Origin of the sequence: Pseudomonas sp. A-R-19 (genome assembly GCF_019956575.1) — a bacterium.
In the GTDB taxonomy this organism is placed as follows: Bacteria; Pseudomonadota; Gammaproteobacteria; order Pseudomonadales; family Pseudomonadaceae; genus Aquipseudomonas.
This window is the reverse complement of the sequence record NZ_JAHBDR010000115.1, coordinates 115,343-156,140: the sequence shown is the minus strand read 5'-3', so window position 1 is coordinate 156,140 and position 40,798 is coordinate 115,343. Positions and strand designations below refer to the sequence as shown.

The window sequence follows — 40,798 nt, the reverse complement described above, 5'->3', positions numbered from 1 at the left end:
AGATGTGTATAAGAGGCAGGTCCTTGATTGCCTGCAGTTCCTTGCCATCGTGAGCGCGGAAGTACTGGCCGCCGGTGGCCACGGCAATGGCCCGCAGGGCGGGTTCGTCCAGGTCCAGGCTTGGATTGACGCCGAGAAAACCGACCGTGCCACTTTGCTCCGGATCGGCCCCGATGCCGATCGGGTAGATTCTCACGCCTTCCTTGGCTGCCAGCCGTGCGGCAGTGAGGGGGGCGATTTCACCGCCATTGTTGGCGCCGTCGGTGACCAGTATCAGTACGCGGCTTGTGGCCGGACGCAAACGCAGGCGTTTGAGGGCCAGGCCAATGGCATCGCCGATGGCGGTGTTTTTGCCGGCAATGCCGATGCGCGCTTCGTCGAGCCAGACGCGCACGGTGTGCCGGTCGAATGTCAGCGGTGCCTGCAGATAGGCCTGGCTGCCGAACAGGATCAGGCCGACACGGTCACCTTCGCGGCTTTCGAGAAAGTCCCCGAGCAGATGCTGGACCAGTGAGAGGCGACTCACCTCTTCGTCCTGCCACTGCATGTCAGGGAAATCCATGGAGCCGGAAACGTCCACCGCCACCAGCAGATCGCGGCCGCTGGCGGCGATCGGCAACGGGTCGCCGAGCCACTGCGGACGCGCCGCCGCGACCAGCAGCAACAGCCACAGCAAAATGAACGGTGCCTGCTGGCGCCATGCCGGCAGGTTGGCCCGGGCGCGACGCCCGGCGAGGCCTTCCAGATCGCTGAGGAAGCTGACCTTGAGCGCCGGTTCGCCACTGTCGGCCACTGGCAATACGATCCGCATCAGCCACGGCAGCGGCAGAAGGGCGAATATCCACGGCCAGGCGAATTCAAACATGCTTGCGAATCCATGTGTCGATGGCCTGGGTCAGGCCTGCGATGGCCTTGTCGTCGAGTTTGCATTCGGGTTTGTAGGCGCCTTCGACCAGCACCATCCAGCGGGTCAGACCGGCTGCCGGGCAACGGTTGTCGAGGAACGCCAGCCATTTGCGGCCGTTGAGGGTATGGCTCTGGCTGTAGGGGTAGTGGTTGCGGCACAGGCGTTTGAGCAAGCCGTTGAGTTGCTGCAGCCAGGCACCGGCGGGGGCGCCATCGTAAGGCTTGGGCATCAGCGCCAGCTCCGCCAGGGCGGCAAGGCGCACCGGGTCAAGCGGCTGCTCGGCACGCACCACGGGGCGTTTTCTCGGAATAAAGCGACGCAGCTTCCACAGGCCCAGGCCGATCAGCGGCACCAACAAAAGCAGCAACCACCAACCCGGTGCCGGAGGCCAGAATTCCACCGGAGGCGGGGATATCAGGGGTTGCAGTTGATCAAGGCTGCTCATCGACCTTTCCCCGGTTTCTGTGGGTTCAGGTACTCGCGCAGTTGTTCGACCATTTCGCTCTGAGTGCTCAAAGGCATCATCAGCACCCGCAGTTTCTGCGCGAGCAGCTCCCAGCGAGCGATGCGTGCTTCGGCCTGGGCCCGGTAAGTCTGGCGCAGGTCGAAATTCAGCGTGTCGAGTTCCAGTTGCGCACCGCGTTCGGCGAAACGTAGAAGGCCGGCGGCGGGCAGGGCATGATCCAGTGGATCGGACACCGGGAGCAACAACAGGTCGCAATGACGCGATAACAGGCTCAGCTGTTGCTCGGCGCTTTCCGATAGCGCGCGTTCATCGCAAATCACAATGACAAGGCTGCCCGGACGTGACACCTCCCGCGCTCGGCGCAAGGCAATGCCAAAGGCGTCGCGGTCTGGTTCGCTTTCGGTATTCAGCGACTGGTTGACCCGCACCAGTCGGTTGAGCAACTGCAGCAGGCTTTGCTTGCTACGCCGAGGCTTGATTTCGTAATGCTCGTTGTCGCCATACACCAGCCCGCCGACCCGGTCGTTGTGCCCCAGGGCAGCCCAGCCGATCAGGCTCGCAGCCTGGGCGGCGAGCACCGACTTGAACATCAGGCCCGAGCCGAAAAACAGCCGCCGACTTTGTTCGACCATGATGAAAATCGGCCGCTCGCGTTCTTCGTGGAACAGTTTGGTGTGAGGCTCCTGGGTGCGCGCGGTCACGCGCCAGTCAATGGTGCGCACGTCGTCACCAGCCTGATAGACCCGCACCTGATCGAAGTCGACGCCACGCCCGCGCAATTTGGAATGGTGCAGGCCGATCAGCGGGCTGCGCTGGCTCGGCGTGGAAAACAGCTGCACTTCGCGCACGCGATGGCGCATCTCGATCAGGTCGGCGAGGCTGACACGGATGCCCGGCTCGGGCGGCAGGCTGGCGTTCATCGGGGTCAAGCGACGGCTACGACGTCGAGAATCCGCTGGACCACCCGGTCCTGATCGATGCCAGCGGCTTCGGCTTCAAAAGAAAGAATGATGCGATGGCGCAGCACGTCGAACAGCACGGCCTGGATATCTTCCGGGCTGACGAAGTCGCGGCCGGCCAGCCAGGCGTGGGCACGGGCGCAGCGGTCCAGGGCAATCGAGCCGCGCGGGCTGGCGCCGTAGGCGATCCACTCGGCCATCTCCGGGTCGAACTTGGCCGGGATGCGGGTGGCCATGACCAGTTGCACCAGGTATTCCTCCACGGCGTCGGCCATGTACAGACCGAGGATTTCCTTGCGCGCGGCGAAGATCGTCTGCTGGGTAACCCGACGCTCAGGCTTGGCTTCACCGTTCAGGGCTTCGCCGCGGGCCTGTTGCAGGATCTTGCGTTCAACGGTCGCGTCCGGGAAACCGATCTTCACGTGCATCAGGAAACGGTCGAGCTGGGCTTCCGGCAGCGGGTAGGTGCCTTCCTGCTCGATCGGGTTCTGCGTGGCCATCACCAGAAACAGCGGCGACAGCTCATAGGTGCTGCGTCCGACACTGACTTGCCGCTCGCCCATGGCTTCGAGCAGCGCCGACTGCACCTTGGCCGGGGCGCGGTTGATTTCGTCCGCCAGAACCAGGTTGTGGAAGATCGGGCCTTGCTGGAACACGAAACTGCCGGTTTCCGGTCGATAGATTTCCGTACCGGTAATGTCGGCCGGCAGCAGGTCGGGGGTGAACTGGATGCGGTGGAACTGAGCTTCGATGCCTTCGGCGAGTTCTTTGATGGCCTTGGTCTTGGCCAGGCCAGGGGCGCCTTCGACCAGCATGTGGCCGTCGGCGAGCAGGGCGATGAGCAAGCGCTCAACGAGCTTTTCCTGGCCGAGAATCTGCGTTGAAAGAAAGGTTCGCAGCGCGAGCAGCGCTTCACGATGTTCCATCGATGACTGTTCCTGCAAAAGGGTGGCCGAGGACGTTCGAATGACGCCAGGGCTGGGGGCGTTACTTTAATCCATCGCGGGGGGCGGCGACTAACGGCATTTTGCGCAAAGTGCGGGAAATGGGTGGCAATAGCTGTAGGGATTTTCTATAGGTCACAGAATGGCGGTGTTCTTCAGGGCCTCTTCGCGAGCAAGCCCGCTCCCACATTTGATCGCATTCTTACTGGAAGAGCGCGGTCGACTGTGGGAGCGGGCTTGCTCGCGAAGGCGTCAGTCAGTGCGCTGATATTTCAGAGCTGGCTGATATAAGTGCCGGTGCCCTTAAGAATGTTCTGCAAGGTTTCTTCCACTTCCGCCAGATCGCTCGGATCGGTGCTGTGAGTAATTTCCAGCACATCATCCCCATTCAGCGCATCGGCATCGGCGGCAGCAATTTCGATCTTCAACAGGGAAGGGCTAAGGGTGATCTTCACGCCGTCGAGGGTCGAAGGCTCGCCGTCGAGGGTGATTTCCAGCTCGTCCTCATCCGGATAGCGGCTCATCAGGAACATTTCGCCCTGGTCGCTGTGGCAGCAGAGCATGGCCATGTTGTCTTCCTCGTCGTCGCATGGGTTGACGATCAAGAGGGCGGTTTTCATTTTCATGGGAAATTCCTGGCTCGACGAGCGCTGCGAATAAAGACAGGGGCGCAATTCTGCCAGTCTTTAAAAAAAACTGCTCGGCTATAGGCCGTGTCGCGTTGCGATAGCAACAACAGCGAGACATCACTGTGCAATTGTTTTCAGTGTAATTGCCAAGGGCTGGAAGTGTGACCAGTCGTCGGCACTGTAATTTTTGACAGTAGCCATTCTTCGGTTTGAAGCATTAGCTGTAGACCTTGATATTTGCAGCAGCTGTGAGGTGTAGACATGAAGTCGATGAGTAAATGGCAGGGTGCCATGGTTTTCTGTGTTGCTTCGTTGCCTTTGTTGGTGAGTGCGGCCACTCCTGATTATTCACATGTGATGATATTGGTTAAGCGCGATGTTTCATTTTCGGAAAGTCAGGGGCGGGCAGGTGTCAGTAATGATTCACTAAAGGCGCTCAAGCTTCTTGCGCCCCATATGCGGCCGATGGTTCCAGTTTCCGGAAAGAGATCTAGTGCCCAGTTACAGGCGCTGCAAAGACATAGATTGGATCGTTATTTTATCGTTGATACTCGCACCCTCACTAAAAAGCAGGCGGAGGCGTTACTGCTGAAAATCAAGCAAAATCCGGTTGTGGAAGAGGCTGACTTTGAGCCGCGGGTAAATGGCATGCACAACGATAACGGCTCCTCTATTGAGGTTGCTCGTGAAGACATTCCTGATCACACGGGCCGCCAAAATTACCTGCAAGGGAGAGCTGCCGTTTCCCCCTATAAAATCGGGGGTGTCAATGCAGTAGAAGCTTGGAAGGTTTCAGGCGGGAAAGGCGAGGAAATGCAGGTGGTCTCTGCGGAAATTGATCACTGGGCCTACGATCATGTTGATTTGCCAAAGCCTTATTTGGAGATTAACGTCGATGCGGTGACCGGCTCCCATGACACATCGAGCGCTGGCACAATTGTCTCGCAGGAAAATGGCTTTGGTACTACCGGTATCGTGCCTTACGCCAAATTAGGCTATCTGCAGTGGGGGTCGGAGAGATTGGTCCAGTTGGTAGAGCAGTTGGGCGAAGGTGATGTTGTGCAGTTGGGTGTGCAATATGATTACACGCCATTTAAACAAATAGATTGCACGGAAAATTGTATGATGCCGTTGGAGTACAATAAGGTAGTGCGCGATACGGTTGCCTATATCACTGAAGAAAAGGGCGCGCATGTAGTTTTGGCGGCGGCGAATGGTGATATAAATTTGGATCACGAATACTTCCAGGGTTACTTTGATCGAAATATTTTTGATTCCGGCGCAATTTATGCCGGTGCTGTCGAACCTAAGACGGGTCTTAGAGCCTGGTACTCTGAATATGGTAGCCGCGTGGATATGTTCAGTTGGGGGGAGAATGTAACAACTACTTCATGGCGTAGAAGTAATCCTACGACGGCATATACCCATACTTATGCCGGTACTTCTTCAGCCAACCCGATCCTTGCCGGTGTCATTGCCTCTTTGCAAGGGGTCGCCCGTGCCAATGGCCTGGGCAATATCCCACCGAAAGTACTCCGTGAACTCCTCGTTGAAACGGGCTACCCGCAGATCAACGGCAATCGGACAGAAATCGGGGTTCAGCCCGATCTCGATGCCGCCATCAAGAAAATGCTGGCAGACGGGGCCGACAAACCACCTACAGGACGGCTTGCCTTGCCAGAGGAAGTAGCATCGGGCGAGACGTTTAGCGCACATGTCTATGCGGAGTCTCCCTCAAACAAACCACTGACTTATCGTTGGACCGCCACCAGGTTTTTGCCGCCGATAGGGAATGGGGAGTCGATGTCTTTCACCGCGCCAACAGTCACTGCCGATACCACAGGCACCCTTTCCGTGGATGTTTCCGACGGCACTCATACCCTCAATCTGGCGGAACATGTGACCATCAAAGCGCCTGTCGGGGCGGGGGAGTGTGGCGACATCCCGGTGTGGGATGCCGGCAAGGTTTATGCCGTCTACGCAGAGGAGGTGGCGTACAAGGAGAAGAAATACAAACAAAACTTCCACAACCTCAATAAGCAACCGGATCTCCATTCAGCTGCGTTTGGCAAGGAGTGGCAGCTCGGGGTTGATTGCCCGTAACAAGGTCATTGGCGGATTTGTGTTGTTGCCTATACCGAAATTTTCAACTGGCGGGGAGCGCTGAGGTTCAGTGAACCCACCAGCAAGCGTGATCAAGTCATCGTCGTTAAACACGGCATCGTTCGCCACCGCTCCAGAAGCGGTCGGTTAGTTTCTCTTCCCTCCCCAAGCTGCTCATCCGAGTTCTGAGATCGTGTCGTGAACGGGCAGAGTGTTACTGGTCATTTCTGGTACGCATGTCCCGTAAAACCGGACGGAAAACCGTCATTTTTCTGTGCGAATGCTAGTGTTGTTCGATGCGCATGCCTTGAGCAGCGTACCGATGACCGAATATGTCGCAGCACCGCAAGCATGGGCCTTGCCGCACTCGTTAAGCTGCGCAACGGATGAGCACCCGTAAAGACATTGCGCCGCACCCGGCCCAGTCGTTTTTGCAGATGCCCATTCACGGAAGGTGAATGTGACCTGAGTGTCTCGTCCAGCTTCACCCACCTGTCACCCTGTTTCCTCTGCCCGAGAATCAGGAGCCGGGTGACGGCTAGCTTTGAAACGTAGCCCCGAAAGGGGTTTCGCGCGACGCTTTCATCAATAACAAGCCCAAGCGGAGTACCACAGATGGCGTTCTTCACCGCAGCCAGCAAAGCCGACTTCCAGCACCAACTGCAAGCGGCACTGGCGCAGCACATCAGTGAACAGGCACTGCCACAAGTGGCGCTGTTCGCTGAACAATTCTTCGGCATCATTTCCCTTGACGAGCTGACCCAGCGTCGGTTGTCCGACCTCGCTGGCTGCACCCTTTCTGCATGGCGCCTGCTTGAGCGCTTTGATCACGCGCAACCGCAAGTGCGCGTCTACAACCCTGATTACGAACGTCACGGCTGGCAGTCGACCCACACCGCGGTCGAAGTGCTGCACCACGACCTGCCATTCCTGGTGGACTCGGTGCGTACCGAGCTGAACCGTCGTGGCTACAGCATCCATACCCTGCAAACCACCGTGCTGAGCGTGCGTCGTGGCAGCAAGGGCGAGTTGCTGGAAATCCTGCCAAAAGGCACCCAGGGCGACGACATTCTGCAAGAGTCGTTGATGTACCTGGAAATCGACCGCTGCGCCAACACCGCCGAGCTCAATGTGCTGAGCAAGGAACTGGAGCAGGTGCTCGGTGAAGTCCGCGTGGCCGTTGGCGATTTCGAGCCGATGAAGGCCAAGGTCCAGGACATCCTGACCAAGCTGGACAATAGCCAGTTCGCCGTCGATGGTGACGAGAAGAGCGAAATCAAGAGCTTCCTGGAATGGCTGGTGGGCAACCACTTCACCTTCCTCGGCTACGAAGAGTTCGTGGTCAGCGACGAAGCCGATGGCGGCCACATCGTCTATGACAAGGATTCTTTCCTTGGCCTGACCAAGCTGCTGCGTGCCGGCCTGACCTACGATGACCTGCGCATCGAAGACTACGCCGTGAACTACCTGCGCGAACCGACCCTGCTGTCGTTCGCCAAGGCCGCGCACCCAAGCCGTGTACACCGTCCGGCTTACCCGGACTACGTATCGATCCGCGAAATCGATGCCAACGGCAAGGTCATCAAGGAATGCCGTTTCATGGGCCTGTACACCTCGTCGGTGTATGGCGAGAGCGTGCGGGTGATCCCGTACATCCGCCGCAAGGTCGAGGAAATCGAACACCGCTCCGGCTTCCAGGCCAAGGCTCACCTGGGCAAGGAACTGGCGCAGGTGCTCGAAGTGCTGCCGCGCGACGATCTGTTCCAGACCCCGGTGGACGAGCTGTTCAGCACCGTGATGTCGATCGTGCAGATCCAGGAACGCAACAAGATTCGCGTGTTCCTGCGCAAAGACCCGTACGGCCGCTTCTGCTACTGCCTGGCCTACGTGCCGCGTGACATCTACTCCACCGAAGTGCGCCAGAAGATCCAGCAAGTGCTGATGGATCGCCTGAAAGCGACCGATTGCGAGTTCTGGACCTTCTTCTCCGAGTCCGTGCTGGCCCGCGTGCAACTGATCCTGCGCGTCGACCCGAAAAACCGTCTCGACATCGACCCGCTGCTGCTGGAAAAAGAAGTGGTGCAGGCCTGCCGCAGCTGGCAGGACGACTACGCCGCCCTGACCGTCGAAAGCTTCGGCGAAGCCCACGGCACCAACGTGCTGGCCGACTTCCCGAAAGGCTTCCCGGCCGGTTACCGCGAGCGCTTCGCAGCCCACTCGGCTGTGGTCGACATGCAGCACCTGCTGAGCCTGAACGAAAAAAATCCGCTGGTGATGAGCTTCTACCAGCCGCTGGGCGGGGTGTCCGGCCAGCGCATGCTGCACTGCAAGCTGTACCACGCCGATACCCCGCTGGCGCTGTCCGACGTGCTGCCGATCCTGGAAAACCTCGGCCTGCGCGTGCTGGGTGAGTTCCCGTATCGCCTGCGTCACAACAACGGCCGCGAGTTCTGGATTCACGATTTCGCGTTCACCGCCGCCGAAGGCCTGGAACTCGACATCCAGCAACTCAACGACACGCTGCAGGACGCCTTCGTCCACATCGTGCGTGGCGAAGCCGAGAACGACGCGTTCAACCGTCTGGTGCTGACTGCCGGCCTGCCATGGCGCGACGTGGCGCTGCTGCGTGCCTACGCCCGCTACATGAAGCAGATTCGTCTGGGCTTCGACCTGGGCTACATCGCCAGCACCCTGAACAACCACACCGACATCGCTCGCGAGCTGACCCGGTTGTTCAAGACCCGTTTCTACCTGGCACGCAAGCTGACCGGCGACGATCTGGAAGACAAGCAACAACGCCTGGAGCACGCGATTCTGGCTGCCCTGGACGACGTTGCAGTCCTGAACGAAGACCGCATCCTGCGTCGCTACCTGGACCTGATCAAGGCCACCCTGCGTACCAACTTCTACCAGACCGATGCCAACGGCCATAACAAGTCGTACTTCAGCTTCAAGTTCAACCCGCACTTGATTCCTGAACTGCCGAAGCCTGTTCCGAAATTCGAAATCTTCGTTTACTCGCCGCGCGTCGAAGGCGTGCACCTGCGCTTCGGCAACGTGGCCCGTGGCGGTCTGCGCTGGTCCGACCGTGAAGAAGACTTCCGTACCGAAGTCCTCGGCCTGGTAAAAGCCCAGCAAGTGAAGAACTCGGTGATCGTGCCGGTGGGTGCGAAGGGCGGCTTCCTGCCGCGTCGCCTGCCACTGGGCGGCAGCCGTGACGAGATCGCGGCCGAGGGTATCGCCTGCTACCGCATTTTCATTTCCGGTCTGCTGGACATCACCGACAACCTGAAGGACGGCGCGCTGGTGCCACCGGCCAACGTCGTGCGTCATGACGACGATGACCCGTACCTGGTAGTGGCGGCGGACAAGGGCACTGCGACCTTCTCCGACATCGCCAACGGCATTGCCATCGACTACGGCTTCTGGCTGGGTGACGCGTTTGCGTCCGGTGGTTCGGCCGGTTACGACCACAAGAAGATGGGCATCACCGCCAAGGGCGCGTGGGTCGGCGTACAGCGCCACTTCCGCGAGCGCGGCATCAATGTCCAGGAAGACAGCATCACCGTGGTTGGCGTCGGCGACATGGCCGGCGACGTGTTCGGCAACGGCTTGTTGATGTCCGACAAGCTGCAACTGGTCGCGGCCTTCAACCACCTGCACATCTTCATCGACCCGAACCCTGAGCCTGCGAATAGCTTCGCCGAGCGTCAGCGCCTGTTCGACCTGCCGCGTTCGGCCTGGTCGGACTACGACACCAGCATCATGTCCGAAGGCGGCGGTATCTTCTCGCGCAGCGCGAAGAGCATCGCGATTTCCGAGCAGATGAAAGAGCGCTTCGACATCCAGGCCGACAAGCTGACCCCGACCGAACTGCTGAACGCCTTGCTCAAGGCTCCAGTGGATCTGCTGTGGAACGGCGGTATCGGTACTTACGTCAAGGCCAGCACTGAAAGCCACGCCGATGTCGGCGACAAGGCCAACGATGCACTGCGCGTGAACGGCAACGAACTGCGCTGCAAAGTCGTGGGCGAGGGCGGTAACCTGGGCATGACCCAGCTGGGTCGCGTCGAGTTCGGCCTCAATGGCGGCGGTTCCAACACCGACTTCATCGACAACGCCGGTGGCGTGGACTGCTCCGACCACGAAGTGAACATCAAGATCCTGCTGAACGAAGTGGTTCAGGCCGGCGACATGACCGACAAGCAACGTAATGAGTTGCTGGCGAGCATGACCGACGAAGTCGGTGGTCTGGTGCTGGGCAACAACTACAAGCAGACCCAGGCCCTGTCCCTGGCAGCCCGTCGTGCCTTGCCGCGGATTGCCGAGTACAAGCGCCTGATGAACGATCTGGAAGGTCGCGGCAAGCTGGATCGCGCCATCGAGTTCCTGCCGGCCGAAGAAGCCATCAACGAGCGCGTCGCTGAAGGCCATGGCCTGACCCGTGCCGAGCTGTCGGTGCTGATCTCGTACAGCAAGATCGACCTCAAGGAGCAGCTGCTGGGCTCCCTGGTACCGGACGACGACTACCTGACCCGTGACATGGAAACCGCTTTCCCGCCAACCCTGGTGAGCAAGTTCTCCGCGGCCATGCGTCGTCACCGTCTGAAGCGCGAAATCGTCAGCACCCAGATCGCCAACGACCTGGTCAACCACATGGGCATCACCTTCGTTCAACGACTCAAAGAGTCGACCGGCATGAGCCCGGCGAACGTGGCCGGCGCCTACGTGATCGTGCGCGACATTTTCCACCTCCCGCACTGGTTCCGTCAGATCGAGAACCTGGACTACCAGGTTTCCGCCGACGTTCAACTGGAGCTGATGGACGAGCTGATGCGCCTGGGCCGTCGCGCCACGCGCTGGTTCCTGCGTACCCGTCGCAACGAGCAGAACGCTGCCCGTGACGTCGCGCACTTCGGTCCGCACCTGGCAGCGCTGGGCCTCAAGCTCGACGAACTGCTGGAAGGTCCGACCCGCGAAGGCTGGCAGACCCGTTACCAGGCCTACGTCGCGGCTGGCGTGCCTGAGTTGCTGGCGCGCATGGTTGCAGGCACCACTCACCTGTACACCCTGCTGCCGATCATCGAGGCTTCCGACGTGACCGGCCAGAACGCAGCGGACGTGGCCAAGGCCTACTTCGCGGTGGGCAGCGCGCTGGACATCACCTGGTACCTGCAACAGATCAGCGCTCTGCCGGTTGAAAACAACTGGCAGGCCCTGGCCCGTGAAGCGTTCCGTGATGACGTCGACTGGCAGCAACGTGCAATCACCATCTCGGTCCTGCAACAGGGCGACGGTACCCAGGACGTGGAAACACGGCTCTCCCTGTGGATGGCGCAGCACGAAAGCATGATCGAACGCTGGCGCGCCATGCTGGTGGAAATCCGTGCCGCCAGCGGCACCGACTACGCCATGTACGCGGTAGCCAACCGCGAACTGCTCGACCTGGCGTTGAGCGGTCAGGCGGTAGTGCCTGCCGCTGTCGCCGCCGAGCTGGAACCGGCTGCCTGATCAGGCGTTGAATGAAAAAACCCCGCATCGAGAGATGCGGGGTTTTTTTGCCGCAGGTTTTTGTGGTGAGTGATCGGACGCCTTCGCGAGCAAGCCCGCTCCCACAGTTGATCGCATTCTAATGTGGGAGCGGGCTTGCTCGCGAAGAGGCCCGCGGGATCAATACAACTTCTGGCTTGTTTCAGTATCAATCATCGACACATTACTTGTCGGGCTGGTCAGCAAATTGCTGAGCGACTGGTCAAACTTTTGCAGGGCCCTTACTTGCACGCTCTGTTGTTCGTTAATGTCCGCAACTATCTCTTCGCTGCGTTTATAGTCGGCCCATACCGGACTAAGTGCTTTGGCGTCATGCCCTTGTGCAGTGCCGATGTAGTTGAAGTTTTTGTCATAAAAGTCCGCACTGACGTCCGCCTGGATGTCCGAACTGCGCGACGTCATCAGTTGACTGCGGGTGTCGACCACCGCCATTACATCCGGCTTTGCCGCCCTGAGGCTCTGCATGTCCGGGTATACGATAACCGAGCCGAACTGCCGCTCCAGGGAGGCCTTGACCCAATCCACCGCCTGGTCTGGCCTGGAGGTGGCTACGTAGGCGTCATGAATCGGCTGCACCAGCAAGCTCTGGCCGAAGCCGGTGCCGGCATTGGCTTGATAATCCTGAAGGTAGGCACGATTGGTCTGAGTGGATTGGCTGTAGATCACGCCCAAGGAAACATGACGACCGTTGGTGATGAGGGTGGCGCCGCTGCGACCGACCGGTTCGGTGAAGATGCTGTTCAGGGAAGTGACTGCTTTCGGGGCGGTGGGTACGGAGCAGCCGGTTAAAACAACCGCTAGTGTCAGCGTACTGGCAAGCGCAAGTTTCATGGTGTTTCTCCAGTGAAACAATTCAGTCGAAAGTTGAAGTTGCCGGTGTTGTACCGGCGGTGACTCAAGACTAAACCCGAAATGATTTAATTAAATAGCCAATGTTCGCGCTTCTCCGGTGGCCAATAGTTTTGTTTGGTTTAACCCTTTGCGGTTAATTGCCTCGGGAAATAAAAAAGCCCGAATTCGCGATTCGAGCCTTTTTATTTATAGCTGTAGGTTCAGCCATCAGTGTTCCAAGGGGATCAACACTTTTTCATCCGGGGCCAATACCATGAACACCAGCAGCTTGGCCGGCAGGGTCGCGCTGGCGTTTTTCGACACCAAGTGTTCCGATCCGGCCGGCTCGTACCAGAACTCACCGGCCTTGTAGGTCTTCGCAGGCTCGCCTTTGACCTGGGAAACGATCGCGCCCGAGAGGACATAGGCCATGGCGGTGCCATCGTGTTTATGGGCGATGGACGACTGGCCGGGTTGGTAATCGACTTCGATCATCAGCGCTTTTTTACCAGGGGCGTTTTTCAACATTTCGTCCTGCAGGACAGTGACTTTTTCCGACGGGTCATGGGCAAAGGCCGATGCACAAAACATCAGGGCCAAGGCGGCAAGGGGGGCAGCACGGAAGCGCAACACGTTCATGGTTCTTTACCTGCGGTGGGTTAGTTGTTGAAAACAACAGTAGTCCGCAAGCGGTAGCGATCAAACAGCCAATACTCGGGAAGGCGAGGGGACCAATGACAGGCGATAGCGGGGGAGGGTGGAAAATATTGTGGCGAGGGAGCTTGCTCCCGCTGGGCCGCGAAGCGGCCCCAAATCCAGCCTGCGCATTGGGTCAGGCAGACCGCGTTTGCCGGTTTTGCGTCGGCTGCGCAGACGAGCGGGAGCAAGCTCCCTCGCCACAGGAGTGGGTCAGGGGATCGGGAATCGCCCTCGCCACAGGAATGGGTCAGACGATCGGGAAGCTGTTGAAGTCCACCGAATTGGCCAGTTGGCTGTCGATCAGGCTGATAAAACCCTGGACTTCCGGGCAGTTGAAGTGCGACCGCATGGCCGCTTCCGATTGCCAGCGGGCGCTGACGGTCCAGCGATTGGTGTCCTCGGGGCAGCGGTCGACCATATAGGTATCGCAGCCCGGTAGTTCACGCAGGGTTTCGACAATTTTTTGCAGTTGCTTGCCCAGTTCATCCGAGCGCCCGGCGGCGGCCTGCACCTGTACTGTATTGATCACTTCATAGGACATTGCTCACACTCCTGAATCAGGCCGGACGAATCCTGCTCATTGAGGGATAACGCCTATGCAGGATAGGCCTGCCTCCGGGGACCGCCAATAGCCAATCACCGGATAAAGCCGCAGGCCAATCCGTCAGGCGACCTGCTGCAGAATGTCGCGCAAACGGTCCAGGGCAGTGTCGATGTCGAGGGTTTCGATGGCGCCAAAACCCAGGAAAAGCCCGGCCTTGGGCGCTTCCTGATAGAAAAAGCTGTCGATGGCATAGAGTCCGACTTCGACTTTTTTCGCCAGTTCGATCACTAATGGAATATCCATCGGCACTTTGCACATCACCACCATGTGGAATCCGGCAGTGGATGGCACCGCCTCAAACCAGGGCGATAGGTCGTCGGCCATGCGCGTCAGGATCCGCTCGCGACGCCCGGCGTAGATCGTATGGCAGCGGCGGATGTGCTTGAGCAGGCAGCCTTCGGCGATGAACTTGGCCAGTGCCCATTGCGGCAGGGTCGACGTGTGCAGGTCGGTGAGCTGTTTGGCGCGCACCACGGCCTCCAGGATCGCTGGCGGCAGGATCGCATAGCCGAGCCGCAGTTCCGGCAGCAGGGTTTTGGAAAAGGTCCCGACGTAAGCGACGATCCCCCGTTCGTCCATGCTTTGCAGGGAATCGGTGGGGCGGCCTTCATAGCGAAATTCGCTGTCGTAGTCGTCCTCGATAATGATCGCGCCCAACTCATGGGCCTTGGCCAGCAATGCGACACGGCGCGCCTGACTCATGGCGATGCCCAGCGGAAACTGGTGCGAAGGGGTGACGTAGATCAGCCGTGTGCCGCGAGGAATCTTGTCCACCACAATGCCTTCGGCGTCCACCGGTACGCCAATCACCGTGGCGCCATGGGAGCCGAACAGCAGCCGCGCCGGCGGGTAACCGGGGTCCTCCATGGCGACCAGGCTGCCCGGGCTGATCAGCACCCTGGCAATCAGGTCCAGCGCCTGCTGCGCACCATTGCACACCACGACATCCTCGTCCTGGCAATTGACCCCGCGGGAGAACGCGATGTGCCGCGCAATGGCATTGCGCAGGGCCGGCAAGCCCTCGGGCAGGCTGTAGTAGCCCTTGGAGCCGGCTATCTGGCGCAGTGCGTGAGAGGTGCAGCGCCGCCAGTCATCCTGGGGAAACTGGCCCTTGCTGGTGGCGCCGCCAATGAAGTCGTAGCGCAACGAGCCTTCCAAGGTCGGATGACGCAGGAACACCGGCAGGTTGCGCCAGGACTCGATCACGTCGAAACCGGCAAGCTCGTCATGGCTTTGTTTGCGCAACACCTTCGATGTGCGCGCGTTGACGTAGGTGCCTTTGCCGACCACCCCGGTGAGGAAGTTTTCATAGGTCAGTTGAGCGTAGGTGTCGGAAATGGTCTTGCGCGAAATGCCCAGTTGTTCGGCCAGCAGACGGCTGGGCGGCAGTTGTGTCCCGGCGGCCAGGCGACCGGATTCGATGGCGCTGCGCAGTTGGTTGTACAACTGGCCGGCCAGGTCCTTGCGGCCATTGATGACAACATGTAGTTCCATACCGGCGAGGCTCCGGGAATGTTGAGGCGCGTGTGCGTCGCGCAAGATTACCCTTATCCGCTTGTCGTGCAGAAGTTGTGCAGTGGAAAAACCGTCAATTGGTCTGGCGGCGGTGGTCCACGGGGAAATCGCGTAATTGGATCTGTCCTGCTTTTGCGCTTGCGATTACCGTAAGAATCACATCACAGCTGCACGAGATCGCTCCATGACCCTTCGCCTGGATTACTACAGTGCGTCCCCCAAGGCGATGAAAGCCATGATCGCCATGGAGGCCCTGACCAGCAGCTTGAGCATCGAGCAGGGCCTGCTGCACCTGATCAAGATTCGTGCCTCCCAGCTCAATGGCTGTGCCTTTTGCACCGACATGCACTCGGTGGATGCAAGGCGCCTGGGCGAAAGCGACCGGCGTCTGTATTCCATTGTGGTCTGGTGCGACAGCAACTTTTTCAATCCGCGCGAAAGAGCCGCGCTGGCCTGGACCGAGGCGGTCACCTTGCTCTCCGAAAGCCACGTGCCGGACGATGTCTACGCCCAGGCCCGTGAGCAGTTCAGCGAATGCGAAATGGTCGACCTGACCATCGCCGTCACCACCATCAACAGCTGGAATCGCCTGGCCGTGAGCTTTCGGCAAACGCCCAGCGCCTGAGTCCTTGTCATATCAGGTTCATGAACGATGCGCAGGATGGAACTGTCAGTCTGGTCGACAGGGAGTCCGCGATGTCAGTCATGCAAACCAGCGCCCACCAGGGGGTTACCGAGTATCGCGTAGCCATTGATAAAAACGCGTCCTGGCGCCAGATGGCGGCGGCAATCGACCCCGAACTGGCGCTGTGTTTCACCGCCAGTGCCCGTTGCGGTTGTTTCATGCAGGCCGCCCGCAGTCTCAACATCAAGGCCACCCGTCTGCGCCGGCAACTGGTGCTGCTGGAAACGCAACTGCAGTGCTCGCTGTTCAACCAGTCCGACAATGGTTTGAGTCTCAGCCGCGATGGCTTGCGCTTGCACGCACAATTGATCGCCCTGGCCCATGAGCGTGATTTGCCGGTGATCGAGCAGCCGCTGATTCGGTTGGCCGTGGCGGATTCCATCCTGCATGACATTCTCGGACGTGACCTGGTTGCACTGCTGCGGCGCAACGCCAGCGTGCGCCTGGACATCATCACGCTCGACAGTGAATTGTCATTGCAGGCGGTCAGCGCCGACGTGGTGGTGTGGCTGGGCGAGACTGAATCGCCGTTACCGGGGCCGAGCTTTGCCACCACCGAACCGCGGCGCCTGGCGCAACTCGATTACCTGCCGCACATTGCCAAGCGCTACTCGCGGGTGGCAGCCAGGCCGGAATGCCTGGATGAGCTGGCTGACTTTCTCCTGGTGCAATGGCGACAGGATTGCCAGATAGAAAGCTTCCGGCCATGGAATGCACTGGTGGATCAGCGTCTGGCCGGCGCGGTGCAATTGCAATCCTGGGAGCTGATGCTGGAGATGATCCGTTGCAGTGCCTGCATCGGCCTGCTACCGCACTACATGAGCCACTTCGACCGCGGACTGATCGCCTTGCCGGGTTTGTTTGGCCAGCCGATGCGGCGTCAGGTGTGGATGGCGGTCAATGCCGAGTCACAGGGTCAAGCGCAGGTAAAGATGATCGTCGAGTTGATCGAAAACACCTTCGCCGAGCGTCGCGATTGGTTCGAGTGAAGATGTTTTGGCAAGCTGCAATCCCACAAAGGTTTCGTTCGGGATACAGTGAACGGCCATGTCTGCTTCAAGGATGATTCACCCATGCCGACCACCGAACCCGTTTTCACCCTCGAACGCTTCAACGAATCCCATATCGAAGGCATCACGGCGCTGTACAACGATCCGGCAATCGCCCGGCAGACCCTGCAAATGCCGTTTCAGTCCACCGAGCTCTGGCGCAGTCGCCTGGCGCTGGATAACGAGCGCCTGGTGAAAGTGGTGGCCCTGCATCAGGGCACGGTCATCGGCAACATTGGCCTGGAGCAGTTCTCACGCATTCGTCGCAACCATGCCGGCAGTTTCGGCATGGGCGTTGCGGTCGAGTGGCAGGGCAAGGGCGTGGGCTCGAAGCTGCTCGCGGCGGCACTGGATATCGCCGACAACTGGATGAACCTGCAACGCGTCGAGCTTTCGGTATTTGCCGATAACGAAGCGGCCATTGCGCTGTATCGCAAGTTCGGCTTCGAAACCGAGGGCCTGTTGCGTGATTACGCCGTGCGCGACGGCGTCCTGGTGGACACCTTGAGCATGGCGCGCCTGCGTCGCCCGCCCAAGGCCGGTTGAGTCAGTCGCCCAGGGCGAACGCCACCGCAGCTCGGGCATGCAGCTCGGTGGTGTCGAGCAAGGGCAGGGCGCTGTGTTCGGGTTTGATCAGCAAACCGATTTCCGTGCAGCCCAGGATGATCGCCTGGGCGCCGCGCTGCTCCAGCGACGCGATGACCTGTTGATACTCCCGGCGTGAGGCTTCGCTGATCACGCCGACGCACAACTCGTCGTAGATGATCCGGTGCACGGCCTGGCGCTCATCGGCTTGCGGCACCAACACGGTCAAGCCCCGGGCGGCAAGGCGTTCCTTGAGGAACTCCTGCTCCATGGTGAACGCGGTGCCCAGCAAGCCCACCTTCAATGCCCCGGCCTCGACCGCAGCCTGGGCGGCCGGATCGGCGATGTGCAGGAAAGGAATGTCGATGGCGGCCTGAATTTGCCCGGCGACCTTGTGCATGGTGTTGGTGCACAACACCACGCAATCGGCGCCTCCGGCCTGCAGGCGCTGCGCGGCATCCACCAGGATCAACGCCGCATCGTCCCAGCGACCGGCGTGCTGAGCCTGTTCGACAGGGCCGAAGTCGACGCTGTACATGAGCAACGTTGCCGAACGCAACGGCCCGAGGCGCTCGCGGACCTGCTGGTTGATCAGGCGGTAATACTCGGCGCTGGACTCCCAGCTCATGCCGCCGATTAGGCCGATGGTGCGCATGCTGTGCTCCTGTTCAGGGCTGACGGGTGCCTACAGTGCCCGCGAACACGCCATTGCGCAAACCCCTGGCGTACCTCTTGGCTATTAGTCGCACACCGGGGGCACGCATCTGCCATGCTCAATGTCCGCAGCATCGCTCCAACCAAAGGAACACCGCAATGGACGACGTACAGCAACTGGGCGAAATGCTTCGCCACTATGCAGAAAGCGAAGCGCACAAGAAGCAACTGTTTGAATCCCAGTCGGCTAATTGGGGGGCGCGTATCAGTGAGCTGTTCGATCAGATCGGGCAATGGCTGGAGCCGGTGCAGGCGCCCAATCTGCTGGAGGTGAACCGCGAAGCGTATGTCGCCTCGGGCCCCAGCATTCCTGTGGAGACTTCGACATTCAAGACCGAGAAGCTGTCCATTGTGATTGCCGGCAAACCGGTGGAATTTGTCCCGGAAGTGATGGGGGCGGGTGGGCAGATTTCATTGGCGGTGATGGGATTGACCGCTGCGCGTTTCGGCAGTGTCTCGCTGGTTTGCCAACCGCCTTCCAATAGCTGGCAGTGGCGCAAGACCAATGGGTTGAAGGACCCGGATGTGTTCCCGTTCGATGCGAATTTTCTCGCGCAGCAGTTGCAGGTCTTGATTCCCCGGGATCGTGGCTGAGACAAGAAATCCTGTGGGAGCGGGCTTGCTCGCGAAGGGGCCGTCAGCCCCACATCATCATCATTTGCAGGCAGATTGCCTTCGCGAGCAAGCCCGCTCCCACATTGGCTTGCCGATAGAAAGCGCTGATCAGACAGCGCTTTGAGCCCCGCATCATTTCAACGCCGGATCCCCCATGTTCATTTTCTTCCAGCCCTGCAACAGCACCTGCGCCTTGGGTTCCTGCCCGTTGTCCAGGTAGTACTGCATCAACGACAAGCGGGCATTGCGGTTGGCCGGTTGCACCTTCAACAGCCGTTCCAGCTCCTCGCACGCTTCATCAATTTTGCCGCTGTCATGCAGGGCCACCGCCAGCACGTAGCCGAATTGCCCGCTCTGTGGTTCCAGTTTCGCGGCCTGGCGCAGGTACGGCATGGCTTGAGCCGCCTGGCCCGCACGAATCAGCGCGAGGCCCTGGGTGTGTTGCAGCAGGCCTGAGTCGGGGTGGTCCTTGAGGCTTTGCGCCAGCAGGGCATGGCCTTCCTGACTGCGCCCGTTGGCCTCCAGCCACTGCACCAGCGTCACCAGCGCCGGGAAGAAATCCGGGTCGCGTTGCAGGGCTGCGCGCAGGAAACCTTCGACTTCGGCATTGCGACCGCTGGCCTGGTACAGCATCGCCAGGTTGAGGTTCGCTTCGGCGCGTTCGAGCAGGTTTTTCTGCACCGTCTCGTATTCGCCGATGGCGGCATTCCAGCTGTCCTGAGCCGTGCCCAGGCCGGTGCGCGCGACACTGAGCAAATCCCGGGCGGCGGCGATGCGCACGGCTCTCACCGGGTCATTCAACAAGGGGGTCAGCAGCGGCGCGCGTTCCGGTGGCGGCAGGAATGCGCTGATCGCGCGGATGGCGCTCTCGCGGACTTGCGGCGCCGGGTTGCCCAGGTCCTTGGTCGCCAGTTTCAACGCCTGTTCGCTCGGGTACGCCGGCAGTTCGGCCAGCAGCGTCGCCCGTTGAATCGCTGGCAGGTTGCTGCGTTGCAGTTGCTCGAACAATGCCTGCGCGGCGCCGGCCTGCCCATTGCGAATCAGCCACAGGCTTTCGTCGTAGCGAGGGGCCTGGACCGCGCTGGCATTGGCGGTGTTCCACAGTTTGAACTGCTCGGTGACCTTGTCGCCGGCCTTGCCCTGGTGGCAGGTCAGGCAAGCGTCCGGTGTACCGAGTTTTTTCGCCCGCTCGGGGTTGGGGATGCTGAAGCTGTGGTCATGCCGGAAGTCGTTGCCCATGTAGAACTTGCCGGGCATGTGGCAATCCACGCACTGCGAACCCGGTTGGCCCATGGTGTGGCGAGTGTGTTCGATGGAGTCGTAGTTTTTCGCTTGCAGGCCCTTGCCGTCGACGCCTTCCACGGTGGTTTTGCCGGCGGTGTTATGGCATTGCAGGCAGACGCCGTTGCCCGGCGCTTTCAACTGGGTGCTGTGCGGGTTGTGGCAGTTGCTGCAGCGCACGCCCTTGTCGAACATTTTGCTCTGGGCGAAGGAGCCGTGTTCGAACACTTCGTCCTGGATCTTGCCGTCCAGCGCGTACAGCTCACGGGTCAGGACACTCGGCAGGTAGTCGTCCATCAGGCGCTTGCCGACCGTAAAGCCGTCGTCCAGCGGTGCGCGGCGCGAGTGACAGCGGGCGCAGGTCTCGATTTCGACGGTGGCGTTCTTGTCCTTGAGGTCGACGGCGAAGCCGGCATGGATCAGGTCGGTTTTCTTAGCCGTCCATTCCAGGTGACTGGATGCCGGACCGTGGCAGGCCTGACAGCCGACACCGAGGCTGTTCCAGTGGCTGTCGAAGGTGTTTTTTGCCGCATCGAAATTGCGTTTGAAACCGGTGGTGTGGCACTCGACGCACATGAAGTTGGCGTTCTGGCTCGGTTTGCTCCAGTGCAGCGGGTTCTTGAAGTTCACACCCTGGCCCGGATACAGGTGAAACCAGCGCTGTTTCTCGGTATCCCAGGCGATGCCAAGGGCTTGCAAGCGGCCTTCGCCGACCTCGATCAGGTATTGCTGCAACGGGGCGATGCCAAAGGCATAGGCCACCTTGAAGTCGGCGTTCTTGCCGTCGATGCCCGGGGTATTGACCCAGAACTCGTCACCTTTGCGCGAGAACACCGTGGTCTCTTTTTCGGCCTTGAAGGTGACATTGTTGAAGTCGCCGAGCAGGGTGTCGGCGTTGGCTACCTGCATCGCCAATTGGTGATGGGAGCCTTGCCAGTCCTTGACCTGTTCGCCGTGGCAGCCCTGGCATTGTTGCTCGTCGACCATTTTCGCCGGTGCGACAGCGACCGGTTGCGGCTTGGCCGGTTCAACGACCGGAGCGCTGACAGGGGCAGGCTTGAGCGGCGTGGGTGTGCTGCTCAGCAAAAACCAGCCAATACCCGCCACAGCGAGCAGCAAGATGCCGATGGTGACAGGGAACAGATAACGGTTGATCAGGGTCGGTTGCGAATCAGGGGTTGTGGTTGCAGCTTTATTTTTATGTTTCGGCATTACGACTTCCATGGTCCAGGTGCGATTGCCTTGCGGCGCGCGTTGAAGCTCGGTGCAGCTTTGCCGGATGGTCGGCGTCTGTCAAATGGCAGATGCTGTGAAGCTGACGGCCCCTTCGCGAGCAAGGCCGCTCCCACAGGGGACTTGTGGCGCTCACAGATCCAGTGTGGGAGCGGCCTTGCTCGCGAAGGCGGCCGCCAAGGCGCTGCATCACTCCCCGACAAACCACCGATAATACGGATTCCCCGCATCCCCGCGCATCACCTCGCGAATATCCCTGCCCCAGGCATCACGGTCGCCGTCGTACGCATGCAGGCTGGCCCGGTAGAACTGCATCAGGCGTTGCTGGTGGACGTTCATGCGCTCGGTGAACCCGACATCGGCATTGAGCAGCACGGGCGGCTGATGCAGGTCCAGCAGGGCCGGGAGCACACGGCTGATCTCTTTTGAGCGAACCCAGGGCGCGTACTCGATGCGCGGTTGATCGTCAGTCACCGGTTGCGCATCGGCGGCGAAGCGCTCCAGCCCCGCGCGGTCAGTCACCCAGGTGGCGAGCAACGCTGCGGCCGAACCAACGCCCACATCCTGCAGGGCGTTGCGTACGTTGTCCTGCTGGAAGCGCGCGTTGATCTTCGCCGCGTCCAGCTCGATCGGCTCCATCGACCCCACCAGCAGCATCTCGTGGAACTCGCTGGTCCACAGGGTCGCGTAAGGGAACACATCAAGGAAGCTTTGCACCAGTGAGCGCGAATCGTCGATGTTCTGCGTCGGCAGCGGCAGCCATTGGGCGACCAGGCCCTGTTTCTGCAAGCGGCTGGCAGCCAGTTGGTAGAAGTCCCGGGAATACAGGTTGACCACGCCGGCAGCGGAGGGCGGTGGCGGTTCGAGGGTGATCAGGTCGTAGCGCTGCGGGTTGCGCAGCAGTTCCTGGCGGCCATCGCGCAGCCGCACATCGACACCCGGATCGGTCGCGGCATTGAAATTGCCCTTGAACAAGGGGGCCGCCTTGACCACCGAAGGCAGCAGCTCGGCGACCACGCGATGCTCCAGGCCCGGGTAGCGGGTCAGGGCGCCGGCGGTGATGCCGGTTCCGAAACCGATCACCAGTGCCGAGCGCGGCTCACCGTTGTGGATCAACAGGGGCAGCAGCGCCTGAATCCGCATGTAGCGCAGGGACGGCATGGCATCGCCGGTATTGGACACGCCTTGAATGTACAGGCGCTGGAAGGCTCTTTCGCCCCTGCCCTGGGTGACAACGGCGACCGTGCCGCCACGGCCTTCTTCATAGAACGTCAGCGTGCCATTGCGCGCCCCCGGCAGCAGGCTGGCGAGCTTGTTCACCGGCGTGAACAGGGCAAGTGCCAGCGACACCAGACCGATGGCAACCACTGCCTGGCGTCGGCCTTTCTTCACCCCATGGCCCTTGCGCACGGCGAGGTACGCGATGGTGGCGGCAATCATCGCCAGCAGGCCCAGGGTCCGTACCAGCCCCAGCATCGGGATCAGGACAAAGCCGCAGAGCATCACGCCGACAATCCCGCCAAGGGTATTGAACGCGACGACTTCGCCGACATTACGCCCCACCTGTTCGCCGCCGACGCTCAAGCGCAGGGCCAACGGGAATGCCGCGCCCAGCAGCAGGGTCGGTACAAACACGATGCTCAAGGCAGCCACGGCAAAGCGTGTGCTCATGCCTGCCAGTTCACTGCCGCCCAATGCCAGTACCCAGGATTCGGCCAGGGACTGGGCGAGTACCAGCCAGCGTCCCAGCAAGGCGATTTCCAGCAATGCAACCATCCCGGCCCCGGCGATCAACAAGCCGAACACACCCCAGGGATCGCGCAGGCGATCGACCCGGCGAGCCAGCAGCATGCTGCCCAGGAACAGCCCGGTGAGGTAGGTCGCCAGCACCACGGCGAAGGCATAGGTACGGGTGCTCATGAATTGCACGATCGATTGCGACCACACCACTTCGTAACCCAGGGCCACACCGCCGGCGATGGAGTACAGCCACAGGGCCAGGCGGTCGGGGGCTTTTTCGCTGTGATGTTTCGCCGGGGCATCGACGGGGGCCACGCGCTGGCGCTGGAACCACAAGGCCCCCGCAGCGGCCAGCAGATTGAGCATGGCGGCGGCCAGCGCGCTGCCGCGCACACCGAGGGTGGCAATCAGCAGGAACGCGGCGAGCAGGGTGCCGGCGATGGCCCCGGCAGTGTTCGCCGCATAAAGCTGTCCGCCGGCCTTGCCCAGGTGCTGTGGGTCGCTGGCCAATGAACGAACCAGCACCGGCAACGTACCGCCCATCAACAGCGCGGGAATGCCCACTAGCGCGAAGGGCAGTACCCAGGCCAGCAGGCCTGCATGTTCTTCCAGCCAGGCAAACGGGCTGGCCGCCTGGCTCATGGCGAAGGTCGCAGCGACGCCGAGCACGGCCACCAACACTTCCAGCCCGGCGTACAACAGCACCGGTTGCGCCATCCGGTCAGCCCAGCGCCCGAACAGCAAGCCGCCCAGGGCCAGCCCGGCGAAGAACGCACTGATCCCGGTGGTGATGGCATAGACCTCGACGCCCACCACCAGCGACAGTTGCTTGATCCACAGCACCTGATACACCAGCGCCGCGGCACCGGAGACGAACAGCAACAAGGCGGGGATCAACAGCGCCGGGGAGGCGACATGGGGGGCAGGTATGGCCGACGACTTGCTGGCGACACGTGAGGTCATTGCGGATTGCCTTGTTCCAATTCGAATAAGCCTGCGACCTTGTGAACCCCTTCGCGAGCAAGCCCGCTCCCACACTTGGAATGCGAACTCCTGTGGGAGCGGGCTTGCTCGCGAATGAAGTCGATGCGGTCGCAAGTCGAAAATAGGTCCGCTCGCCGGTGAGGGCGAGCGGCGGTCCAGCGGTCTTACTGTGCAGGTTGTTGCGCTTTCATTTTTTCAGCGATTTTGGCGTCTACCGCAGCACGGATCTGGTCGATGCTGAAGCTGGCCGGTCTCTGGCTAGGTGGATACTCGATGAAGGTCTGCAGGAACGTCGCCGATTTTTCAACGGCTACAGCCGCCAGGTAGACGTTCTTGGTTTGCCAATCGTAATACTGATCGGACACCACGTCGGCACGTTCATACGGGTCCATGCGCAGGTTGAAGATCTTCGGTACGCGCAAGCATACGAAGGGTTCGCTCCAGACCTTGAAGCCGCCCGGTGCACGCTGTTCGCAGAACACCGCTTTCCAGTTGTCGAAACGCATCGACACCAGCACGCCGTCATCGTTGAAGTAGTAGAACTCCTTGCGCTCACCCTTGGGTGCCTGGCCGGTCAGGTAGGGCAGTTGGTTGTAACCGTCCAGATGCACCTTGAAGTTGTTGCCGCCGGAAGTCGGTGCCCAACCCTTGAGCAGCTTGTTTTTCACGTCGGCATCGCCAGCGGCGGCCAGCAAGGTCGGGAACCAGTCCATGCCCGAGAACATCTCGTTGGACACTTCACCCGGCTTGATCTTGCCTGGCCAGCGGACCATTGCCGGCACGCGGTAGGCACCTTCCCAGTTGGAGTTCTTCTCGTTACGGAACGGCGTGGTTGCCGCGTCCGGCCAGGAGAACTGGTTCGGGCCGTTGTCGGTGGTGTAGACGACGATGGTGTTGTCGGTGATTTTCAGGTCATCAAGGGTTTTCAGCAGTTTGCCGACGTCGCCGTCGTGCTCGATCATGCCATCGGCGTAATCGTTGCCGGGCATGCCGCTCTGGCCTTTCATCGACTCGCGCACGTGAGTAAACAGGTGCATGCGCGTGGTGTTCATCCAGACGAAGAACGGTTTGTCCGCCTTGGCCTGTTTCTCGATGAACGCTTGCGCGGCGGCGGTGGTTTCGTCGTCGATGGTTTCCATGCGCTTGGTGTTCAGCGGTCCGGTGTCTTCAATCTTGCCATCGGCAAAGCTGTGAATCACGCCGCGCGGCGAGTAGGCCTTGACGAACGCAGGATCGTCCTTGGGCCAGTACGGACGCTCGGGTTCTTCTTCGGCGTTGAGGTGATAGAGGTTGCCGAAGAATTCGTCGAAACCATGGTTGGTCGGCAGGTACTCATCCTTGTCGCCCAAGTGGTTCTTACCGAACTGACCGGTGGCGTAACCCTGGGACTTGAGTGCCTGGGCGATGGTGATGTCGCGTTTTTGCAGGCCGACCGGTGCACCCGGCATCCCGACTTTCGACAGCCCGGTACGCAGCGCCGACTGTCCGGTGATGAATGTCGATCGGCCGGCGGTGCAGCTGTTCTCCGCGTAATAGTCGGTGAACATCATGCCTTCTTTGGCGATGCGGTCGATGTTTGGAGTCTTGTAGCCGACCACACCCATGGAGTAGGCGCTGATGTTGGTCTGGCCGATATCGTCGCCGAAGATCACGAGAATGTTGGGTTTTTCGGCAGCCCCGGCAGTTGCCGAAATTGCCATGACCGACGCTGCCACCAGGGCGAGTTTCGGTATCCACTTACGTATGCGAGTCATCTGACTGGCTCCTTATGCTCACTTGCGTCGCGTTCTGCGACAAACGTTTATTGCGGTCCTGCATTACGTCTTTTTATTGCACTTGCTCGGGTGTGGCGGCATCGAACGGGTAGATCCGACGCCATTCGGACGCCATGTCGACGACCGTCCAGCCACGTTTGTTTGCTTCGTCCAGGGCTTTGTCCAGGCGACCGATCTGCGACTGCCGGTCATAGGCCCATTCGCGTTTGGCGTCGGTGTGATGCACCAGGCCCATGAAGCGTTTGCCGGGACCGGCGGCGGTCCACTGAAGCATTTGCAGGTCGCCGTCGGAGTTGCCGAAGGCGAGGATGGGCCGACGACCGATCACCGCGTCGATGCTCACCGGTTTGCCCGGGCCATCGTCGTTGTGGGCCAGCTTCGGCGTGCGCAGGATCGACGCCTTGCCATCCTTGTAGTCAAACGTTGTGACGAATGTGGTGCCGATGACCTGCTCGGGTGGAATGCCGTAGACCTTCTCGGCGAAGGCGCGCATGAACCCGGTGTCGCCGCCGGAAACGATGTAGGTCTTGAAGTCCTGGCCGCGCAGGTAGTCGAGCATCTCCAGCATCGGCTGGAAGATCATCTCGGTGTACGGCTTGCCGGTTTTCGGATGGCGGGCCTGGCTCAGCCAGGTCTTGGCGTAGTCCTCGAAGGCTTCGGTGGTCATGCCGGAGTGGGTGGCAGCGACGATTTTCAGCAGGCCTTCCATGCCGGTGGCGGCCAGGGCCTTGTGATCGTTTTCCAGCACTGCCTGGAACGGCTGGGTGGTTTTCCATTCAGGGTGCTGCGGCGCGGTGCGCTTGACTTCCTCGAGGGCGAACAGCAGCTCGAAGTACATCGGCTGCTCGCTCCACAAGGTGCCGTCGTTATCGAAAACGGCAATGCGGTCCTCGGGTTTGACGAAGTCCTTGCTTTTCTGGTCGGTGACAGCCTGGACGAATTCGATGATCTGCTTTTTCGACGGGCCATCGTTCCACGAGGGCAGCGGCTCGGCGGCCTGCACCAGCAACGGCAGGCTCAGGGCCAGGGTCAGCAGGAAACCGAGTGCGCGATGACGGCGTAGCGATATCGAATGCGTCATGGGAAGTCCTTCTCGTGAACGGGGTTGAGCGGATGCAGTGCACAAGAGACTGATTCTCTGTTGCGCCCGGCCTGACTATGCAGCGTAGACAAAGAATCCTTGATTTGGCGCAGGGCCTGATCTTTGGTCGGCTCACGGCCGTAGCAAGCGCGCAGGAACGTTTGCAGGCGTGGGCCGAGGTTCGTCAGCTTCAGGCCCTGGCGGCTGCGTCGGGTCCACAGGTACAAGGCGCTGAGTTGCGCCGGTTTATCCTCGATTTGCGCCGGAATCTGCCGCCACGCGTAGTCGGCGGACTCGAGCCAGGCGGCGTGTCGGGCGCGGCGTCGGGCTTGCCAGTTGAGGTAGGTGCGATGCACGAGGGGACGACTGAACCAGCCCAGTGCCACCACGGCCAACACCAGTGCCAATAGCCCGAACCAGTGCCCGGAAAGGTGCAGGCGATTCTGCTGGCCGAGTTTTTTCAGGTCCTCGGTGATGGAAAACACCGGCTTGTAGGCGCTGTTGGCCGCCGCGTCGAAGGTCACGGCCGGCACCATGGCCGTGCGGGTTTTCTGACTGCTGGCGTCCCACCATTTCAGTTCGACGGCTGGCAGGCTGTAGTGGCCTTGCTGGTCGATGCGGTAGGTCACGCTGTCGATGCGCTGGCCGCCATTGAAGTTGCCGCGACCGTCATCCAGATTGCGGATCTGCGGCGCTTTCGTGTAGCGGCTCAGGCCCTTGATGGCGTCCAGCGTCGGTGTCGGCAGTGACATGGCCAGGGCACCGTCGGCCTGCAAGGTCAGTTCCCGGGTGATGCTGTCGCCGACCTTCAGCGGCGTGGCCGAATTCATGGTCTTCTGGGTAAACCGCAGTCCTTGCGCCACCAGCACCGCCTCACCGGGCTGGATCCCTGGTGGTTGCGCGGCGTTGAAATGCAAAGGCTGGCTCTGGGCGCTGAGTGCGTGGCTGGCCTGACCCGGTGTGACTTGAACCGTCAGCGCCGGAATGTCGAAGCCCTGGGCCAGGTTCGGAGTGATCAGGTAGCTGTAGCGCATGCCGCTGAAGGATTGGCCGTCGAAGGTCTGGTTGATGTGCTCGGCATGGCCGTCCGGTGGCATTACCAAGGCGCCGGGCAGTTTCAGGTCGGGCAGGGTAGGGGCGCTGGTGAACCAGGTGTCGGTGAAGACATCGAGCTGCAACTCGACCAGGCTGCCGACCATGACGGGGTCGGCGGGTTGCAGGGTGGCCTGGACTTTCAGTTGAGGGTCGGCGGCGAAGGTGTTGAGGCTGATCAGGCCAATGAGCAGGGCGCTGAGTGTTGTGGTGAGTGGTCGGGCCCTTTCGCGAGCAAGCCCGCTCCCACAGGGGATCTGTGGCTCAAACACATCCAGTGTGGGAGCGGGCTTGCTCGCGAAGGCCGCGACACGGACTTTCAGGCTGATCATGGTTTAGCCCCCGCCTGATCCTGCAAGCTGAACTTCTGCTTGAGAAATTTCGCCGGCGATGTAGTCAGGTTCTGCAACCACTGCTCATCCGATGCCGCTTGCTGGGTCTCGACCTTTTTGCTTTGACCTTTACCCGGTGCCTTGTCCATCTTGATTTCGTCGGGCTTGACCTCCGGCGCGTTTTTCTCGGCGCTTTCGGTGTCTTTCTCCAAGGCGATAGCCAAGGCCAGGTTGGCCGTGGCTTCGGGGAACTGTGGTTGCAACTTCAGCGCCTGCTGATAGGCCGCGATGGCCTGATCGAACTTGAACCGGCGCACGTAGATGTTGCCCAGGTAGAAATAAGCCTGCGGTGTGTCCAGGCGCGCGAAACTGGCCAGGGCCAGATCGAAGTCGGCCGCGTTGTAGGCGGCAACGCCTTTCCAGTAGGGATCGACAAACAGCGCCGCCGCCTGAGGGTAGTGCTGATGTTCAAAGGCCCAGCGACCTTGCTGGTCGCGGGTGAAGAAGGCATCGGTCAGTGCGTTGGCCTGTGCCGGCGCCGGTTGCAGACCCAGGCCCAGCGCCAGCAGCAAGCCAGCCATCCAGTTCACGCTCCAGCCCCTGCGTACGCTGAAGAAAGCGATCAGCAACAGCGGCCAGCACAGCCAGTAACCGGCGTCTTTCCAGTGCAATTCGCGCTGCTCGTCACTGGCTGACTGGAAATGTTGCTCGGCGTGCAGTTCGATCCAGTCCAGATCGTCATCGTTGAGGGTCAAGCTGCCCAGTGGCGCATCCAGCGTCGATGCAAGCTGCTTGAGGGCGTCCTGATCGAAACTGCCCAGTTGCGGGCGACCGTTGCTGTCGGTGCGCGGCTGACCGCTGGCATCGCGAATGATCCCGCCGTCTGTGCTGCCAGCCGCCAATACCAGGACTTGCAGTGCGCTGTCGGCCAGTTGTTTGTCCAGCCCGGCCAGTGCCGAGGTGTCGGCGCCATCGGTGATCAGCAGCAGGGTGCCGGGCGTTTTTTCGGCGGCGAGCAGGCGCTTGGCCTGATCGATGACCGCACTGACATTTTTTCCCGGTTTGCTGATCAGGTCGGTGGCCAGGGCCTGGATGAAGGTGTCGAGCAGCGCCGGATCGTCGGTGGCGGGCAATACCAGGTGCGCGCTGCCGGCGTAGGCAATCAAGGCGTTGCGCGAACCGGCCCGGCGCTGGATCAGGTCGTGGAGCTTGTGCTTGACCGCTTCCAGGCGACTGGGCGGAACATCGCTGGCGTCCATGGACGGCGACAGGTCGACGGCAATGATCAGCGGCGCGCGGTTTTGCAGAAAGTCCGGGCGGTCCTGTTCCCAGGTCGGCCCGGCAGCCGCAACGGCACCCAGCACCAGCAGCGCGCACACCAGGTGCACCGGACGCAGGCGTTGTTGGTCTTGCGGAGTGATCAGCAGGTGCGGTAGCAGATGCGCGGCGATGTTGCTGCGCAAGCGCCGTTGCAGGTCCTGGTTGCGCCGCCATAGCAGCGGCAGTAACGCACCGAAGATCGCGAGCAACAGCCACAGCGGGCGCAGGAAATGGAAGTCGCTGAGGTTGATGTCCATCTCAGGCCTCCTGCCGTTGACGGGCGAGCATCAGGCGAGGAAGCAGCAGGGCGCCCAGGTGATAAATCGCCAGCAGGGCAATGGCAGCGCCCAGCGGCCACCAGAACAGGTCGCGTTTGGGCTGGTGGCTGAGGGTTTTGACCTCATGCGGGGTGAGTTTGTCCAGGGTGCTGTAGACCTGATCCAGGGCGTTGCGGTCCTCGGCGCGAAAGAAGCGTCCGCCCGTGGCTTGGGCGATGTCCTGCAAGCCTTGCAGGTTGACCTTGGCTTCGCCTTCGGCATTCGGGTCGCCAATGCCGATGGTGTGAATCACCACGCCTTTGGCCGCGGCCATGGCGGCGGCGTGGTCCGGGGTGATAGCGCTGCTGGTATCGTTGCCGTCGGTGAGCAGGATCAGCACTTTCTCCTGTTCGTGGGCCTGATCCAACAGTTTCAGGCTCAAGCCGATGGCGTCGCCGATGGCCGTGTTGGGGCCGGCCATGCCGATGCCGGTGTCGTCCAGCAGCAGCGACAGGCTGGCGTGATCGAGGGTCAACGGCGCCTGCGGATAAGCTCCGGTGCCGAACACGATCAGTCCGATTCGATCTTCTTTACGCTTGTCGATGAACCCGTGCACCACTTCCTTGACTGCGGCCAGGCGATTGATTTTCTGGCCGTTGGCGTCGGTGAAATCAGTGGTTTCCATCGACTGGGAAATGTCGATGGCCAACATCAGGTCGCGCACCGGTTGCTGGCGTTCGATAGGTTTTTCCACCAGCACCGGCCGGCTCGCCGCCACCAGCAACAGCGTCCAGAGCAGCAGGTTCAGGAGTAGCTGCCAGCGGTTGCTGCGGGTGCCGGCCTGGCTCGGGGCCTGCCCGACCGCCCGGCTCATCGCCGCAAAAAACGGGACACGCACGGCGCTGCGCGCTTCGCGGTAATCGGGCAGATAGCGATAGCCGAACCACGGCAGCGGCAGCAGGATCAGCAGCCAGGGGTAATCAAGCTGCCACATGATGACGCTCCACCCAGGTTTTGCAGGTGTTGAACAGTTGCTGGCGCTGGTCTGGGGGCAGGGCCCGCAATGTTGCGTCGGGGGCGTAGGCGAGCAGCGAGAGTTGCTGGCTGAAGTCGGCGGGCAGCGGCTGTTTACTGTGGCGCTGCAAAAACGCCTGCCAGTCCTCTTTCCCCAATGCAGCAGGAGACCCCTGTGGGAGCGGGCTTGCTCGCGAAGACGTCCTTTCAGTCGACATCAATTTTGAATGTAATGGCCTCTTCGCGAGCAAGCCCGCTCCCACAGGTTTTGCGTTCGGTATAGAGATCGCGACGCGTTTGAGCAGCTCCGGAAGCTCGCGCAGCGCGCTCAGGTCATTGCTGCGCTGCTGCAACTCCTCCAGCCGCAGCAACGCCTCGCGCCGGTAACGATCGCGCCGCCATTGCCAGTATCGCCGTGCGCCTGTGACCACCAGTGCGACGATCAAGAGCGCCAGCAACACCCACCAACCCCAGGTTTGCGGCACGTAACTGACAGGCTCCGGCAGTGCCATTTCCTTGAGTTGATCGATGCTCGGGATGTTGGGGTTCATCGGCGCCCTCCGCTGAGCTTGCCCAGTTCGGCGCGCAGTTGTTCGTGGGCTTCGGTGGCGGTGCTGAACATCATCAGCGGTACCTGGCTGCGGCGCAGTAAGGTCGCGACGTCCTTGAGCCTGCCGCTGAGAAAATCACCGAGTGGCTGGTGCACCTGGCGTCGCTCTACCGCCAGTTCCACCTGCAATTGCCCTTGGGTGATCAGCAAACGACCGTTTTTCGGTAGGTTGAGCGCCAACGGGTCATAGACCTGCATGGCAATCACGTCGTTGTGGGCCGCCAGTTGCCGCATCAGTTGCAAGGTGCGTTCGCCGGCCCCGGCGAAGTCGCTGACGATACAGATCAAGTGATCGTGACCGGCCACGGCCAGGCAGTGTTGCAGGACCTTGTCGAGTTGGTCTTCGCCTTCGGCATCCGGGTTGGCGGCATTGAGCTCTTGGTTCTGCTGGGCAATGCGGCTGCACAGCGCCTCGATCCGTTTGCGACTGCGCAGCGGGGCGATGCTGTCGATGCGTTGATCGTTGAAGACCAGCCCACCGACGCGGTCGCCGGCGTTGAACACCATCCACGCCGCCAGGGCGCCGAGCTCGGCGGCGACGGCGGATTTGAAGCTGCGTTGCGAGCCAAAGAACATCGACATGCGCTGGTCAACGAGGATCAGCGCCGGACGATCGCGCTCCTCGGTGAATGTGCGTACCACCGGTTTGCCGGTGCGCAGGGACGCGCGCCAGTCGAGATGGCGCAAATCGTCTCCGGGCTGATAGCGGCGCAGTTCATCGAAGTTCAGGCCCCGACCACGCAAGCGCGAAGCGTGGTTGCCGGCCAGGATGCTGCCCTGGGGCTGGCGCGCCAGGAAACTCAGGTCACGGGCCTTGAACTCCAGGGCCATCAACTGCGCCAGGGAGACATACACCAGGCCATCAATGTTCACGCGGGAATCGCCACTTTATCGAGCAGGCGGTCGAGCACCTGATCGGCGATCACGCCATCGGCCACCGCGTCGTAGCTCAGTTGCAGGCGATGGCGCAGCACCGGGTGCACCACGGCGCGGACGTTGTCTGGCGAAACGAAATCCTGGCCCTGCAACCAGGCGTCGGCCCGCGCGCAACGATCCAGGCCGATACCGCCGCGCGGGCTGGCGCCGATGCTGATCCAGCGGCCGAGATCGGCGTCGTAGTCGGCGGGATGGCGGGTGGCATTGATCAGGTCGATCAGGTAGCGGTCGATGGCGGGGGATACGTGCACCGCGCTGACTTCCCGGCGCGCGGCGAACACCACGTCCTGGGACAATGAAAAGCCCTGCACCGCAGCCGTCTTGGCGCCGAGTGCCTGTTCTTCTTCACGCAACAGGCGCAGCACCTGGCTTTCGTTTTCCGCGCTCGGGTAATCGAGCAGCACCTTCATCAGGAAACGGTCCATCTGCGCTTCCGGCAGCGGATAGGTGCCTTCCTGCTCAATCGGGTTCTGGGTCGCGACCACGATGAACAGGTCCGGCAGCGCATGGCTGTTGCCGGCCACGGTGATCTGGCGTTCTTCCATGGCTTCGAGCAGCGCCGCCTGGACCTTGGCCGGTGCGCGGTTGATTTCGTCGGCGAGGATCAGGTTGCCGAACAGGGGACCTGGCTGGAAGCGGATTTCGTTCTTGCCTTCGACCTGATGCAGCACCTCGGCGCCAGTGATGTCCGAGGGCAGCAAATCGGGGGTGAACTGGATGCGACTCATCTTCGCATCCAGGTGTTTGGCCAGTGACTTGACCGTGCGGGTCTTGGCCAGGCCGGGCAAACTTTCGAGCAGCAAATGCCCGTTGGCCAGCAAGCCGACGAGCATCTGCCGGATCACCTGGTCCTGGCCGAGCACCGCTTCGGCGATGCTGGCTTGCAGGGCATTGAGGTCGTTGAGTGCGCTCATGCGGTCTCCTAGAAAAACGCCAGGGTCATGTTGACGCTGATACCGTTGCCTTCAGGGCGGTTCTTGGTGTCGAACTCCGGCACCCAGCGCGCATTGAAGTTGGCCTGGGCGTCGGCGAACTTGCCGGTCCAGCCCACTGTCGGTCCGGCACCCACGGAACGTCCGCGGAAGCCGCTGTCGGCACCGGACCCCGAGTCATCCGTGACCTGCTGGATGTAACCGGCTGCGATACCGGCGTTCCAGCCGTTGCCAAAACCATGGGTCCACAGTGCATCGAGCGTGTAGATATTGCCGTTGCGATAATCGGTGGAGTCGTTCTCGGTGTAGAACTCCAGGCCGCTCGACAGTGTGAATTCGCCGCCCTTGCCGTCCAGGTGAGTGAACGCCACGGTCGGCATGAAGGTGTAATTGTTCTGTCCGGGGTTGGCCAGGCGATCGTCGTTGTAGGCACCGGTCGGCACGTAGATCGGCAGGGAGAACGCGATGTGATTGAGTTCGTCGAAGTGATAGCCGGCGGCAATCGGTGTCACCAGCATGTCGGCGAACTGGGTGCCGGTGTCGGAGGAACCCAGCGTTCGACCGCGGGGCCCGGTGATGTTGGCCGATATGTCGGTGTACTGCACCGGAACGCCGACGGCCGATGCATAGTTCCAGCGGCCCTTGCCGGTGTCCCAGACATGGGTGAAGTTGGCCATGGTGTAGGAAACCTTCATGTCCAGCCCGGTACTGGCGGCACCCACCAAAGGAATCTGGGCGTTGCCCTTGAGGTCGCCGTCGTACCAGATGCTGGTCAGGGACATGACCCAACCCGGCTCCGGGGGCACGATCCCGGCATTGGAGAACACTTGCTGGCCGGTAATCGGCCGTCCGACACCACCCTCGGCCGCCAGTACCAATGGGCTAGCGCTGACCATGCACAGCGCCAACAGGGGGCGCACTACGAAAGGCCTGATCATGTGACTGACTCCGATTATTGTTGTGGGGTAACGGGTGTCAGCAACGGCATTTTCCATTGACCGTTGGTGACTTCCGGTTGTGGCAGATACAGGCGCAAAATCCCGTAGAACGGCCCGTTCGGTGCCGGCAGCCAATTACTTTGCAGGTCTTTGGCCGGCGCCTTGTGCTGCACGTATAAGGTCAGGCCGCCGTCCGCATCGAGCTTGAGGTCAGGCAGCATGCGCGAATTGATCAGGTAGCGATTGAGCGGGTTGGCCACCAGCAGCTTGTTCTTGCCGTCGTACAGGGTCAGGGACCAGAACGCATCGGCCGGGGGCAGGGCGCCCTTGTCGAAATGCAGGGTGTAGTCATTTTTCGAGGCGTCGACCGGTTTGCCGTCCTTGTCGACGAAATAACCGATGTAGTTCGCCTCTTCAGCGGAGTTGCCGAAGATTCCCATGTTGGCGCCGGCGTAGCGGTACAGGTAGTTGCCTTTGAGGTGATCGCGGGTGCCGAAGAAATCACCGCTGGTGACCTCGTGGGTATCGACCTTGGTTTTCTTGAACTCGGCAAACCCGGCCTTGGCGTCGCTGATCCCGTCTTCCAGCGCCTTGCGCTGCTCGGCGCTGAGCGTGTTCACGTTGAATGGCTTGCCTGCCTCGATGCCGATCTTGGCGAAGCGCGCCATCAGGTCTTTTTCCACGTCCTGGGTCGGGGTGAACGACAACATGAAGTTCAAGTAGCGGAACAGGTCCGGGGTTTCGCTCATGGTCGGCGTGGGTTTTGGCCAGTCGATCTTCGCTGCGGCAGGCGGCGCTTTCTGTTTGACGTAATGGCTCAGGGTTTCAACCTTGTAACCCTTCTGGATCTGCTTGACCTTGGCCAGGTCCTTTTCATCAAACAACTGCGTGCGGTACAGCGCATAGGCGATGTTGCTTTCACTGCGCAGCAAGCGATCGATGTTCTGCGGCTGCTGGCCCTGCCACCCTGGCCCGGCGATCATGAAATACCCGCCATTGTTGCCGGTGCTGCGGGTGCCCAGGTACGCAAAGTTCTGCGTATAAGCGTCGATCAGTTGCACCGAGTAATAACGATGCTCTTCGATGGGCGGCAGTGTCAGTACCAGTGGCTCGGCGCGCAAATCCATCCAGACAAAGGAGTAGGGCGTGTCGGCGTTCGGTGTGACAAACGCGGTGTCCTTGGCGGTGAAGGCCTTGGCGGTATTGCCGATCTGGTTGAACGGCGCCTTGAAGTTCGGGCTCTTCTTGTCCACGGCCTGGGTGTAGAGCGTCTTGTACATCTCCACCACCGGGAAACCGTACAGGTAAGCCTCCCTGGCGATGGCCCGGGCTTCTTCCGGGCTGGCGCTGAAGTCGGCCCAGGTGCAGGTGCTGAGAGCAATCAGGCTGAAGCCGGCTGCGCGAAAGGCAACGTTCATGGAGAAATCCTTATGGCCTGAGCTGGTAGTGCGGTGGTAGCTCGGCGAATACATTGAGAATGTTGCGGGCACTCAGTCCGGACGGAATGGAGCGCGGGAAAGGAGGGCGTGCCAGTCGGATACCTGGCGGCGGGTGGCAGGTTTGACGGGGAGTCGTGGTGTGTCCGGGCATAAAAGTCAGGCACACGCAGATTCACCAATAACAAGGCGTGCATCTCCATTCTTTTCAACATGATTCCCCCGGTTCCCTGGTGGCTCATTGGCTACTCGGCACTTTTGTCAGGCCGTTACTGCGTAATCCCTTTCCGATCAAGCCTGTAGGACGCGTCAGATGAAGTTAGCATCTAACCACGGCTTAGCCAGTCGAATGAATTAATTCTTTCGTTTTGCGCGCAAGTTCTCGATATTTTCGTGTACTAAAAAGTTAATACGGATCAAGGGCTTGCCGGAGCAAGTTGAGTGACTGTTTAGTCAAGGTGGGAGCGGGCTTGCTCGCGAAAGCGGTGTGTCATCCAGCGTTGATGTTGCCTGACACGACCTCTTCGCGAGCAAGTCCGCTCCCACGGGAATCTGTCCGTCAGTTTTTCTTTGCCTGCTCCCACACCCGTTCTTCCTGTTCACGCAGTTCCGGGGTGAATTCGGCGCCAAAGTCTTCGGCCTCGAACACCTGGCGAATCTCGATTTCGGCTTCGGTGCCCGGCATCGGGTTAGGGCAACGCTTGACCCATTCGATGGCTTCTTCCCTGGATTTCACTTTCCACAACCAGAAGCCGGCGATCAGTTCCTTGGTTTCGATGAAGGGGCCGTCGATGACCGAGCGTTGCGGCCCCGAAAACCTGACACGAGCGCCTTTGCTGCTGGGGTGCAAGCCTTCGCCTGCGAGCATGACGCCGGCCTTGACCAGTTCTTCGTTGTAGTTGCCCATGGCCGTCAGCAGTTCCTGGCTGGGCATCACGCCGGCTTCGGAATCGGCGCTGGCCTTGATGATGATCATAAATCGCATGGTGTTCTCTCCGTTGTTATTGAGTGACTCACTGCCTGGTCGAATGGCCGCGAGGCAAATCGACAGGACTGCCAATAAAAAACTGTTGTTGATGGCGCCAAGCGTAGGTTTATTTTCGACATCCGGTGCACGCTCCGGTATCTGTGACCGGCTTGACTATCGACCCATGGAGTGTGTCCTTCGTGCCCATCCTGGAACTCACCACGCTCATCCCCGGCCGCACGCCCGAACAGGTCCTCGATTTCTGCCTGGAAGGGGTCAACTTTCCGAAGATTTTCCCCGAGCGCATTACCCCGCTGGGCGATATCGACCGGAGCAACCTGCGGATTGAAGCCGGGCGGCAATTTTGCTTTCGCCACTGGATGTTCAATGTGATTCCATCGAGTTGGACGGTGGTAATCCGCGAGGTCGGCGAGCGGCATTTCATCGACGAGATGCTCAGCGGGCCGATGCGCGCCTTTCGTCATGAACATCGGGTCGAGGCAGGAGAGGGCGGTACGCTATATACCGACCGGGTGGCGTATTCGGCGATTGGAGGCGCGCCGCTGGAGTGGCTGCTGGTCAACGGCTACATGCGACGGATTTTCGCGGCGCGGCATCGCAATATGCTGGCATTGCTCAAATGACAGCACTGGCCTTGTGGGAGCGGGCTTGCTCGCGAATGCGATAGGTCAGTCACTGCGATGCTGGATGTGCCATCGTTTTCGCGAGCAAGCCCTCTCCCACAGGGTCTTGGAGTGAATGAGAAAGCGCGTGTATCCAATTTTGTGCGCTGATGCATGACAATTTATGTTTGACCATAGGTCGTCGGACAATTTCGTGGTTAACTTCGGCCTCGTCAAAACTCTCCACCACAACGTTCAGAAGGACTCCGTTCATGGCTCAAGTCACTCTTAAAGGCAACCCTGTTCAAGTCAACGGCCAACTGCCACAAGCCGGTTCCAAGGCACCAGCCTTTTCCCTGGTTGCCGGCAATCTGTCCGACGTTACCCTCAAAGACTTTGCCGGCAAGCGCAAAGTGCTGAATATCTTCCCAAGCATTGATACCCCGACCTGCGCCACTTCCGTGCGCCAGTTCAACGTCAAGGCCAGCGAAGTGACCAACACTGTCGTACTGTGCATCTCCGCTGACCTGCCGTTCGCCCAGGCGCGTTTCTGCGGCGCCGAAGGCCTGGAAAACGTCCAGAACCTGTCGACCCTGCGTGGCGCCGAGTTCATCGAGAACTACGGCGTGGCCATCGCTGACGGCCCACTGAAAGGCCTGACCGCCCGTGCCGTGGTCGTGCTGGACGAAAACGACAACGTGCTGCACAGCGAACTGGTTGGCGAAATCGCTGACGAGCCGAACTACGACGCGGCCCTTGCTGTTCTCAAGTAAGTCGGCTTTACAATTGTTAACACCCCCGCTGTCAATAATGTTGTTCAGTTAGAGACGTTGTAGGAGCGAGCTTGCTCGCGATGGACTCAAGAACGCTGCGTGTAGTCAGTAGACACGCGTTATCGTTAACGACCATCGCGAGCAAGCTCGCTCCTACAGTCAACTGAACGGCATTACTCTCTGTCCACACCGTTTTCATTTGTGCTTCAGTGTCTTACACAAAACTCCTGCTACGTAAGCCAAAGGTAAATTGCCGGTAAAGGCGCTTTGCTTAAGACCCGCCAGTGCTTATCGTTCAGCCTCATGTAAAAAAAGCCCACGCGCCCAATGGTTGATCACTCAATGCAATCCTCCGCTTCCCGTAGTCCTCGTCGCTGGCTGTTCGGCCTGCTTGTCCTGCTGGTCATCGCCGCCCTGTGCTGGAAATTCTGGCCCGGCAGCGCTGCACCCAAAGAGGCTGCGGGGCAGAAAGCCGTCGCCGGGCATACCGGCCGGTCGGGGGGGATGCGTCCGGGGTTCGGCGGTGCGTCCGGACCGGTACCGGTGCGCGTGGCGCCGGCAGTCATCGGTGACTTCCCGCTGTATTTCAAGGCGCTGGGCACGGTCACGGCACTGAACACCATCAATGTGCGCAGCCGCGTCGGCGGTGAGCTGGTCAAGATCTCTTTCGAAGAAGGGCAGATGGTCAAGGCGGGCGACCTGCTGGCAGAAATCGACCCGCGCCCGTACCAGAACGCCTTGCTCCAGGCCGAAGGCACCTTGCTGCAGAATCAGGCGCAGCTGAAAAACGCCCAGGTCGACGTCGAGCGCTATCGCGGCCTGTACCGCGAAGACAGCATTGCCAAGCAGACCCTGGACACCGCCGAAGCACTGGTCGGTCAATTCCAGGGCACGGTCAAGACCAATCAGGCAGCGGTCAACGATGCCAAGCTCAACCTCGAATTCACCAAGATCCGCGCGCCGATCACCGGTCGCGTCGGCCTGCGTCAACTGGATGTCGGCAACCTGGTAGCGGCCAACGACACCACGGCACTGGCGATCATCACCCAGACCCAGCCGATCAGCGTGGCCTTCACCCTGCCGGAAAACAGCCTCGACACCGTGCTCGCGCGTTATCGCAGCGGCGCCAAATTGCCGGCTGAAGCCTGGGATCGCGGTGATACCAAACTGCAGGCCACCGGCGTATTGCAGAGCCTGGACAACCAGATCGACGTCACCACCGGCACCCTGAAGTTCAAGGCCCGTTACGAGAACCGTGACCAGTCGCTGTTCCCCAACCAGTTCGTCAATGTGCGCCTGCTGGCCGACACCCTCAAAGGCGTAGTGCTCGCGCCTTCCGCCGCGATCCAGTTCGGCACCAACGGCACGTTTGTCTATGCCATGGACGGTGACAAGAAGGTCAAGATCCGTCAGTTGAAAGTCGGCGCCAGCGATGGCCTGAACACCGTGGTCACCGAAGGCCTGTCGGCGGGCGAGCGGGTCGTATTGGAAGGAACCGACCGCCTGAAGGACGGCAGTGACGTGGAGGTAGTCAACGATAGCCAGGACGTGCCAACCACGCCGACCGAACACCTGCAGGGCAAATCGGCGGTCAACGCGGCAGGGCCTGCGACCACTGACAAGGCGAAAAAGGGCGGCGCATGAATCTCTCGCGGCTGTTCATCCTTCGCCCGGTAGCCACCACGCTGAGCATGCTGGCCATTATTCTGGCCGGTGTGATCGCGTATCGGTTGCTGCCAGTTTCGGCGCTGCCTCAGGTCGATTACCCGACCATTCGCGTCATGACCCTGTATCCCGGCGCCAGCCCGGATGTGATGACCAGCGCGGTCACCGCCCCCCTTGAACGACAATTCGGGCAAATGCCCGGCCTGACGCAAATGGCTTCCACCAGTTCCGGCGGAGCGTCGGTGCTGACCCTGCGGTTCAGCCTCGACATCAACATGGACGTGGCCGAGCAACAGGTGCAGGCGGCGATCAATGCCGCGACCAACTTGCTGCCCAAGGACCTGCCGGCACCGCCGGTGTACAACAAGGTCAACCCGGCCGATACACCGGTGCTGACCCTGGCCATCACCTCCAAGACCATGCTGTTGCCCAAGCTCAACGATCTGGTCGATACGCGCATGGCGCAGAAAATTGCCCAGATCAGCGGCGTCGGCATGGTCAGCATTGCCGGTGGCCAGCGTCAGGCCGTGCGCATCAAGGTCAACCCCGAGGCCCTGGCGGCCAACGGCTTGAACCTGTCGGACGTGCGCACGCTGATCGGCGCGTCCAACGTCAATCAGCCCAAGGGCAACTTCGACGGCCCGACCCGGGTCTCGATGCTCGATGCAAACGATCAACTGACCTCGCCCAAGGACTACGCCAACCTGATCCTGGCCTACGCCAATGGCGCGCCGTTGCGGCTCAAGGACGTCGCGGAAATCGTCGACGGCGCCGAGAACGAGCGGCTCGCGGCGTGGGCCAACGAGAACCAGGCCGTGCTGCTGAACATCCAGCGCCAGCCCGGCGCCAACGTCATCGAGGTGGTGGACCGGATCAAGGCCCTGCTGCCGAGCATCACCGACAACCTGCCGGCCGGCCTCGACGTGGTGGTGCTGACCGACCGCACCCAGACCA

The 40,798-nt window shown here is 60.8% G+C and carries 33 protein-coding genes (1 of these 33 only partly in view); 10 read left to right on the top strand and 23 right to left on the bottom strand.

From position 1 onward, the window contains the following. The 5 genes from KGA88_RS30135 to KGA88_RS30115 all read right to left on the bottom strand — a co-directional run. A partial coding sequence (locus KGA88_RS30135; protein WP_223596348.1) for a VWA domain-containing protein occupies positions 1 to 865 on the bottom strand: 865 nt, incomplete at its 3' end. Next, complete coding sequence (locus KGA88_RS30130) at positions 858 to 1,352, bottom strand: DUF4381 domain-containing protein (RefSeq protein WP_110659605.1); 495 nt, start codon at positions 1,350 to 1,352, stop codon at positions 858 to 860. The genes KGA88_RS30135 and KGA88_RS30130, both read right to left, overlap by 8 nt. Then, positions 1,349 to 2,293, bottom strand: a complete 945-nt coding sequence (locus KGA88_RS30125) for a DUF58 domain-containing protein (protein ID WP_110659606.1) — start codon at positions 2,291 to 2,293, stop codon at positions 1,349 to 1,351. The genes KGA88_RS30130 and KGA88_RS30125 overlap by 4 nt, the downstream gene beginning before the upstream one ends. A 5-nt stretch (positions 2,294 to 2,298) precedes the next feature. Further along, positions 2,299 to 3,258, bottom strand: a complete 960-nt coding sequence (locus KGA88_RS30120; protein WP_110659607.1) for an AAA family ATPase — start codon at positions 3,256 to 3,258, stop codon at positions 2,299 to 2,301. Positions 3,259 to 3,548: 290 nt separating this feature from the next. Continuing rightward, positions 3,549 to 3,902, bottom strand: coding sequence for a hypothetical protein (locus KGA88_RS30115; RefSeq protein WP_223596345.1), 354 nt, complete (start codon positions 3,900 to 3,902; stop codon positions 3,549 to 3,551). A gap of 264 nt (positions 3,903 to 4,166) precedes the next feature. Between KGA88_RS30115 and KGA88_RS30110 the strand changes: the two genes are divergently transcribed. After that, a complete protein-coding gene (locus KGA88_RS30110) occupies positions 4,167 to 6,008 on the top strand; it encodes a S8 family serine peptidase (RefSeq protein ID WP_223596343.1) in 1,842 nt (613 codons plus the stop codon). 615 nt (positions 6,009 to 6,623) lie between these two features. Next, on the top strand, positions 6,624 to 11,519 hold the full coding sequence (locus KGA88_RS30105) for an NAD-glutamate dehydrogenase (RefSeq protein WP_110659610.1): 4,896 nt from the start codon (positions 6,624 to 6,626) through the stop codon (positions 11,517 to 11,519). Positions 11,520 to 11,678: 159 nt separating this feature from the next. Here KGA88_RS30105 and KGA88_RS30100 read toward each other — a convergent pair whose 3' ends face one another. From KGA88_RS30100 to KGA88_RS30085, 4 genes are all read right to left on the bottom strand, one after another. After that, positions 11,679 to 12,389, bottom strand: coding sequence for an ATPase (locus KGA88_RS30100; RefSeq protein WP_223596341.1), 711 nt, complete (start codon positions 12,387 to 12,389; stop codon positions 11,679 to 11,681). Positions 12,390 to 12,617: 228 nt separating this feature from the next. Next, a complete protein-coding gene (locus KGA88_RS30095; protein ID WP_223596339.1) occupies positions 12,618 to 13,028 on the bottom strand; it encodes a cupin domain-containing protein in 411 nt (136 codons plus the stop codon). Between the two features lie 307 nt (positions 13,029 to 13,335). Next, complete coding sequence (locus tag KGA88_RS30090; RefSeq protein ID WP_110660532.1) at positions 13,336 to 13,629, bottom strand: antibiotic biosynthesis monooxygenase family protein; 294 nt, start codon at positions 13,627 to 13,629, stop codon at positions 13,336 to 13,338. 123 nt (positions 13,630 to 13,752) lie between these two features. Then, a complete protein-coding gene (locus tag KGA88_RS30085) occupies positions 13,753 to 15,186 on the bottom strand; it encodes a PLP-dependent aminotransferase family protein (RefSeq protein WP_110660531.1) in 1,434 nt (477 codons plus the stop codon). Positions 15,187 to 15,391: 205 nt separating this feature from the next. On the opposite strand from KGA88_RS30085, the gene KGA88_RS30080 reads away from it, so the two are divergent. From KGA88_RS30080 to KGA88_RS30070, 3 genes are all read left to right on the top strand, one after another. Continuing rightward, positions 15,392 to 15,832: a carboxymuconolactone decarboxylase family protein gene (locus KGA88_RS30080; protein ID WP_223596336.1), complete on the top strand. Its 441-nt coding sequence runs from the start codon at positions 15,392 to 15,394 to the stop codon at positions 15,830 to 15,832. A 71-nt stretch (positions 15,833 to 15,903) separates the two neighbouring features. Then, the gene (locus KGA88_RS30075) at positions 15,904 to 16,881 is read left to right on the top strand and encodes a LysR family transcriptional regulator (RefSeq protein WP_223596334.1); all 978 of its coding nucleotides are present in this window, start codon (positions 15,904 to 15,906) and stop codon (positions 16,879 to 16,881) included. 84 nt (positions 16,882 to 16,965) lie between these two features. Continuing rightward, positions 16,966 to 17,487, top strand: a complete 522-nt coding sequence (locus tag KGA88_RS30070; RefSeq protein ID WP_223596332.1) for a GNAT family N-acetyltransferase — start codon at positions 16,966 to 16,968, stop codon at positions 17,485 to 17,487. Position 17,488: 1 nt separating this feature from the next. Here KGA88_RS30070 and KGA88_RS30065 read toward each other — a convergent pair whose 3' ends face one another. Beyond that, positions 17,489 to 18,181, bottom strand: coding sequence for an aspartate/glutamate racemase family protein (locus KGA88_RS30065; protein ID WP_223596330.1), 693 nt, complete (start codon positions 18,179 to 18,181; stop codon positions 17,489 to 17,491). 158 nt (positions 18,182 to 18,339) lie between these two features. Between KGA88_RS30065 and KGA88_RS30060 the strand changes: the two genes are divergently transcribed. Beyond that, complete coding sequence (locus KGA88_RS30060) at positions 18,340 to 18,834, top strand: hypothetical protein (protein WP_110660526.1); 495 nt, start codon at positions 18,340 to 18,342, stop codon at positions 18,832 to 18,834. 153 nt (positions 18,835 to 18,987) lie between these two features. On the opposite strand, the gene KGA88_RS30055 is transcribed toward KGA88_RS30060, so the two are convergent. The 13 genes from KGA88_RS30055 to KGA88_RS29995 form a co-directional block, all read right to left on the bottom strand. After that, positions 18,988 to 21,348 (bottom strand): tetratricopeptide repeat protein, encoded by a 2,361-nt coding sequence (locus KGA88_RS30055; RefSeq protein WP_223596328.1) that lies wholly within the window; start codon positions 21,346 to 21,348, stop codon positions 18,988 to 18,990. A 210-nt stretch (positions 21,349 to 21,558) separates the two neighbouring features. After that, positions 21,559 to 24,072, bottom strand: a complete 2,514-nt coding sequence (locus KGA88_RS30050) for a fused MFS/spermidine synthase (protein WP_223596319.1) — start codon at positions 24,070 to 24,072, stop codon at positions 21,559 to 21,561. Between the two features lie 185 nt (positions 24,073 to 24,257). Beyond that, positions 24,258 to 25,847, bottom strand: coding sequence for an arylsulfatase (locus tag KGA88_RS30045; protein ID WP_223596317.1), 1,590 nt, complete (start codon positions 25,845 to 25,847; stop codon positions 24,258 to 24,260). A gap of 73 nt (positions 25,848 to 25,920) precedes the next feature. Next, positions 25,921 to 26,949, bottom strand: coding sequence for an HAD family hydrolase (locus KGA88_RS30040; protein WP_223596315.1), 1,029 nt, complete (start codon positions 26,947 to 26,949; stop codon positions 25,921 to 25,923). Then, positions 26,946 to 28,373, bottom strand: coding sequence for a hypothetical protein (locus KGA88_RS30035; protein ID WP_223596313.1), 1,428 nt, complete (start codon positions 28,371 to 28,373; stop codon positions 26,946 to 26,948). The genes KGA88_RS30040 and KGA88_RS30035 overlap by 4 nt, the downstream gene beginning before the upstream one ends. Next, a complete protein-coding gene (locus KGA88_RS30030) occupies positions 28,370 to 29,950 on the bottom strand; it encodes a VWA domain-containing protein (protein ID WP_223596311.1) in 1,581 nt (526 codons plus the stop codon). The genes KGA88_RS30035 and KGA88_RS30030 overlap by 4 nt, the downstream gene beginning before the upstream one ends. 1 nt (position 29,951) lies before the next feature. Next, positions 29,952 to 30,944 carry a vWA domain-containing protein gene (locus tag KGA88_RS30025; protein ID WP_110663162.1) on the bottom strand — a complete coding sequence of 331 codons (993 nt, stop codon included), beginning with the start codon at positions 30,942 to 30,944 and terminating at the stop codon, positions 29,952 to 29,954. Continuing rightward, positions 30,931 to 31,515 (bottom strand): DUF4381 domain-containing protein, encoded by a 585-nt coding sequence (locus KGA88_RS30020; RefSeq protein ID WP_223596308.1) that lies wholly within the window; start codon positions 31,513 to 31,515, stop codon positions 30,931 to 30,933. Before KGA88_RS30020 ends, KGA88_RS30025 begins: the two co-directional genes overlap by 14 nt. Next, a complete protein-coding gene (locus KGA88_RS30015; protein WP_110661943.1) occupies positions 31,512 to 32,447 on the bottom strand; it encodes a DUF58 domain-containing protein in 936 nt (311 codons plus the stop codon). Before KGA88_RS30015 ends, KGA88_RS30020 begins: the two co-directional genes overlap by 4 nt. After that, positions 32,444 to 33,424, bottom strand: a complete 981-nt coding sequence (locus KGA88_RS30010; RefSeq protein ID WP_223596306.1) for an AAA family ATPase — start codon at positions 33,422 to 33,424, stop codon at positions 32,444 to 32,446. Before KGA88_RS30010 ends, KGA88_RS30015 begins: the two co-directional genes overlap by 4 nt. An 8-nt stretch (positions 33,425 to 33,432) precedes the next feature. Then, complete coding sequence (locus tag KGA88_RS30005) at positions 33,433 to 34,380, bottom strand: transporter (RefSeq protein ID WP_110661945.1); 948 nt, start codon at positions 34,378 to 34,380, stop codon at positions 33,433 to 33,435. Between the two features lie 14 nt (positions 34,381 to 34,394). Continuing rightward, positions 34,395 to 35,798, bottom strand: coding sequence for a DUF1254 domain-containing protein (locus KGA88_RS30000; protein ID WP_110661946.1), 1,404 nt, complete (start codon positions 35,796 to 35,798; stop codon positions 34,395 to 34,397). A gap of 577 nt (positions 35,799 to 36,375) precedes the next feature. Further along, on the bottom strand, positions 36,376 to 36,801 hold the full coding sequence (locus KGA88_RS29995) for a YciI family protein (RefSeq protein WP_223596304.1): 426 nt from the start codon (positions 36,799 to 36,801) through the stop codon (positions 36,376 to 36,378). A 182-nt stretch (positions 36,802 to 36,983) separates the two neighbouring features. On the opposite strand from KGA88_RS29995, the gene KGA88_RS29990 reads away from it, so the two are divergent. From KGA88_RS29990 to KGA88_RS29975, 4 genes are all read left to right on the top strand, one after another. After that, entirely contained in the window at positions 36,984 to 37,427 is a 444-nt protein-coding gene (locus KGA88_RS29990; protein ID WP_223596302.1) for an SRPBCC family protein, read from the top strand. Between the two features lie 251 nt (positions 37,428 to 37,678). Continuing rightward, positions 37,679 to 38,179: a thiol peroxidase gene (gene tpx, locus KGA88_RS29985; protein ID WP_223596300.1), complete on the top strand. Its 501-nt coding sequence runs from the start codon at positions 37,679 to 37,681 to the stop codon at positions 38,177 to 38,179. A 327-nt stretch (positions 38,180 to 38,506) separates the two neighbouring features. Then, complete coding sequence (locus KGA88_RS29980; RefSeq protein ID WP_223596298.1) at positions 38,507 to 39,823, top strand: MdtA/MuxA family multidrug efflux RND transporter periplasmic adaptor subunit; 1,317 nt, start codon at positions 38,507 to 38,509, stop codon at positions 39,821 to 39,823. Next, a protein-coding gene (locus KGA88_RS29975; protein ID WP_110657740.1) for an MdtB/MuxB family multidrug efflux RND transporter permease subunit crosses the window boundary here: on the top strand, positions 39,820 to 40,798 show its start. The gene runs 2,117 nt beyond the window's last position; the window shows 979 of its 3,096 coding nt (coding positions 1-979); it begins with the start codon at positions 39,820 to 39,822; the stop codon falls past the right edge of the window. Before KGA88_RS29980 ends, KGA88_RS29975 begins: the two co-directional genes overlap by 4 nt.

What these genes read in the sequence shown, in the direction of transcription:
- tpx (WP_223596300.1), top strand. Translation starts at nt 37,679, where the DNA reads ATGGCTCAAGTCACTCTTAAAGGCAACCCTGTTCAAGTCAACGGCCAA.
- KGA88_RS30020 (WP_223596308.1), bottom strand. Translation starts at nt 31,515, where the DNA reads ATGAACCCCAACATCCCGAGCATCGATCAACTCAAGGAAATGGCACTG.
- KGA88_RS30090 (WP_110660532.1), bottom strand. Translation starts at nt 13,629, where the DNA reads ATGTCCTATGAAGTGATCAATACAGTACAGGTGCAGGCCGCCGCCGGG.
- KGA88_RS30120 (WP_110659607.1), bottom strand. Translation starts at nt 3,258, where the DNA reads ATGGAACATCGTGAAGCGCTGCTCGCGCTGCGAACCTTTCTTTCAACG.
- KGA88_RS30045 (WP_223596317.1), bottom strand. Translation starts at nt 25,847, where the DNA reads ATGACTCGCATACGTAAGTGGATACCGAAACTCGCCCTGGTGGCAGCG.
- KGA88_RS29995 (WP_223596304.1), bottom strand. Translation starts at nt 36,801, where the DNA reads ATGCGATTTATGATCATCATCAAGGCCAGCGCCGATTCCGAAGCCGGC.
- KGA88_RS30060 (WP_110660526.1), top strand. Translation starts at nt 18,340, where the DNA reads ATGGACGACGTACAGCAACTGGGCGAAATGCTTCGCCACTATGCAGAA.
- KGA88_RS30065 (WP_223596330.1), bottom strand. Translation starts at nt 18,181, where the DNA reads ATGCGCACCATCGGCCTAATCGGCGGCATGAGCTGGGAGTCCAGCGCC.
- KGA88_RS30005 (WP_110661945.1), bottom strand. Translation starts at nt 34,380, where the DNA reads ATGATCAGGCCTTTCGTAGTGCGCCCCCTGTTGGCGCTGTGCATGGTC.
- KGA88_RS30105 (WP_110659610.1), top strand. Translation starts at nt 6,624, where the DNA reads ATGGCGTTCTTCACCGCAGCCAGCAAAGCCGACTTCCAGCACCAACTG.
- KGA88_RS30000 (WP_110661946.1), bottom strand. Translation starts at nt 35,798, where the DNA reads ATGAACGTTGCCTTTCGCGCAGCCGGCTTCAGCCTGATTGCTCTCAGC.
- KGA88_RS30025 (WP_110663162.1), bottom strand. Translation starts at nt 30,944, where the DNA reads ATGTGGCAGCTTGATTACCCCTGGCTGCTGATCCTGCTGCCGCTGCCG.
- KGA88_RS30130 (WP_110659605.1), bottom strand. Translation starts at nt 1,352, where the DNA reads ATGAGCAGCCTTGATCAACTGCAACCCCTGATATCCCCGCCTCCGGTG.
- KGA88_RS30055 (WP_223596328.1), bottom strand. Translation starts at nt 21,348, where the DNA reads ATGCCGAAACATAAAAATAAAGCTGCAACCACAACCCCTGATTCGCAA.
- KGA88_RS30040 (WP_223596315.1), bottom strand. Translation starts at nt 26,949, where the DNA reads ATGACGCATTCGATATCGCTACGCCGTCATCGCGCACTCGGTTTCCTG.
- KGA88_RS30035 (WP_223596313.1), bottom strand. Translation starts at nt 28,373, where the DNA reads ATGATCAGCCTGAAAGTCCGTGTCGCGGCCTTCGCGAGCAAGCCCGCT.
- KGA88_RS30050 (WP_223596319.1), bottom strand. Translation starts at nt 24,072, where the DNA reads ATGACCTCACGTGTCGCCAGCAAGTCGTCGGCCATACCTGCCCCCCAT.
- KGA88_RS30070 (WP_223596332.1), top strand. Translation starts at nt 16,966, where the DNA reads ATGCCGACCACCGAACCCGTTTTCACCCTCGAACGCTTCAACGAATCC.
- KGA88_RS29980 (WP_223596298.1), top strand. Translation starts at nt 38,507, where the DNA reads ATGGTTGATCACTCAATGCAATCCTCCGCTTCCCGTAGTCCTCGTCGC.
- KGA88_RS30095 (WP_223596339.1), bottom strand. Translation starts at nt 13,028, where the DNA reads ATGAACGTGTTGCGCTTCCGTGCTGCCCCCCTTGCCGCCTTGGCCCTG.
- KGA88_RS30110 (WP_223596343.1), top strand. Translation starts at nt 4,167, where the DNA reads ATGAAGTCGATGAGTAAATGGCAGGGTGCCATGGTTTTCTGTGTTGCT.
- KGA88_RS30115 (WP_223596345.1), bottom strand. Translation starts at nt 3,902, where the DNA reads ATGAAAATGAAAACCGCCCTCTTGATCGTCAACCCATGCGACGACGAG.
- KGA88_RS30100 (WP_223596341.1), bottom strand. Translation starts at nt 12,389, where the DNA reads ATGAAACTTGCGCTTGCCAGTACGCTGACACTAGCGGTTGTTTTAACC.
- KGA88_RS30075 (WP_223596334.1), top strand. Translation starts at nt 15,904, where the DNA reads ATGTCAGTCATGCAAACCAGCGCCCACCAGGGGGTTACCGAGTATCGC.
- KGA88_RS30085 (WP_110660531.1), bottom strand. Translation starts at nt 15,186, where the DNA reads ATGGAACTACATGTTGTCATCAATGGCCGCAAGGACCTGGCCGGCCAG.
- KGA88_RS30125 (WP_110659606.1), bottom strand. Translation starts at nt 2,293, where the DNA reads ATGAACGCCAGCCTGCCGCCCGAGCCGGGCATCCGTGTCAGCCTCGCC.
- KGA88_RS30080 (WP_223596336.1), top strand. Translation starts at nt 15,392, where the DNA reads ATGACCCTTCGCCTGGATTACTACAGTGCGTCCCCCAAGGCGATGAAA.
- KGA88_RS30010 (WP_223596306.1), bottom strand. Translation starts at nt 33,424, where the DNA reads ATGAGCGCACTCAACGACCTCAATGCCCTGCAAGCCAGCATCGCCGAA.
- KGA88_RS30030 (WP_223596311.1), bottom strand. Translation starts at nt 29,950, where the DNA reads ATGGACATCAACCTCAGCGACTTCCATTTCCTGCGCCCGCTGTGGCTG.